The following is a 52,039-nucleotide window of genomic DNA, read 5'->3' as shown; positions in this document are numbered from 1 at the left end:
GAACCCCGAACGATTCCACCAGCGCCCCATCACACCAGCCCCCGCCAGCCACGCCGGAATCAACCTTCCCGCAACAAAAACACCCACACAACAAACCCAATGACTCCACACAGCTTGACAATCTGCGTTCCCGCATTAAGTGAGAGAGGGTCCTGGTGGGAGGGGCGTGTCACACCGTCGCCGTAAGCTGGGGGTATGCCGAGTAACTGGGACAGCCTGGACGTCAGCCTCCGCGAATCCGTGCAGGAGAACGTGGAGATCTACGAACGTGTCCGGCCTGCCCTGAAGCTGGTCACCCATGACGTGCTGGTCATCCTGCGGGACATGTTGAAGGACAGCGAGGTCACGCCGCTGTTTGTCACCGGGCGCACCAAAACGGTGGAATCATTCCGCGAAAAAATCTCCCGGATCGAGGAACCGCTGGAACCCGGCGGCCCCGTAGTGCTGAAGTTCCCGGACCCGTTCCGCACCCTCAATGACATGGTGGGCGTCCGCATCATCACCAAGCTGCCCGCCGAGAACGCGGTGGCGGCCAACATCATCAAGCGCCAGCGCCAGGTGTTTGACTGCCGCGGGGACCGGGAGAAGGACATCGGCTCCATCGAGTCCGGCACCTACGGCTACTCCAGCCGCCACCTCATCCTGCGCACCATCCAGAACGAGGCCGTCAAGGAGTACCAGCAGGTCTTCAATCCGGATGTCCCGCCCAACGGCAGCTACTTCTTCGAGTGCCAGATCCGCACGGTCTTCGCGCACGCCTGGAGCGAGATCGAGCACGACATCCGCTTCAAAGCCGAGGACCCGCGCGCCTGGACGCCGCATTTCGACCGCCAGTTCACCGCCACCGCAGCCATGCTGGAGACCGTGGAGAGCGCCTTCGCCGACCTCCACGAGCGGTACGAGGAGGTCCGCAGCTACTGGGACATGGATGGCGAGGGGGCGGCGCCGCTGACCCCCAACCGCATCCGCGACGTCTGGCGGACGCTGCTGCCCCATGTGGACCGCAAAGTGGACGATGACTGGGGCTGGGCTGCGGAACTGATGGCGGCCCACGGCCTGAACCAGACGGTCCAGCTCGCCGGGCTGCTCAGCGCCCAGCGGATCACCGAGGTCCGCAAGGCCCTGGACCACCGCTACTCCCCCGGCCCGGACCGGCTGCTGGATGACCTCCTGCTCTGGCAGTACGGCACCAAACACATTGACCTCACGGCAGAAGCGCACGACGTCGTCCCGCACCCGCGGCGCGACAGCCTCCTGCGGCGGCTCAAACAGATTGAGCGCTACCGCCACGCCAAGGCCACGTAACCTTTTCAGGCCGTGAAAAGAAGCGCGTGCGGTGCTGCAGGATTACTGGGCAGCACGGGCAGTCAATTACCCTTGACTGGTAGGGGCGGCTGTTATAAGCGGACCCCCGATGCTTCCGGTTCCCGCCCCGCGGCACGATCCGGCACCCGTTCTGCCCCTCTCTGACAAGGATTCCGCCATTTCCACGGACGCATTCTTCGCCTCGCTCACCCGGGTCCGCAACGTCATCCTGCCCACGGCCGTGCGGTCCTGGCTGAACACTTCCCGGGGCCTGCTCACCGGCTTCATCCTGGTGCATCTCGGATTCCTGATCTTCGGCGCCATGCTGTCCCTCCGCGGCGAGGCATTCAGCGATACCTTCATCTACCGGGACTGGGCAGCGGCCGGCTTTAACGAAGCGAACCTCACCGGCGGCCCCAGCCCCTGGGTATACCCCATCCTGGCCTTGATCCCCATGGCCATCGCGGGGCTGGCCGGACCCGGGCCGTTCTTCTTCCTGTGGGTGCTGATGACCACGCTCCTCAACGGGTGGGGCCTGGCCAAACTCACCGACCGTGGCCGCAACCAGGACGCCATCCCCGCCGGCTGGTGGTGGCTGATCTTCACACTGCTGATGGGCTGGCTGGGCTTCGCCCGCGTGGACGGCCTCACCGCACCGATCGTGCTGGTGGCCCTGGCCTACGGCGTGGGCCGGCCGTTCATCGCTTCTGTCATCCTCGCTGCCGCGACCTGGGTGAAGGTCTGGCCAGCCGCAGTGATGCTTGCCCTCTTCGCCGTCGTGAAAAACCGCCTCGTGGTGGTGCTGGCCGGCGTCGCCACCTCCGCCGTGGTGGTGGCACTGGCAGCCGCGGTGGGCAGTGTGCCCAAGCTCCTGAACTTCCTGACCCAGCAGGGTGACCGCGGCATGCAGCTTGAGGCGACCTTCACCACCCCGTGGCTGTGGCTGTCCGTGCTCAACATCGGGGACTCCCGGATGTACATGAACACGGACATCAACTCCATGCAGGTGGACGGTCCCGGCACGGCCGTGATGTCCGTCCTGATGCAGCCGCTGCTGATCCTGGCGGCGCTGCTGGTGGCCGGCCTGACCTTCTGGGCCCTGCACAACGGCAAGCTCAACGGCAACCACGCCGACGCCGTGGACCGGACCGAACTGCTCCTCGCCGGGGCACTCACCCTGACCACCGCCTTTGTGGTCTTCAACAAGGTGGGGTCGCCCCAGTTCATGGTCTGGCTGGCCCCGGCCGTGGCAGTGGGGCTGGCGCACAGCTGGCGCGAGTGGCGGGTTCCCGCGGCCATGCTGATTGCCATCGCCGTGGCCACATTCTTCATCTACCCGCTGTTCTACGACGCCCTGAGCCACAACAACCCGCTGATGGCCGCCGTGCTGACCATCCGCAACGTCTTCCTGGTGGTCCTGTTCCTGTGGTCCGTCCGGCGGCTGTACTCGTTGGGCAAGAAGACTCCCGCGTCCGTTCCCGCGCTCAAGGAGTCCTGAGATTTCCACGAGGTTCTTCGACCGGCTGGTCAGCGTCCGCAGCACCGTCCTGCCCGCCCGCGTGGTGGACTGGTTCGCCCGTCCCTCCAGTGTCTGGTGGGGCTTCGCGGTCATCCACCTGTACTTCCTGGGCTGGATGGCATCGTTCTTCCTGAACGGCGATACCTTCAGCGACACCGAGCAGTACCGCCAGTGGGCCATGGACGGCTACAACCCGGACAGCCTGGACGGAAAGATCAGCCCCTGGGTATATCCCGTGTTGGCGCAGATCCCGATCTTCCTCGCGAACATCGCCGGGCCCGGCCTCTACCTGCTCTGCTGGTTCCTGATCATTACAGCCCTCAACGCCGTCGGTCTTGTGTACCTGACCCGCGGGCCGCGGAAAGTGCGCGGCATTGCCCCGGCTTGGTGGTGGCTGTTTTTTACAGTCTTTATGGGGTACCTCAGCTTCGCCCGGGTGGAGGGCATCACCGCCCCCATTGTGCTGATCGCCCTGCTCTATGCGGCTGAACGGCCCGTTGTGGCGGGCGTCCTGCTGAGCGTGGCCACCTGGATCAAAGTGTGGCCGGCAGCGGTCCTGGTGCCGATTGTGATTGCCAGCCGGCGGCGGATCCAGGTTCTGGCCTCCGGGGTCGCCGTGACCGCCGTGGTGGGCCTGGGCACCTACCTTTCCGGCGGGCTGCCGCACATCCTGGACTTCCTCACCAACCAGGGCGAGCGGGGCATGCAGCTGGAGGCCACCTTCTCCACGCCCTGGGTGTGGCTGAGCGTCTTCCACATTGCTGGCTCCAGGATGGCGGACAACACCGCCATCAACTCCACCGAGGTGTATGGTCCCGGCGCATCGGTGGCCGCGTTCCTGATGCAGCCGCTACTCATCGTCGCCGCGGTGGTGGCGGCCATCCTGCTGGTCCGGGCCCTGAAGCGCGGAGCGGAGCGGGAAGAGCTGTTCATGGAGGGCGCCCTGATGATGGTCACGGCGTTCATCGTTTTCAACAAGGTGGGTTCGCCGCAGTTCATCATCTGGCTGGCCCCGGTGATTGTGGCCGGTCTGACACATGACTGGGACCGATGGAAGGTCCCGGCCGCCCTGCTGATGGGGATCGCCATAACCACATTCGTGATTTACCCGCTGTTCTACACCCCGCTCATCCACGCCCACCCGGTCATGGCTGCCATCCTCACCACCCGCAACGTGCTCCTGGTGGTGCTGCTGTGGTGGTCCGTGAAGCGGACCGCGGAGCTAGGCCGGAAGCCGGCGTCCATTCCTGAGGCGCGGCCCGCCTAAGCGGGCCCTCAGAGCGGGCCGTCTGAGCGGGCTTTGAGCGGGCCGCCCCGGGCTGCTTCTTCATTGCGTGCCCGCAGGCGAGTACGCTGTGATACACCGTTATGAAGCGTGCGGCCACCATGTGAAGACCGGGTATGCACCTCCCCCGGGGCTCCGGAGTGATGCGTAACTGCTACTCAAACGCCACCGACATCGGGTTTTCCGCGGCTGCACGCCTTTCGAAGGCCAGCCTCCCGTAACGGGTGGGGCCTCCTACCTCTCCCGTACCGCTGCCAGCAGTGCAGCTGGCTTCACGGCACACGTCTTTTGAAAATTTAAGAGGAGCTCCCATGGATCCCGGGGCAGTTTTGGCATTGGTTACCGGGTACGTTGCCGCTGTATTTGGTGTTCTCCTGCTGTACTCGCCGCTGATTGTTCTGACGGTCGTTTTGTTGCTCAGTGCCGGTTTCCTGCGGCTGCTGGCGTGGCCGTTCGTTGCCCTGGTCCATAAACTCCGCCGAAAGCCGCAACCGCCGCAGGACGCGTCCTGGCTCCTGCACTGAATCTCACGCCTGCGGAGGTTTTGGCGGGCGGTGCTCAGCAATCAGCCCGGCGGCCATCCTCCGCGCCCGGCGGGCAGCCAGCTTGTCGCCCTCGGCAGCGGCAATGATGGAGCCCTTCATGAGGATGTGCCAGGAGAGTGCGAACGCCTCGGAGTCCGCCAGGCCTGCCTCATCGGCCAGGATCCGTACCTGGTGGCGGATTCTCGCCAGGTATTCGATGCTCGCCTTCCCCAGCGGGTGGGTGGCCCCCATTTCGAGCAGGACTTTCACGAACGAACATGCTTCGAAATCGTCGTCCTGGAACCATTCATCGTAAATGTCGAAGATGGCGAGTAGCTGCTCTTCGGGGTTCGCTGCCCTGCGCCGGGCTTCCGGGACAACAGACCCCATCATCCACAGCTCGTCGCGCCGCTTCAAAAAGGCCAGAACCAGGTCATCCTTCGACGGGAAATGCCGGTAGAACGTTGCCTTGGCGACGCCCGACGCCCGGATCAGCTCGTCAACCCCCACATCGCGGATCCCCCGGCGGGAGAACAAGCCGTAGGCAGCCACCACAATCCGGGTATGGACATCATCAGGTGCTTCAAGGTCATCGGCGAGTGTCCTCATGCCTGCGAAGTCTACCGCCGCCGTACAGGTTTCGTCCCTGTTGATGACGCCCGGGCCCGGGGGGGGTGGAGCCTCCCGGGAGCGCCCGGGACAAGGCCTTAACGCCTGGCGGCGCGCTGCTCCTGCACCCAGCCCCAGGACCGCCGGGCCCAGTCCAGCGGCTTGCCCTCCACCAGCAGCTTCCGGGTGTGGATGTCCAGGACCAGCAGGTAGAACGTGAACAGCAGCGCCGTCACAAAGGCCAGGGAGGACGCGTTGATGGGCAGTTCCACAAAGGACCAGACCGAGAGCTGGTCCTGCGCGCCGAACACCACGAAGAACGTCACGCCCACGTAGAGGCTGCGGATCTGCCAGTCGTTGCGGATGCCGGTGACGGCAAGGAACGGCAGGAACCAGAGGATGTACCAGGGCTGGATGATGGGTGAAAGCATCACGACGGCGGTGAACGCCAGGGCGAGCCGGCGCACCGCCCGGGAGTAATCACCGCGGAACATCAGCAGCAGGACCAGGCCAACCGCGGCCCACTTCATGCCGGTCCGCAGCAGGTCTGCAAACGTCCCGCCCGGCAGCCCCAGCCCGTTGGCGAGGAACTCGACCTGCTGGCCGAGGAACCCGGAGGGCGAATAACCGGTGTACCCCGGAGTGGGGTCCATGATCGCCCAAACCCAGCCCAGGCCAAGGTTGTACGGAATCCCGCTGAGGGCCAGCACACCAAAGCTGATTCCCGCCGTCGCGCCCCAGATCAGGAACTTCCGGGTCCACGATGCGGCTGGCCCGGCCCACATAACCCCGATGAACGGGAGCAGCAGGACGGTGATCGGCTTGATCCCGATGGACGCCGTGACCAGAAGTATGCCTGTGAGGTAATGTTTCGTCGCGGCGAAGTAGACACCGGCGACGGCGAGCCCCACCATCACGGCGTCGTTGTGGGCGCTGGCCACAAAGCTGATCAGGAACAGCGGGTTGGCCACGGCGATCCAGAGCGCCCGCGCGCCGTTGATGCCGTGCAGTTCCGCGAGTTTGGGCACGTAGATGATGCACAGGACCACGCCCGCCCCGGCGAGCAGCCGGAACAAAAATACGGAAACGTCAGGCTGCGCTCCGGTCAGCCCCACCACACCACGGGCGAGCCACAGGAAGTAAGGCCCGTAGGGTGTCCGGTTCTCGGCCCAGGCGGGGTCCGCGCCCAGGGAAAACCAGTTACTGAGGGTGGAGATGCCCACTTGGTACGGGTTTTGGCCCTCCATGACCAGCCGCCCCTGGCCGGTGTAGGCGTAGACGTCGCGCGAGAAAATCGGTACGGCAAGCAGAAGCGGGGAGGACCACGCGGAAATGGCGATCACCACCGACCGCAGGGAGTGCTCGCCCCAGTCCCCCAGCCGCTGGCCGAGCCGCAGCCAGGAGCGCATCAGGAGCATGGCCCCCACGGTGAGAAGGACTGTGGACAGGGTGACGCCCCAGCCTTCGGTCCGCAGGGCGATGACCACGGGCTGGCGGATCATGGGTGAGCCGTTGGCGATCCAGCCTGTGCCGATGGACCCCACGAACATCATCAGGGCACCAAAGAACCCCTGCCAGATGGCAATGTAGGCCCGGCGCTTGGCTGGGGGCGTGGCGGGCGCAGCGGATTTCGGGAGCGCTTCCCCGGCCGGCGCGTTTTTGGCCTGGCCTGGGAAAGTCTCTGAAGTGCTGAGGTGCGAACCGCCTGCCGTCATGTCCTCTGTGGTCCCCTACTTACGTTACGGCGCTGGCCGGACCAGCTATAGGCCGGTCTACAACCCCGCCATTTTAGCAGTTGGGATGCGGCGTGCCCCAGACTGGTAAGGGCGGGCGCGCTCCTCCCAATCTCAACGAAGCGGCGCGCGCCTCACCGTTCCCCGAAGGCAGAAGCCGCCTGTGTGCGCTTCACCAGCACGATTGGACCCGCAATGGCCGTACAGAGCGTCCCGGACGCCCGGACCAGCACCCCGCAGCAGCTCCAATCGGTCCGCGCAACATTACGTTCGCCGCGGCGGCTCAAGACCGAGGCCCTCGCCGGGCTGGTGGTGGCACTGGCCCTGATTCCGGAAGCCATCGCGTTCTCGGTGATTGCCGGCGTGGACCCGCGGATCGGTCTGTTTGCGTCCTTCGTCATGGCTGTCACCATCTCGTTTGTTGGTGGCCGGCCGGCCATGATTTCCGCCGCCACCGGTGCGGTGGCCCTGGTGATCGCCCCGCTGATGCGCAGCCATGGCCTGGACCACCTCATCGCGGCCGTGATCCTGGCGGGCGTGTTCCAGATCCTGCTGGCGGTGCTGGGGGTCACCCGGCTGATGCGCTTCATTCCGCGCTCGGTCATGGTCGGCTTCGTGAACGCGCTGGCCCTCCTGGTATTCATGGCCCAGCTCCCCGAGCTGATCGGCGTCCCGTGGATGGTGTATCCGCTTGTGGCGGTGGGATTGGTCATTGTGGTGGGATTGCCCAGAATGACGACGGCGGTGCCCTCACCTTTGGTGGCCATCGTGGCGCTCACCCTGTTTGCCGTCCTCGCCGGGGTGGACGTACCCACCGTCCATGACAAGGGCCAGCTGCCGGAGAGCCTGCCGTCGCTGTTCATTCCCAACGTTCCCCTGACGTGGGAGACGTTCCAGGTGATTGCGCCGTTCTCGCTCTCGATGGCCCTCGTGGGGCTGCTGGAATCGCTGATGACCGCCAAGCTGGTGGACGACATCACGGACACCCGTTCGAACAAGACCCGTGAGTCGTGGGGCCAGGGCGTGGCCAACATTGTGACGGGCTTCTTCGGGGGCATGGGCGGTTGTGCCGTGATCGGCCAGACCATGATCAACGTCAAGGGCTCGGGCGCGCGGAGCCGGGTGTCCACGTTCCTGGCCGGCGTCTTCCTGCTGGTCCTGGTGGTGACGCTGGGCGATGTGGTGGGCCTGATCCCCATGGCCGCTTTGGTGGCTGTGATGATTTTCGTTTCGGCCATCACGTTCGACTGGCACTCGATCGCGCCGCGGACGCTGGGCCGGATGCCCAGGTCCGAGACCGCCGTCATGCTGATCACCGTCGCGGTGGTGTCCGTGACGCACAACCTGGCCATCGGCGTCGGGGCCGGCGTGCTCGCGGCCATGGCCCTCTTCGCCCGGCGGGTGGCGCACTTCGCCACGGTGGAGCGGACCGTCGTCGAACTTAACGGCGAAAACGTGGCCACCTACACGGTGGACGGCGAACTGTTCTTTGCCTCCTCGAACGATCTCTATACCCAGTTCGAGTACGCGCTCGACGCCGGGCCGGACATCAGCCGGGTGATCGTGGACCTGCATGCCTCCCACCTGTGGGACGCGTCCACCATCGCGGTGCTGGATGCCGTCACGGAGAAATACCGCCGGCACGGCCGGGAGGTGGAACTGATCGGCCTGAACGAAGCGAGCGTCCGGATGCGGGAACGGCTGGCAGGGAAGCTGAACTGAGTTGGCCTGCTGACAATAAGCGGCTCAGGCACGCACCTGCACGTAGTTCTCCACCAGGTGATCGGCGATGGCCATGCAGGACGTGGCCGCCGGCGAGGGGGCGTTCCGCAGCAGCGTCACCGGCCCCACCTGCTCCACGGCAAAGTCGTCCAGCAGCGCGCCGTCCCGGCCCCACGCCTGCGCCCGCACGCCGGATGCAGTTTTGGCCGTGAGGTCCGACATTTCCAGCTCGGGGATAAAGCGGCGGGCCTTGTGGAAGTAGATGGCCTTGACCAGCGAGGCACTGATCTCCTCCACACCCATCCGCCAGTGCTTCTTGGCCAGGGCGCCGGCTCCGGGCCACCGCAACGATTCCCAGGTGTCCTTCGCTGAGACCGACGACCAGCCGTAGCCTTCACGCGCCAGCGCGGGAACAGCGTTGGGCCCCACATGGACGTCGTCGTAGACGCCCCGGGTGAAGTGCACGCCCAGGAAGGGGAAACGCGGGTCCGGGACAGGGTAGATCATCCCGTTCACCAGGCTGTTCCGCTCCGGGTTCAGGGACCAGTATTCGCCGCGGAAGGGCAGGATTTTCGGTGCCGGATCGGCACCCAGCAGGCGCGCCACGACGTCGGACTGCAACCCGGCGCAGACAATGAGCCGGTCGAAGACGTGCTCGGAGACCGCCGTCCGGACCCGCACTTTGGCGCCGACCACCGCGATTCCCACGACCTCCTGCCCGAGCAGGACGGTGCCGCCGGCCGCCCTCACGTCCTGCGCCATCGCTTCGGTAATGGCCGCGAAATCGACGACGGCGGTGTGCGGCGAGTGCACCGCCGCCACGCCTGCCGCGTGTGGTTCGATCTCGCGCAGCCGGCCGGCATCGTTGATGCCGCTGAGGTCCGGCACCCCGTTGGCCCTGGCCCGCTTCTCGATCCCGGCCAACGCCGGCAGCTCCGATTCGTCCACCGCCACCACCAGCTTGCCCACCTCCCGGTAGGGCAGGTTCTTCTCCAGGCAGTAGTCCCGGAGCGATGCGCGCCCGGAAACGCAAAGCCGGGCCTTCAGTGATCCCGCGGCGTAGTACAGGCCTGCATGGACAACTCCGGAGTTGTGGCCGGTCTGATGCGCGGCGAGGCGCGTCTCCTTCTCGAAAACGGTGATGTCCCCAAGGTGGCGCTCCAGGAGCGAGCGCGCCACGGCGATGCCCACAATGCCCCCGCCGATAATTCCGATGCGTTCGTCCACGTCAGTGTGTCCTTACCCTCGCGGTCCGTATCATCGCGGTCCGTATCCTCGCGCCTGACCCGAGTATAAGAGCCAGACCGCCTCAAATGCGGCGGTCGCTGTGGACTGTTTGATTCCGGCCCTGTGACTTGGCCGTGTACAGCGCCTCATCCGCCGCTGCGATGAGGTCCTCTACATCGGAGGTCCCGGCGTCGTACAGGGCAACGCCGTAGCTGACGGTGGGCATTTCGAGCCCATCGGCGGTGGGGACCTGGGCGAGACGACGGCTGATTTCTTCCGCAATATGCTCGGCCCGGAGGGCGGAGCCGCCCGGAATCAGGAGGACAAATTCCTCCCCGCCGTAGCGTCCCACCAGGTCCGTGGACCTGACGGTCTCCTGGCAGGCCCCGGCGAAAGCCTTCAGGGCGAGGTCGCCGGCGGCATGACCGTGGGTATCGTTGACCGCCTTGAAATGGTCCAGGTCCGCGAGGATCAGGGCACCGGTCCCCTGGGTGACCGCGCGGTCCTTCAGCAGCCCGGCCGCCAGGTCAAGGAAGGCTTTGCGGTTGAGCAGCCCCGTGAGGTCATCGCGGGACGCCACCATGCGCAGGGCCCGGGTCTGCTGCTCGGTGCTCAGCCCGGCCATGCTGAAGGACACCACCACCAGCAGCACCATGGTGCCCATGGTGGTCACCGCAGATCCGAAGTAGGTGGTGAAAATCGGCCCGTCCTGGCCGTCAACAAGGAAGAAGACCAAGCGGCCAAAATAGAAAACCGCCAACACCCCGGCCGCGCCGGCCATGGGAACGCGGACCCGGGAATACCCCGGTTCCAGCCGCCAGAGCTCCTGGGATGCCAGCCCCATCGTGAGGCACATTGAGGCGAGGAAGACGGCGCCCCCCGCCCAGACATTGGTACCGGGATGGTCGACGGCGGTGGCCACCAGGGTGGCCACCGGAACCCCCGTGAAGAGCCACCGCTTCGGTGGCAGCTCCCGCAGTGAGCGCGCACCGGCCCAGACCGCAACACCCCCGTGGACCAGCAGGACATTGCCCAGGATGTTGGCCCACCACTGATGGCCGGTGCCGTTAAGCAGGAAGGCGGCCGCGCCTACAAGGAAAAACACCAGGGCGAGGCACCACCAGCCGCTGTAGGCGGAGCGCGTGGCGCGGTAGGACGAAAAGTAAAAAAGCAGCCCCAACACCAGGGCCATCACGCCGAACGCGATCCTGAGTGTTGTCGTATCTAGGACCATTCCGAAGCTCCCCCAAACATCCGTCGTGATGCAACTCTCAGTATGGCACCGCCGTCGGACATTCCTGCCTGCCCGGCGACCTTCGGCCAGCGGCCTAGTGACCGGGACCACCCGAAACACTATTTACAAAAATAGTTTTCTAGAATATTGTTGAATCTTGAAGCGTTGCGGATGTTCTTCCGCTCAGTGATCCACCAGAGGAGTAGTTCATGACTAAGATCGCCATTGTCACCGGCAGCACCCGTCCCGGCCGCAACAACGTCGGCGTAGCCGAGTGGGTTCTCGCGCAGGCACAGCAGCGCACCGACGCTGAGTTCGAGATCGTCGACATCGCCGACTACAACCTGCCGCTGCTGGACGAGGCCTACCCGGCCGCCTACCAGAACTACCAGAACGCCCACACCCTTGCCTGGGCTGCCAAGATCGCCGAGTTCGACGGCTACGTTTTCATCACCCCCGAGTACAACCACTCCGTGGCCCCGGCCCTGGCCAACGCCCTGTCCTACCTGAACGCCGAGTTCTCCAACAAGGCAGCCGGCATTGTGTCCTACGGCTCGGCCTTCGGTGTCCGCGCCGTTGAGCACCTGCGCGGCATCCTGTCCGAGCTGCAGATCGCCCACGTGCAGAAGACCGGCATGTTCTCCCTCTTCACCGACTTCGAGAACTTCTCCGTCTTCAAGCCCACCGAACTGCAGGCACAGACCCTGGCTCCGGTCCTGGACCAGCTCGTGCCGTGGACCAAGGCCCTCGAAGCCGTGCGCGCCGAAGCATCCGTCGCCGCATAACGTACGCAAACCCCGAGCGCCGGTGCTTTCGGCGGGCCCACCGCCCGCCGAAAAGCACCGGCTTTCGTTCTTAAACCGGGAGGCCCTGGCGGCCGTCCCGCCCCAAAATCTCACCAGAAAGACAAGTACGTGGAGCGTATTATGGGCGTGGAAAGGGATTCCATGCCGGCCACGCAGAAGCACACCCCGACCACCGGGGACCTTGATGTGATTTCGCAGTGGGGGCTGGTCATTGAGGGCTTCCAGAACACCAACAAGAAGGTGCACGCGGAAGTCTCGTCCGCCTTCTGCCTGGAACCGGCAGAAGCCGAGACGCTCCTGCGGCTGGTCCGCACTCCCGGCGCCCGGATGCCCATGGCGAAACTGGCCAGGGAAGTGGAGTTCAGCAACGGCGGCTTCACCAAGATCGCCGACCGGCTGGCGAAGCGGTCCCTGGTCCAGCGCAGCCCCTGCGCGGAGGACCGCCGGGTTGTCTACCTCGAACTGACCGTCGAGGGCACCGAAACCGCCAACGCTCTGGCCTGTTTCGTCGCCGGACTGGTCCATGCCAACTTCGTGGCCATCCTGGGGGCCGAACGGGCGCAACTGGTGGCCGAAGCCATGGCCGAACTCCGGGAAGCAAACAACAGCTGATCCCGCGGACGAGCGTTACTGCCCCGGCGCGCGGATGATCCGGCGCTGCGTGGCCAGGGCAATGGCCGAGGTGCGGTTGTCGACGCCGAGCTTGCCGAAGATGTGCACCAGATGGGTTTTAACAGTGGCTTCGGAAATGAAGAGCTGGCGTGCGATGGCCCTGTTGGTCAGGCCCGTGGCGAGCAGTTCCAGCAACTGGACCTCCCGGGGCGTCAGCGCCGTTTCCGGGCTGCTGATCCGCGACATCAGCAACGCCGCCACCTTCGGAGCCAACGCTGTCTGCCCGGCCGCCGCGGCCAGCACCGCCTGGCGGATCTGCTCGGGCGGGGCGTCCTTGAGCATGTAGCCGCTGGCGCCCGCCTCCACCGCGGCCAGGATGTCCGCCTCGGTGTCGTAGGTGGTAAGGATCAGGACCGGCGGCGGGGAATCCAGCTTCCGGATGGCGCTCGTGGCGGCGACGCCGTCCATTCCGGCGCCCATCTGCAGGTCCATCAGCACCACATCCACGCGCTCCCCCAAGACCCGGAGCCTGGCGAGTTCACGCAGCGCGGCGTCCCCGTCCGCCGCCTCGGCGGCCACAGTGAAGTCCTCGAATTCCGTAAGCATGGCGCGCAGACCCGCCCGGACCACGGGGTGGTCGTCCACGAGCAGAAGGTGGAGGGCGCCCATCAGCTGTGCTCCCCCGCCGGGCCGGGCGAGCCGGTCAGCGGCAGCCGTACGGCAACCACCGTTCCCTCCCCCGGCGCCGATTCGACCTCCAGCGAACCGCCCAGTTCCGCCACCCGGGCGCCCAACGAGTGCAGGCCAAAGCCGCTGCCGTCCGCACGGCCAGCCACCCCGGGACCCGCAGCGGCGGGCGTGAAGCCCGTTCCGTCGTCGTACACGTCCAGGGTGACTTCGTCGCCGAGGAACGCCAGGGTGACGACGGCGGTATGCGCCTTCGCGTGCAGCCGCACGTTCGCGAGGCTGGCCTGGGCCGCCCGGAGCAGCGTGACGCTGTACTGCGGCGGCAGTTCCGCGGCGTTCCCCACCAGCTCGAACCGGCAGCGCAGCCCCTCGCCGCGGGCGGCCGCCAGCGTTTCGGTTTCGCCGCACAACCTTTTGAGGGTTTCCGGCAGGGACGAGTCCTGGAGCCGGGGCGCCGAGAGTCCGCGGACAAAGCTGCGGGCCTCGGCGAGGTTCTCGGCGGCCGTCTGCCCGACCAGCGCGAACCGTTCGGCAGCCGTGGCAAAATCGCCGCCGGCCAGCGACTTCTCCGCGGCGCGGGCCACCAGGACGATGCTGGAGAGGCCCTGCGCGAGGGTGTCGTGGATTTCCCGGGCCAGGCGTTCACGCTCGGCCGCGACCCCTGCCTCATGCTGGGTCCTGGCCAGCTCGGCGCGGGTGCGCCGCAGTTCCTCGGCGGCCAGCCGCTGTGCCTCCCCCTCAAGGTACAGCGCACGGTAGGCGAGGCCGGTGACGACGGCAAACCCGGCGCCCAGGACCGGCCCCAAAACCATGGGAAGTGTGGGCTGCGGCAGTCCGCTGGCCGTCCACTGCGAAGCCACCACCGCCGCCGTCATAACGGCGATCGTGACCAGCGCGATGCGGCGGGGCAGCACATGCAGGTGCAGGAAGAACAGCGGGAAGGCCAGCCAGGAGAATTCGGCACTTCCGGCGAGGAGGATCCCCCACAGGCCCGTGACCAGGCCCAGCCACAGGAGAGCGTACGGGTGGGGATTGAACGCCGACCGGCCGGCGTCGTACCGCTTTTCCAGCAGCGTGCCGGCCAGGTAGGTCCAGGCCAGGGCCACGGCGAGCGCCGACCAAACATAGCGCCACGCACCCGCGGGGCTTCCGGCGTCGGCCGGTCCCGCCGCAAGATGCAGCCGCAGGATGGCGACGAGCAACAGCACGGCAAACCCGACATGCAGGGTCACCCGCAGGAACCGCAGGACGGCGGCCCCCGACGGGGTGGTCTGTGGGTCCGCGGCAGGCATTTCCCCAGCTTAGGCGCCGGAGACGGTGGGCGGATCAATCAAAAGGTTGACCGGCCGCTCAACCCTTTGTCCCCCGGTGATCAACCACCTGCCCGATGTGGGCTGAGCCGGCGGGCGGGAGAGTGGATTGAGAAGGAAATCCACTCTCAATCGAAGGAAGTACAACGTGTTTCTCGCTATTCGTGACATCCGCTTCGCCAAGGGCCGGTTCGCCCTGATGGGCGGCGTGGTGGCCCTGGTGACGCTGCTGCTGGTGCTCTTGTCCGGCCTCACCGCCGGTCTCGGGGACCAGTCCACCTCCGCGATCGGAAAGCTGGGGTCCGGGAGCGCGGCCGGTGGCGCTCCCGGCGGAGGGTCCCGGCCGGTGGACAGCATCGCCTTCGGCGCCCCGGGCAGTAACGAGCCCACGGCGTCCTTCACCGAGAGCGAGGTGACCGCCGCGCAGGTGGACAGCTGGCACCACGCGCCCGGCGTGGCCCGGGCCGAGGCCCTGGGCATCAGCCAGTCGCGGATCCAGGCCGGCGACGGCGGCACCACCAACGTGGCGGTGTTCGGCGTTGCGCCGGACGGGCAGCTGGCGCCCGCCCCGGTGCGGACCGGGACACTTGTGATCGGCTCCACCGTTGCGGCGGACCTGTCTCTCGACGTCGGCGACACCGCCACGGTAGGCGGCACCGGACTGACTGTCACCGCCGTTGTGGATGACCAGTGGTATTCGCACACCGGAGTGGTGTGGACGGCGCTGCCCACCTGGGCTGAGGTGGCACACATCTCGCCGGTCCGCGGCAGCGCTCCGGGTGCCGCGGCTGCGGACGGCAGTGCCGCGGCTGCGGGGGGCAGTGCCCCGGCGAATCCGCCCGTGGCCACCGTCGTGGCGGTCACGTACAAGTCCGGGGCGGTGGTGGACGAGGCAGCTGCCAATGCGATGGCTGGCACCGTCACCGCCAGCCGCACCGGTTCGTTCCAGGCGCTCGGTTCGTTCAAGAGCGAGAACGGGTCCCTGATGCTGATGCAGGCGTTCCTGTACGGCATTTCCGCGCTGGTGATCGTGGCATTCCTGACCGTGTGGACAGTCCAGCGGACCCGGGACATCGCCGTGCTCAAGGCCATGGGGGCGTCCGGCGGATACGTGCTGCGGGACGCCATCACCCAGGCTGCCATCGTCCTGCTGGCCGGGGCGGGGCTCGGCGGGGCGGTGGGCATACTCGGCGGATTCGCAGCCGCCCAGGCCGCCCCGTTCCTCGTCACTCCCGCCACCACGCTGCTGCCCGTGCTGGGCATCGTGGTGCTCGGACTGGCCGGCGCCGCACTCGCGGTGCGGCGGGTCACCACGGTGGACCCGCTGATCGCCCTCGGCGGCAACTGAAATACCCCCGCTCCTTCCCGCTCCTCCCGAAAGGTTCTTCGCTATGTCACTCCCCTCACCGTCAATTACCCCCGTCTCCGGCTCGGCTGACCGCACTGCCCGCCCGCTGGCCCTGGACAACGTCACCCTCGAATACCCGGACGGAGGCGGCACCGTCAAGGCCTTGGACGGCGTCAGCCTGAGTGTGGGGGCCGGGCAGATGGTCTCCCTGGTGGGGCCGTCCGGCTCGGGCAAGTCCAGTCTCCTGGCGGTGGCGGCCACACTGGTCCGCCCCACCAGCGGGAACGTGGTGATCGACGGGGTTTCGACCACAGACCGCCGGGATGCCGAACTCACCGCGCTGCGCCGGGAGAAAGTGGGCATCATCTTCCAGCAGCCCAACCTCCTGCCCTCCCTCACCGCCGTCGAGCAGTTGATGATCGGCCACCACCTGCGCGGGATGCCGCTGAAGGCCGCACGGTCGCGGGCGCGTGAGCTGCTCGGCCTCGTGGGACTGGACGGGTCCGCGGAGAAACGGCCGCACCAGCTTTCGGGCGGCCAGAAGCAGCGGGTGAACATCGCGCGGGCGCTGATGGGCGGCCCGAAGGTGCTGCTGGTGGATGAGCCGACGGCGGCGCTGGACCATGAGCGCAGCGCGTCGATCGTGGGGCTGCTCCGCCAGGTCACGGACGAGTTCCAGGTGGCCACCGTGATGGTCACGCACGACACGGAGTTCGTCCCGCTGACCGACGCCGTGGCGGTCATGCGCGACGGCGGGCTGACGGCGCCGGTGCGGCCGGACGTCCACCACTCGGGCGTTTAGTTGGAGTTCCGGTTCCGGGTCCGGTTCCAGTGGCGGGGTTTCACCGTTCAGCCATAAATGCTTCGATGGCATCAACCGCTGCTTTGGCGCCCCCGGCTGACCGGATGCGCTGGCCCATGGCCGCCAGGTTGCGCCGGATTTCCTGGTCGCCGCCCACCTCGGCAACGACAGTGCGGATCACGTGGGGTGAGAGCGCTGCCGCAGGGAGGCGGCGTCCAAGTCCCAGTTCCTCCAGGCGGCGGGCATTGGCTTCCTGTTCGGGCTGCAGCGGAAAGGCCACAACCGGGACCTCGAAATACAGCGCCTCCATGGTGGAGTTCATCCCCGTGTGCGAGAGGAATACCTCCGTGTGGCGCAGGACATCGATTTGCGGGAAGTACGGACGCACCTCAACGTTGTCCGGCACCGGGCCCAACTCGGGCACCCCGATGCGGTCACCGATGACCATGGCCACCTGCCATGGCGTGCCGGCGAATGCTTGCACACACATCCGGAAGAAGTCCGGGCGGTCGTTCAAAGGGGTTGTTCCCAGCGAAATGAAGACCAGGGGCCCGGCCTCCACGCGCGGCTGCCACGGTTCCCCGGAGGGCCGCCGGGCGGGGGTCGGTCCCACAAAGTGGAAGCTGGCGCCGAAGGTTTCACCCGCGGGCTGGAATTCCCGGGGGATGAAGCAGATGTTCAACGCGGCCGGCGGCCCCTCCATGAAAGTGAAATTGCTCAGGCCCTGTTCGGCAGCGAAGTCACTGATGAGCCGGCGGGCGTGGTTCCACGCTTCGAGCATCTCCGCCGGTGGACGGGCCGGCATCAGTTCCCGCAGCGGGAAGTGTTCGTTGGTGGCATAGGTGGGCAGCAGGGCGATGTCCGGCAGCCCGAGCTTCAGGGCGGCCATCTTCCCCGCCACGGTCATGGCGTCATAGCACACCGCGTCCGGCGGGTCACTCGTCAACCGGGCCAGCAGGGCCGGGAACTCCACCCTGGCCCGCTCCAACAGCCGTTCCAGCAGGCCGGATCCGAGCCCCGCCAGCAGGCCCAGCCGGGGCGACCCTTCGGCGTCGGCCGATCGGTTGCGCCGGGGAAGCTTCGCGGCGAAGTCCTCGCCGCTCTCAAAGAAGGTGGCGCCGGCGGATTCAACAGCCTGTGCATACCCGGCGGCCGCTGCATACGTGACCCGGTGGCCACGGCGGACGAGCTCGGCCACCACCGGCAGAGTGGGATTTACATGCCCCGCGGCCGGCAGGCAAACAAAGGCAAAATGCATGCTCTCCCTCCGGACCGCGGTGCTTACTTAAGGGCCGCGATCGCCTTGGCCGGCCGTTTGCGGTCCAGGATAAGGGACGCAGCAATGCCGAGCATCCAGATGTCCTTGGCCAGCGCTGTGCCCTGCTGGCTGGGCCGGATGCCGTCTTCCAGGGTCATGCCCGGCGTCTTCAGGTACAGGGTGACCAGGCACCCGGAAAAGGTTCCCAGCCCGAGGCCGGCCAAACGGCTGGGCACAAAAGGCATCAGGAGCGCCGCACCCAGCGTCATTTCCGCATAGCTGAGCAACTTCCCGAACTTTGCAGGATCGAGCCTGCCCATGGGCGGGATCACGGTGGTGGCCATGCCCTGCAGCTGGGCGGCGGCGTCCTCGTCGAGGTGGCGTTTTCCCCACCCCGCATTGAAAATAAACGCACCGGTGGTCAGGCGGAGAGGAATATGGCTGAGTCGCATTGAACCGGTCCTTTCATGTTGTCAACGCAGTCCCGCGCCTCATGTGAACAATCCGCAGCTCAGGAAGCAACCTCGCCGGTGAGGGGTTTCCGGTGATGAAGCGGAAGGCGCTGTAGGAACGGACCTAAAGGTGCAGGAACCATACGGCCAAACCGCAAGCCGGAGTAGAGGCATAAGTCCCTACTTGGGGCGTGGTCGCGGGCGTGGAATTAATAAGTGCCCGGGGCAACCTTCCCCGGAGTAACGCGGGTCCTGAAGAACCGGATCCATTGCCCGCCCGGAAAACCGGCGAGGCAATCACCAGAAGAAATTCCACACACATCGTCCGACGCCTCTCCTCCACGCGTTCAGCGACTTCCCGGGGCCTCCACTCATGGGATGCCGGGCAGTCTGTGAATTCAGGACGGGGAAGCCGGGGACTTCTGCAAAGGATATATGCACATGAATAAAGCACTTCGCGTCATCGCCTCGGCGACCGCGACTGCTGCTATCGGGCTGGGAGGCAGCGCCCTTCCTGCGAGCGCAGCCGTAAGCTCCTCCACCACTTCCTGGAACCAGGCTTCGTACCAGAACAGGCACAACATCCGGGACCACACCAGGCACGACACCCAGCACGGCTGGTTTGACCAAGAGGACCGCTGGCACGAGTGGGGCGACGGATCGGGTTGGCGGGACGACAACGGCAATTGGCGGGCCGACGACGACCACAACGGGTCGTGGACGGGCCATGACGGTTGCCGGCATGACCGGTACGGATGGTGGGATCACAACGGGCACCGGCACGAGTACAAGGTGCACCACCGCACCTGGTGACTCAAACGGTCTCCTCTATGCCGGCACCCCGGAGTAGGGTTCCGTCATGGACATCATCCTGGTACCCGGATTCTGGTTGGACGCGTCATCGTGGGAGGAGGTGACGCCTCCGCTGGAGGCTGCAGGGCACACTACGCATCCGCTGACACTGCCCGGCCTTGAATCCGTGGACGCGCGGCGCGCCGGCATCACCCTGAAAGACCACATCGCCGCCGTCGTGGACGTCGTGGACGGTCTCGAGGGCAAGGTGGTCCTGGTGGGGCACTCCGGCGGCGGCGCGGTGATCCACGGGGTGGCGGACGCCCGGCCTGACCGCGTTGCCCGGAACATTTATGTGGATAGCGGGCCGCTTGGTGAGGGCGGCGTCATCAACAATGAACTGCCCGCCACGGGGGACGACGTGCCGCTGCCGCCATGGGACGGCTTTGAGGATGCTGACCTGGTGGACCTCACGGATGACCTGCGCCGGCAGTTCCGGGCGCGGGCCGTCCCTGAGCCCAAGGGCGTGGCTTACGGCAAGCAGCGCCTGCATGACGTTCGGCGCTACGACGTACCGGCGACTGTGATCACATGCCAGTTTCCGTCGTCGCTCCTCACTGAGTGGATCGACGCCGGCCACCCGTTCACCGCGGAGCTGGCCCGCATCCGCGACGTCGAGTATGTGGACCTTCCCACCGGTCACTGGCCGCAGTTCACCAAGCCTGCTGAGCTGGGGCAGGCGATACTGGCGGCGGTGGAACGGACGGCGGCGGCGACGCGCGGCTGAACGGCCTGGAGCTTAAGTTCCGGCTCGGACGCCGCAGGCAGAAACCCCCGCCAATGGCTATGCCTGACGGGGGTTTTGGGGTGCCCTCCCGGCGGGTATTGGGGGAAACCGGGCCGGGACAGCACCTTGGAAAAGGTTATCCCCGCGGGATAACGCGACTCCGCGTTTTGGTCCGATACGGAAGAATCCTTTACGTTTTCTTAACGTGCGCCCTCCGCTGCACGGCGTAAGAATGGCCTACAGGAATACGTCCCCCTGCTGCTGCCACCGGCGTAGTGACCCACCAGCACCATGAAAGGCCCCACCCATGTCTGATGTCAGCGACCTCATTGACTTTGATTCCCTGCTCACGGCGGACGAGGTGGCGCTGCGGGATTCCGTGCGGGCCTTTGTGGACAGTGAAATCAAGCCGAACATCGCCGGCTGGTATGAGAAAGCCGTTTTCCCGCTGGAGATCGTGCCCGAACTGGCCAGGCTGGGCGTACTCGGCATGCACCTGAAAGGCTACGGCTGCGCCGGCCGGTCCGCCGTCGATTACGGCCTTGCCGGTGCGGAACTCGAAGCCGGCGACTCCGGGCTGCGGACGTTCGTCTCGGTCCAGGGTTCCCTGGCCATGAGCGCGATCCACAAGCACGGCTCCGAAGAACAGAAGCAGGAGTGGCTGCCGGCCATGGCCGCAGGCGAGGCCATCGGCTGCTTCGGCCTGACCGAACCCAGCGCCGGCTCGGACCCGGGCAGCATGACCACCTACGCCCGCCGCGACGGCAGCGACTGGGTCCTCAACGGCACCAAGCGCTGGATCGGTTTGGCCTCCGTCGCCCAGGTCGCCGTGATTTGGGCCCAGACCGACGAGGGTGTCCGCGGGTTTGTGGTCCCCACCTCCACCGCCGGCTTCACCGCGACGCCGATCGAACCGAAGCTGTCCATGCGCGCTTCCATCCAGTGCGACATTGAACTGACCGACGTGCGCCTGCCCGGATCCGCGGTGCTGCCCAACGTCGTCGGGCTTAAGGGCCCGTTCTCCTGCCTCAACGAAGCACGCTACGGCATTATCTGGGGTGCGATGGGCGCCGCGCGTGACGCGTTCGAGGCAGCCCTGGACTATTCCAAGGGGCGCATGCAGTTCGACAAACCGCTGGCCGGATACCAGCTGACCCAGCAGAAGCTGGTGGACATGGCACTGGAAATCAACAAGGGCTTCCTGCTTGCGCTGCACCTGGGCCGGCTCAAGGACGCCGGCCGCCTCCAGATCGAGGCGATCTCGGTGGGCAAACTCAACAACTGCCGCGAGGCCATCAAAATCTGCCGCGAGGCCCACACCATCCTCGGCGGCAACGGCATCACCCTGGACTACTCACCCCTGCGCCACGCCAATAACCTCGAATCCGTGCGCACCTACGAGGGCACCGACGAAGTCCACACCCTCATTCTGGGCAACAAGCTGACCGGCGTGCCCGCGTTCCGCTGATCAGCTCGGAGGTGAAAAAAGGGCGTGGCCGGCGGTATCCGCCGGCCACGCCCTTTTCAGTGACGTTAGGTCAGTTCGCTGCCGCGCCGGCACCAACCCCGGCGCCAACACCTCCGCCGGCCAGACGCAGCCAGGTGTCCACCACGGTGTCCGGGTTCAGGGAGACAGAATCGATGCCTTCCCCAACGAGCCATTCGGCGAAGTCGGCGTGGTCGCTGGGGCCCTGGCCGCAGATGCCCACGTATTTGCCGCGCTCCTTGCAGGCCTTGATGGCCATGCTCAGGAGCTTCTTGACGGCCGGGTCGCGCTCGTCGAAACCGGCGGCGACCGTGGCCGAATCCCGGTCCAGGCCGAGGGACAGCTGGGTCATGTCGTTGGAGCCGATGGAGAAGCCGTCGAAGTAGTCCAGGAACTCATCGGCGAGCAGCGCGTTGGACGGGATCTCGCACATCATGATGACTTCGAGGCCGTTCTCGCCGCGCCTGAGGCCGTTCTCCGCCAACAGGTCAATGACACCGCGGGCCTCGTCCAGGGTGCGGACGAACGGGATCATCAGCTTGACGTTGGTCAGGCCCATCTCGTTGCGGACAAAGGACAGTGCTTCGCATTCGAGGTCGAAGCAGTCGCGGAAGGACGGGTCCAGGTAGCGTGACGCGCCGCGGAAGCCAAGCATCGGGTTCTCTTCGTGCGGCTCGTAAGCGGGCCCGCCGATGAGGTTGGCGTACTCGTTGGACTTGAAGTCGGACATGCGCACAATCACCGGATTCGGCGCGAAGGCCGCGGCGATGGTAGCCACACCCTCGGCCAGGCGCTTGATGTAGTACTCGCGCGGGTTGGCGTACGCGGCGATCCGTTCGCGGATTTCCGCGGCCACCTCCGCCGGCTGGTCCTCCAGGTTCAGAAGCGCCTTGGGGTGGATGCCGATCTGGCGGTTGATGATGAATTCCAGCCGCGCCAGGCCCACGCCATGGTTGGGCAGCTGCGCAAAAGTGAACGCCTGCTCCGGGGTGCCGACGTTCATCATGACCTTGACCGGGGCTTCGGGCAGCTGGGTGACCGCGGTTTCCTCGACCGTGAAGTCCAGGAGCCCTTCGTAGATCAGGCCAGCCTCACCATCGGCGCAGGTGACCGTCACGTCCATGCCGTCGGAGAGCGCCTGGGTGGCGTCCCCGGTGCCGACGACGGCGGGAATCCCCAGCTCGCGGGCGATGATGGCCGCGTGGCACGTGCGTCCGCCGCGGTTGGTGACGATGGCGGAAGCGCGCTTCATGATCGGTTCCCAGTCAGGATCGGTCATATCAGCAACCAGGACGTCGCCGGTCTTGAACGCGGCCATCTGGTCGATCGAGGTCAGGATACGGACGCTGCCGGCGCCGATACGCTGGCCGATGGCGCGGCCTTCGGCAAGCACCCGGCTGGTGCCGTTGAGGCGGAAGCGGCTCAGGCTGCCCGCGGCACGGCGGGACTGCACGGTCTCCGGGCGGGCCTGCAGGATGTACAGCCCGCCGTCGATCCCGTCCTTGCCCCACTCGATGTCCATGGGACGGCCGTAATGGTTTTCAATGGCGACGGCATGGCGCGCGAGCTGCTCGACGTCGTCGTCCGTCAGGCTGAAACGGTTCCGGAGCGAAGCCTCGACCGGGACGAAGTCGATGGTCCGGCCGATCTCCTGGCTGTTCGTGTAGGTCATCTGGAGGGCCTTCTCGCCCAGTCCCCGCTTGAGGATGGCGGGACGGCCGGCCTGCAGTGCGGGCTTGTACACGTAGAACTCGTCGGGGTTCACGGCACCCTGGACCACGGCCTCGCCGAGGCCGTAGGAGGAGGTGACGAACACGGCGTCCTGGAACCCGGATTCGGTGTCCATAGTGAACATGACGCCGGAAGCCCCGACGTCGGAGCGCACCATGCGCTGGACGCCCGCCGAGAGCGCAACATCGGCGTGCTCGAACTTGTGGTGCACACGGTAGGCGATGGCCCGGTCGTTATAGAGGGAGGCGAAGACATCCTTGATGGCGAGCAGGATGTTGTCGATGCCGCGGACGTTCAGGAAGGTCTCCTGCTGCCCCGCGAAGGAGGCGTCCGGCAGGTCTTCCGCGGTCGCACTCGAGCGGACCGCCCAGGACAGGTCCTCGGACCCGCCGTGCTTCTCCACCAACTGCTGGTAGGAGTCGCGGATCTGCGCTTCAAAGTCCGGCAGGAAGGGCGTCTCACGCATCATGGTCCGGATTTCCTGGCCGGCCGCGGCGAGGGCCGTCACGTCATCGGTGTCCAGGCCCAGCATGCGGTCCGCGATGCGCTGGTCCAGGCCGGAGTCTGCGAGGAAGCTGCGGTAGGCGTCGGCGGTGGTCGCGAAGCCGTCCGGGACCTGGACGCCGGCGGACGTGAGGTTCTGCACCATCTCGCCGAGGGAGGCGTTCTTGCCGCCCACCTTGTCCAGGTCTTTGAGGCCGAGTTCTGAGAACCACAGGATGTCTGTAGTCATGGTTGCTGCTCCTTTGCAGATGATGGCATGCGGTGGTGCCGCCCCGGTCGCGGGCTGTAGCCGTTCGGTGGGCGCGAATCCTGTCTACAGTGACAGGTCCGGGGCCCTGTTTCCAACATGATGTCTGCCACACTCAGTTTGTGAAAATTTTCCCTAATGCTTGAGGTTCATGCGCTGCAGGATGGTGGCGGCCATTTCCTCGACCGACACCGACGCTGAGTTCAGGTACGGAATCCGGTGCGAGACGTACAACTGCTCGGCACTGCGCAGCTCAAAGCCGCACTGCCGCAGCGACGCGTAGGATGACCCGCGCCGCCGTTCCGTCCGGATCTGACTTAGCCGCAGCGGGTTGGAGGACAGCCCGAAACACTTCTCAACAAAAGGCCGCAGCGGCTTGGGCAGCCCTTCCCGCTGGAAGTCCTCGTCCACCAGGGGGAAGTTCGCTGCGAAGATGCCGTGCTGCAGCGCCAGGTACATCGTGGTGGGGGTTTTTCCGCAGCGTGACGGCGCCACCAGGATGACCTGCGCCTTCTCCAGCGCCCGCAGGCTCTGCCCGTCATCGTGCTCCATGGCGTACTCGACGGCGGCCATCCGCGACTGGTACCGCTCGGCGTTCCCCAGGCCGTGGGCCCGCCCGGGCACGGCGCTGGCCGGAGAGCCGAGGGCCTGCTCCAGCTGCCCCACATGGGTTCCGATGAGATCAACGACGATCCCCTGGCAGGTGGCGAGAGTCTGGCGGATATCGCCGCTGACGGCCGTCGAGAAAACGATGGGCCGCGGGCCGGTGGCGGCTAGGCGGTCAATTGTGCCCACCACGGACCTGGCCTGGTCCACGGTGGTGATGAAAGGGACGGTGATGCGGTCAAAGTTGTTCGCCGGAAACTGGGTCAGCAGCGTATTGCCGAGGGTTTCGGCGGTGATGCCGGTACTGTCCGAAAGGAAGTAGACAGGCCGAAGAGCGTCAGTGGTCATAAACGCATTCTGCCACCGCGCGCCCGGATATGTACTCCGCGGCAGCGGGGAGCACCTTGGCAGTTGGCGGGGCCGCCAGCCAATTACGTTCCCCGTTTATTGATTAACAGAATTTAGATAGTTATTTACAGTTTTGTCATACCGGGATAGGTTCATCCCCAGCGAACCCACACCAAGGTCCGCCTCACCGAACCTATCGAGGACAGCTATGACATCAACCAGGACTCTGGCCACAAGCCTCATCAGCCTTACAACAGCAGCACTGTTCGCCCTTTGCTCGGCAGGGCAAGCCACAGCGGCACCTGCACCGACAGCGGACAAGGACGCTGCCGGCGTGAGCAGCGCAGCCGTCACCGATTCCACCGGAGCCGACTACTGGACGCCCGAACGCATGCGCGCGGCGATACCGGGCGACGTCCTGGCGAAGAAGGCCATGGACCGGCAGAAGGCCCGGAAGGCAGAACTGCCGGCGCAGGCAAAGGGGGCCGAGAGCAAGATCGACGGCTCCGCCCCGCAGCTCCAGCAGAAGGCCAACGCCAGCGAAAATCCCGTGTCCCACATCGGCAAGGTCTTCTTCACCCTGGGCGGAACCAACTACGTCTGTTCGGCCAACTCGGTGGCATCCACCAACCGGAACACCGTCTCCACCGCCGGCCACTGCGTTAATGAAGGCCCCGGAGCCTTCGCCACAAAGTTCACGTTTGTCCCCGCCTACCTCAACGGTTCGGCACCCTACGGGAAATGGACTGCCAAGGCGCTTTATGCCCCCACCCAGTGGAGCTCGTCAGGCAGCATGCAGTATGACACCGGTTTTGCCGTGATGAGCCAGCTCAACGGCCGCAACCTTGCCGACGTCGTGGGGGCCTCCGGCGTCAGCTTTAACGCCGCCCGCGGCCTCGCTTACAAAGCATTCGGATACCCGGCCGCCTCGCCGTTCAACGGTGAGTCTCTGAAGAGCTGTTCCGGCACGGCCACCAACGATCCGTACAACCCGCAGTTCAACACCCAGGGCATTCCCTGCAACATGACCGGCGGCTCCTCCGGCGGTCCGTGGTTCATCGGCACCGGCTCCGGCGGCTACCAGAACTCGATCAACAGCTACGGCTACGGCAGCAAGTCCACCACGATGTACGGCCCGTACTGGGGTTCAGTGATCCAGCAGGCCTACAACACGGCGTCTTCCGCCCCGTAAACAGCGAACGACGGCGGTCGCTTGGCGGCCGCCGTCGTTTTCGCCTTCGGTCCCGGGAGGCTTTCCAGGTGCCGGGCTTCCGGCACCCCGGCGGCCGGCCCTACACCTTCCGGTGGATCGACTTGTAGCTCAGGTAGGCGTTCAGCCCCTCGATCCCGTACTCCGTGCCGAGGCCGGAATCGTGCCGGCCGCCGAACGGTGCGGCGTGGTTGGAGGCGAAGAAGTTCAGGCCCACCGAACCCGTGTCCATGCGGTCAGCCACCGCGAGCGCGGCCTCGGGATCGGCCCCAAACACCAGGCCGCCCAGGCCGAACTCGGTGTTGTTGGCCAGGGCCACCGCTTCGTCAACGGTTTCGTATTTCAGGATGGTGATCACCGGCCCGAAGATCTCCTCGCGGGCGATCCGCATGTCCGGGGTGACGTCCGCGAACACGGTCGGCTCCACGAAGTAGCCGTTCTCCAGTCCGCCGGCCAACGATGCAGCCCGCCCGCCGGTGGTGGCCCGGGCGCCTTCGGCCAGCCCGGACTCCACATATTCGAGCACGGTCCGGTACTGCGACTCCGTGGCGCAGGGGCCGAACACCGTGTCAGGTTCCAGCGGGTCCCCCTGCTTCCCGGCGGCGATGGTGGCCGTGGCCATGTCCACCACCTCGTCGTAGCGGCTGGCGGGGGCCAGGATGCGGGTGGAGATGTAGCAGGTCTGTCCGGTGTTGCGCATGGAGGACTTGATCAGGACCTGGGACATGGCCTGCAGATCGGCGTCGGGCAGCACAATCGCGCTGGACTTTCCGCCCAGTTCCAGCGTGACCGGGCGCAGCAGCTCACCGCAGGCCGCGGCAATCTTCCGGCCCACCGGCGTCGAACCCGTGAACGCCACCTTGTCCACGCCGGGGTGCTTCACCAGCACATCCCCCAGCCGGCCGGAACCCGTCACCAGGTTCACGACGCCGGCCGGAACACCCGCCGCCACGACGGCGTCCATGATCACGCGGATGGACAGCGGGGTGGGCGACGCCGGCTTGATCACCACGGTGCAGCCGGCCAGCAGGGCCGGGGCGAGCTTGATGATCACCAGGTTAATGGGGAAGTTCCACGGCGCGATCAGCGCGCACACGCCCAGGGGGTCGCGCCGGACCACGGATTCGCCGCCGCCGCGCGGGAACGGCCGGATGTCCTCCCTCTCGAGGTACTCGGCGAGGGTGGCGAAGTAACGGAAAATGCTGGCAGCGTTGGCTGCCGCCCCGGCGGATTCGGCCACGGGCGAGCCGTTCTCCCGCGAGTTGATCAGGGACAGCTCCTCAGCGCGCTTCTCCACCTCCTCGGCAATCCGGAGCAGGTAGGCCGCGCGCTCGGACGGGGTCAGCCGGGGCCACGCCCCGCTGTCGGCGCTAAGGAACGCGCGCCGGGCGGAGCCGACGGCGGCATCCACGTCCTCCGGAGTTCCGTCCGGCACCGAGCCCCAGACTTCGCCTGTGGCGGGGTCGGTCACCGGGTTCCGGCCCTTTCCGTGCGACGGCTGCCAGGCGCCGTTGACGAAGATGGTGTCTACGTGCGTGTGCGGCAGCGAAAGTTCGGCCCGTGCGGCCAGCGACGGAGAGTGCGTGGTGGAGGTCATCGGATCACCGCCGTCTTGAGCAGGGCGTTGGAGCGGCTCAGGTCAGCCTCGGCCATGTCCGCCGCGGCCTGGGTGATGAGCTCGGGCACAATCTCGGTGGCCAGCCGGTCGGTGTACGTGGCCGGGTCCATGCCGAACCACGACGAAGCCAGTGCGATGCCGGCCTGGTCAAAACGCCACAGCCGGTCGGCGTCGCGCATCAGGGCATCCTCCAGGGAGCGGGCTACTGGCCGGGTGTCGTGCCCGTCGATGATCTCGCAGACCCGTTCCACGAACTCCGCCGAATATCCCAGCCCGGGCAGCACCCGGCGCGCCACGTTGCAGCCCTGGAGCTCATGTTCATAGCGGATGGCGGCTTTGCGCCAATCCCCGGCAAACCCTTCCGAGATGATCCTGGATTCGTCAACGTGCGCCCAGCCGGTGTCATGCAGCAGCGTGGCTACCCGCACCAGGTCAGCGTCGGCGTCCGGGTAGGCCCGGCACAGGCGCTCGGCGAAAGCCAGCGAAATGGGCAGGTGAATGTCATTGCCGCGGGTCCGAGTCTCGTGCACCACGGCTTTCCACAGCGCGTCCAGCTCCTCAACGGCTGCCGGCGTGGTGCTGATGGGAGCGGTGTCCACCGGGCCCGGCGCCGGGATGGGGCGGATGCTGTACTCAGCGGCGAACGCGTCGCCCAGTGCGTCCGCGGGTTCCGTGGCGGTAACGGCGCCGATATCCGCGCCGGGGGCGGGGTCCACCGCGGCGACCGGAGTCTTGGGGGTGCTCATAATGCTCCTTCGGGTGGGCCAACCTACTGTCTAAGGCAGTCAGCTGTCCGTGGTGATGGTCTTAAGTTGGGTGGCGGGATCCGCCGCAGCGTCCGCCGGGATGTTCCGGCCCTTCGCCAGCGCGTTCTTCACGGCCATAAAATCCAGCGGGGCATTGACGCAGTCCGCGGCGATGATCCGGCCCTGGCGGTAGTAGAGGACGCTGAATTTTCCGCGTTCCTCATCGCGCCGGATCACCGTCTGGTCATAGCCGTTGCACAGGCCCGCGATCTGCAGCTTGAGGTCCGCCTGGTTGGACCAGAACCACGGGATGCCGGCGTATTCCTCGCGCCGGCCGGTGAGCGAGTAGGCGGCCACTTTGGCATGCTCGATGGCGTTGTTGACGCTTTCCAGCCGGATCCGCTCCCCGGGCTCCGAGCCGGGAACCGGGTTGGGCATGTTGGCCACGTCCCCCACGGCCACGGTGGTGCCGTCCGAGGCCAGCGCGAAGCGGTCCACCACCACGCCGTTGTCCACGGCCAGGCCAAGCTGTTCGGCCAGCTGGGTGTTGGGGATGACGCCGATGCCGACCAGCACAATCTGCGCCGGCAGTACCGTGCCGTCCTGAAGCTCGACGGCGGCAACTGACGTCTGTTCCTTGCCTGCGGCGGTGGTTGGCAGAAAGCGCGCCGCACTGGTGTTAAGGCGGATGTCCAAACCCCGGGCGCGGTGCGCCTGCAGGAAATACTCGGCCGTCTCCTCCCCCACGGCCCGGCCCACCAGCCGCGGCCCGAATTCGAGCACGGTGACGTTCTTCCCCATTTTCTGCAGGCTTGATGCGGCCTCGAGCCCGATGAACCCGCCGCCGATCACCACCACATCCGTGGCATCGCCTACCCGGGCCTTCAGCGCCAGGGCGTCGTCGGCGTTGCGCAGGTAGAGCACCCCGTCCAGGTCCCCGCCCTCGATGTCCAGCTTCCGGGCGCGGGCACCCACGGTAAGGGCCAGCCGTTTGAAGGGGAATTCCCGGCCGGAGGAGGCGTGCGCCACCCCGGAACCATCCGGCTCCTTGTCGATCCGGACAATGAATTCGCCTTTGACCAGCTCCACGTTGTGCTCGGCCCAGTAGTCGTTGGAGCGGAAAATGAGGGATTCGCTCTCCACCGTGCCCTGCAGGAACTCCTTGGACAGCGCCGGCCGCTGGTAGGGGCGGTGGTCCTCGTCGCCGAGAAGCGTGATGTGTTCGTCAAAACCCAGGGCCCGGAGCGAGACCGCGAGCTGGACGCCCGACTGGCTCGCACCGATGATCAGGAGCCCGGTCCGCGTGGGGACCTGGCCGGGGGCCTCTGCCGCCTGTTCAACTGCTTGCGCACCCACGGCTACACCTGGGTTTCCGGGGTGGTGACGAAGAGTTCGAGCTCCTCGGTGAGGCGCAGCTGGCAGGAGAGCCGGGAGTTGTCCTCGCGGTCCACGGCGGTGCCGTAAAGCATCTCATCCTCCATGTCCTCCATGGGCGGAAGCTGCGAAACGCAGTCTTCCCGGACAAAGACGTGGCAGGTGGCGCAGGACAGCGAGCCGCCGCATTCGGCCACGATGCCGGGAACGCCGTTGCGCACCGCGGTTTCCATGACCGAGTCGCCCACGTTGCCTTCGACGTCGCGGACAGCGCCTTCTGCATCGGTGAAGTGAACCGTTGGCATTGGTCCTCCTTGGGGGTTGAAGTTGGTTGGGGTGGAGTGGACGGTCAGCCAGGCAGCGTCAGATGAACTGCCGGCCGCCGTCCACCACCATGGTCTGGCCGGTGTAGTACGAACTGTCCGGCCCGGCGAGGAACAGCGCAGCTCCCACAATGTCCTCCGGCTGGCTGGCCCGTTTGATGGCGCCGCGGTCCACGCCGTAGTTTTCGGCGTTTTCCATCAGTCCGTAGCTGGCCTCGGTGAGGGTGAAGCCGGGGGCGATCGCGTTCACCGTGATCCCCCGGCGGCCCAGTTCCTTGGCCATGACCCGGGTCAGGGCCACTACGCCGCCCTTGGAGGCGACGTAGTGCAGCCATTGTTCGGAGCCGCTGAAGATCGTGGCACTGGAGAGGTTGATGACGCGCCCGCCTTCGGGCAGGTAGGGGCTCGCGGCACGGGTCATGAGCCAGGGGCCCTTGAGGTTGACGTTCATCACCAGGTCCCATTCGGCCGGATCAATGTCCTCGAACCGGGTGCGGGTCACCGTGGCGTACACCGCGGCGTTGTTGATCACGACGTCGATGCTTCCGTTGCCGAAGTCCGCGCAGCTTTTCGCGAGGTTCTCCGTGGAGTCCACGCTGGTGACGTCCGCGGCGAATGCCGCCGCTTCCGCGCCCAGTTCGCGGACGAGCTTGGCCGTCTGTTCGGCACCTTCGAGGTTGATGTCCGCCACCGCCACGCGGTACCCCCGGCCGGCGAAGCCGAGCGCGAACGCCCGGCCCAGCCCGCCAGCGGCACCGGTGATCAGCACAGTGCGTCCCAACTCCGCGTCCATGCCCGGCTCGGCATATTCCGGATGAGGCATATTGAGATCAGACATGGCTGTGGCTGTGGGCGCCGGGGCCGGTGACCAGCAGGTCGTCCTCGGCGTCGAGGATCTGGACGGTGCCCTTCGTCCCGTCGACGCGCAGCCGCTGCCCGGTCTTGATGGTGGTGGAGGCCGAGCCCGTCCCGGTCACGGCCGGCAGGCCGTACTCCCGGCAGGCGATGGCGGCGTGGCTCATCATGCCGCCGATGTCGGTGACCGTGGCCTTGATCTTGCCGAAGATCGGCCCCCAGGACGGTGCGGTCACGGTGGCCACCAGGATCTCGCCCTGCTGGACCTCGGAGAGCTGGTCCGCGTCGGTGACCACGCGGGCCAGTCCTTCCACCACTCCGGGGGATGCGGCCATGCCGCGCAGTCCGCCGCCTTCCACCGCTTCGCCGGCACCCAGCCACTGCTGGACCTGCTCGGTGGTGATGCCCCAGAGCATGCGGGTGAAGGGTTCGGTGATGATTTCCGGCGGAGTGTTCAGGGCGGGCGCGGGACGGGCGGTCTTGAGCGCGTCCACGATGCCGCGGCGGCGTTCGATTTCCTCCGGCCAGTAGTCGGGGCCGATGGGCTTGGCGCCGACGCCCCAGCCCGTGACCAGGTCAAAGAGTGCATCGCGGACCTCGTTGCGGCCCAGGTAGAGCAGATCGTCCGGTTCTGTCCAGAAGCCCTCAGCGTGCATCATGCGGGAGAGCTCGCGGATCTTGCGCCAGAAGACGCCCATGGTCCAGTGCTCGATGTAGAAGTTGTGGTTTTCGACGTAGGGGTAGGCGGTGGCGGCGAGGCCGCGCTTGGCGTCGAAGAGCGCCTGGTTTTCGCCTTCGAGCAAGTCCCGGTATTCCTCGATGATGCGGTCGCGTTCGGCGATGAGGGCTTCGACGGGGCGCATGATGTCCTGGCCCTCGTCCACCCGGCGGATATAGTCCGCGATGTAGCCCAGCGGGATTTCCTGATGCTCGTTCCAGTACTTGTCGTGGCCGTAGAAGCCGTTGCCCACGGTGAAGTTGAACCACGGGTCCTTGGCGGCTTCGTACTGGGCGATCCAGCGGTCCCCGCCGGAAGCGGAAGCGATGGCACCCAGGGTGGCGTCGACGTCGTCCGTGTTGTTGAAGTGAGCCTGCAGCCCGAGTTCCACGGCAAGCTTCGCCAGGGCCTTCAGCTCGTCATCCGGGCGGAACAGTTCCATGTCCACGCCCTGCACCATGGTGGCGATGGACTGGTCAGGGACGTTGGGGAAGACCTGCTTGCAGAAGTTGAAAAAGTCCAGGTACGCGATGTAGCCCAGGTTCAGGAACTCGAAGTGGTACTGCCAGTTCTGGTAGGCCAGCTGGATGAGGCGGTCATAGCTTTCCAGCAGCTTTTCGGAACCGTCCTTGCCCTTGCCGGAGGTGATGTCCTCCATGGGCACGATGTCCGGGAGCTTCGGGAAGGAGATGGTTTCCATCTCCGCGATGGTGCCCTTGACCTTGACGTGCCATTCCCTCAGGAGCCGGTCCCAGTTCTGGAAGTAGTAGCCCACGCGCTCTTCGAACAAAGGCACCCGGGCGGCGATCTGGTCCTCCGGCACCGGGATGGGTGACATGTAGAGGTAGCCGAGGTGGACGCGGAACTCGATGCCGTTGGCGTTGGGGATCATCAGGTGCCGGGCGTTGTACTGGCCCAGGCACTTGACCGCGAACTCGCCGCCGATGGTTTCGAAGGGCTTGTAGACAGTGGGCCAGTGCTGGCTGTCGCAGAACCAGAATTTGGCGTCCTCCTGCTCCTTCAGCTTGTCCTGGAACACGAGGTAATAGGGGTAGATCTTTTCCCAGCCCTCGGCGCCGGCGGGAACCGCGAGCTCGGAGGGTTTGGGGAAGGACTTCAGGGACATGGCGGTCCTTTCAGGAGGGCTCGGCAGTGAGCCTGGGTGGGTGAAGCCTTGCTGTTTTGCTGCGTTTAGGCTGACGGCTTGAGGCTGCCGGCGCTGATTCCGCTGAAGTAGCCGCCGGAGACCACGGGCTGCGGGGCGGTTTGCGGTGCCGGCTTGGAGGAGTGGACGGTCTCGGGGCGGGACTGGAGCAGCAGCAGGTTCTCGCCGTCGGGGAGGTCCGCGTCGAGGGCCCATTCGATGTCCTGCGGGCACTTGTAGTGCTTCTCGGCGCGCTTGGCCATCTGCGCGACGGCGGTGAGTTCCCCATCGGTGAGGCTGCGGCGGCCGCGGCGTTCGTCGTCGACCTCGCGTTCCACGAGGCACTTGGCGCCCGTGTCCGGAACCAGCTCGGCGTGCTTGTCGCCGAGGTGTTCGGTGACGACGGCGAGCGTGACCTTGTCCAGCACGATGTTGTCCGGCGTGACCTGGCCGGAGACCACCATTTCGCCCACCCCGTAGGAGGAATCGATGGTGATCTTGGAGCGGTCCCCGTTGGTGGGATCCATGGTGATCGCGACGCCGGAAACCCGGGAGTTGACCATCTTCTGGACGACGACGGCCATGGACAGGCCCTCGTTCGGGATGTTGTTCTTCAGCCGGTAAATGATGGCCCGGGAGGTGAACAGTGAGGCCCAGCACTGGCGGATGTGCTCGGTGACTGCCTTGACGCCGTCGAGCCACAGGTAGGTGTCCTGCTGCCCGGCGAAGGAAGCGTCGGGCAGGTCCTCGGCGGTCGCGCTGGACCGGACTGCCACCGGAACGGGCGCGTCGAAGCGGTTCATCAGGGATTCGTAGGCACTGATGGTCAGCTCACGCATGGCCGGCGGGACGGGCCGGGAGCAGATGTCCTCGCGGATGGTGGCGGATACCTTGTCCACCTGGGCCATGTCCTCGGGATCGAGGCCGGCAAGGAGCCGGTGGGTCTCCTCGGTGATGCCGGCTTCGTCCATAAACGCATCGAACTGTGCGGTGGTGACGACGAAGCCGGGCGGGACGGGCATGCCGGCCGAGGTCATGGTGACCAGGGATGCGCCCTTGCCGCCGAGGTTTTCGAGTTTCGGCTCAATGCCGCCGTCGAAAAACTGGATGTATTCATTGCTGTGCATGGTGGTTAGGCCTTCCAGCTGACAGGAACGGTCTCGGGGACGCGGAAGGAGAGGTTCTCGCGGAAGGCGATGCCGTCCGGATTGTCGAGCTGCAGGTCCGGGGCAAGCCGGGCCACTTCCTCAAGCGCGATCTTGGCCTGGAGCTTGGCGAGCATGTTGCCCAGGCAGTAGTGGATGCCGAAGCCGAACGAGAGGTGCTCGCGGGCGTTGGGGCGGGTGATGTCGAAGTCCTCGCCGGCTTCGAACTTGCTTTCGTCCCGGTTGGCCGAGCCCATCAGGAGCAGCAACTGGGAGCCTTCCTGGATGGCGACGCCGCCCACTTCGGTGTCCTTCAGGGCCTTGCGGCGCCAGCCGACGATGGAGCCCGCGTAGCGGAGGACCTCGTCGATGGCGGCGGGGATCTTCTTGGGGTCCGCCACCAGCTGCTGCCACTGCTCCGGGCGCGCCAGCAGTTCACGCAGGGCGTTGGAGATCAGGGTGGTGGTGGTTTCGTGGCCGGCGAAGAGCAGGCTGTAAAGGACGGACGCGATCTCATGGTCCGAGATTTCAGCGCCTTCCTGCTGCGCTTTGACCAGGTCGCCGGTGAGGTTGTCGCCGCCCTGCTCGTGTGCCACGCGGACCAGGCGGAGGCATTCCTGCCAGTACTCCACCAGGTTGTGGGCGTGCGGGATCTGTTCCTCATCGGTCAGGTCGCCCCAGGTCATGGCGGCCCGGGAATCGGACCAGCGCTTAAAAGTGTCAACCTGGGAGACGTCCGCGCCGATAAGGGTCAGGATGGTGATGGTGGGGACGTCGTAGGCGAGGTCCTTGACGAGATCGCCGCGGCGTTCGGGGCGGGCGAGCATCTTCTCGATGAGTGTGACAACGTTTTCGCGGATGAACGGTTCCAGCGCCTTGTAACGGCGCGGCGTGAAGGCTTTCTGGACCACGGCGCGGATGCGGGTGTGCTCCGGCGGACGGCGCGCGGAGAGGCCCGAGTAGGCGGTGAAGCCGCCGTCCTCCATGATCTTCCTGGCAGCGGCTCCGCGTTCACGGACGGGGGCCTGGGCGTTTTCACTGGAGAAGGTTTCCCAGTCTTCGAATACGGCCTTGATGTCGTCGTAGCGGGAAACAACGTACAGGCCAACGCGTTCATCGAACATGACAGGCTGTTCTGCCCGCAGCTCAGCGTAGGCGGTGAAGGGATCCTTCATCTGGAACGGCTCGTAGCCGTGGTGCCCGGTGGGGGCTTCGGCGCCGTACCCGAAGGGACAGCGGCCAGCCGTTTCTGTCGACGATGACATCTTGACTCCTGGTGACTTGGCTCCGCCCGGCACCGTCAGGGTGGCCGGGGGTTCTTAGTGACCAGTGTGGTCCACATCACCGCGGCGTGGATACACTCGCCTTCCACTGGACGGAAGTGACCTGACCCGGCGGAAACTTCTCCCCCTAAGGAGTTGTGCCGTGGCGGGCCACGTCCTGCTGCACCTCCCGGAAGGAGCCATCCGCGTTGAAGCCCAGCGCGAGGTGGGTCTTGCGCAGCCAGCGGCCGAAGATGAAGCCCGCAACGCAGTACAGGACAAAGAAAACAGCAAAGACCACGATCCCGGCGTCCGTTCCGGAGCGGTAATCGGCATAGCGGGGATGGCCCGGCGCGATGTCTCCCTGGATCAACGGCAGGACGCGCCCGGCTAAGTACAGGGCAGTAACTGCCAGCGGACCGCCGAGCAGGTATCCAATGCAACCATTTCCGCGTTTGCGGATCGTGGCGTAGCGCGCAAACTGCCGCTGCCACTGCTCCCGGTCCGCTACGAGCAGGACCGCTGTCTTGTTATCCATGTGTCTCCCAGATGTGGCGCGTGCTGAGAAAAGCATAGGCGTGGCCACGGGGCTCACCCGCCTCCGGCACCGGGGAACGGGGAGTTCGGGACGACTTGCGGTATGTTGGCGGCAAATCGAAAAGCCTGGTCTGCTTTGATCTGACCGGGCGGAATCGGACGGGTGCAATGGGCGCCCTACCCCCAAAGGATGGAAGAAACGCACGATGACCGGTGCAACCAGGAAGGCGTCGGACCGCTCTGTCAGGTTCGGTTTCGCCTTCATCGGCCTTCTGCTCATCGCAGTCAACCTTCGGGTGTCCTTTGTCAGCGTGGGACCGGTCCTCGCAAACATCAGCAGCGACCTGCAGTTATCCGGCGCCGCAGCAGGGTTCCTCACAGGCCTGCCGCTCATTGCGTTTGCAGTCTTTTCGCCGGTGGCGCCCGCCTTCGCTTCCCGCCTGGGACTGGACCGGGCACTGTGGCTTTCCCTGCTGTTCCTCGCCGCGGGCATCGTGCTCCGCTCCTTGCCGGTGCCCGGCTTCATCTGGGCAGGCACCGCACTGATCGGCCTGGCCATTGCCTTTCTCAACGTCCTGGTGCCCTCGCTCGTTAAGCGGGACTTCCCGATGCGGGTCAGCCAGGTCACGGGCAGCTACACCGCCACCCAGGCGGCCTTCGCCGCAATCGGGGCCGCCGTCGTCGTCCCTGTCGCGCAGACGTCCCCGGCAGGCTGGCGGCTTGCCCTCGGAATCTGGGTGGGACTGGCCCTCCTTGCCATGGCGGTGCTTTTGCCGTGGCTGCGCCGGCACACGACGGGCGCCGCGCACGCCGCCCGGCAGGAGGTCTCCTACCGGTCGCCCTGGGCGTCAGCCCTGGGCTGGCAGGTGACAGCCTTCATGGGGCTGCAGTCGATCGCCTTCTACGTCCTCATGGCGTGGCTGCCCACCATCGAACAAAGCCGCGGCGTCCCGGCCACGACTGCCGGTATCCATCTGTCCATCTTCCTGCTCATCAGCGTCTTTGCCAGCCTCGCCGCAGGCGGAATCCTCCACCGGGGTTCGGACCAGCGGCTCGTGTCCTTTGTCAGCGGCGCCCTGACGTTCGTCACGTTCCTCGGGCTGGCCATTGCGCCGGACCTCATTCTGCTGTGGGTCCTGCTGGGGGCAATCGGCTGCGGCAGCCTCATTGTCATTGCGCTGTCGCTGTTCAGCCTCCGGACCGTGAATTACCCGCAGGCAGCGTCTTTGTCCGGCATGGCACAGTCCGTTGGCTACGCCCTCGCGGCGGCGGGGCCGGTGATGTTCGGCGGCCTTCGGGATGTCAGCGGAGACTGGACGCTTCCGCTCCTTGTCACTGCGGGCCTCATGGCGGTTCTCGCAGTGATGGGCATTCTTGCCGGGCGTGACCGGGTGATCAGCGGGCGGGTTTGACTCACAAATTTTATGTAGCCTACTTAGTGTTTCGCCGTATCCAGTAGCCATTTTCTGAAATATGGTGATTATCACCACGCGATACCGAGTGGGTGTTAGGCCGGGTCAGTGCCCGGCCAAGCGAAACCAAGGAGAGTCCCATGTTGCTTTGGATAGCCATCATCATCGCAGTTCTCTGGCTTTTGGGCCTGCTTGCCAATATCGGCGGCGGCCTTATTCACATACTTCTGGTTGTTGCAGTGGTTGTGCTGATCTTCCATTTCATTCAAGGCAGGTCCCGGGTCTGACTGCGAATCCTCGTTTCGCCGTTGCGGGCCCCGGACCACGGGAGCCCGCAACAAGGCACCAGCAGAACCTCCCACGCCGATCAGGGTTCCCCGTAACGAAGTCCCATGGATAACCGAGCAGAGGTACGGCAGTTCCTGTCCTCCCGCCGTGCCCGCATCACCCCGGAACAGGCAGGCCTGGAACCCTACGGCGGCCGGCGCCGCGTCCCCGGACTGCGGCGCGAAGAAGTCGCACGCCTCGCGGGCGTCAGCGTGGAGTACTACACCCGCCTCGAACGGGGGAACCTCGCGGGCGTCTCGGACAGCGTCCTCGACTCGATCGCCGGCGCGCTGGAACTGGACCGCGCCGAGCATGATCACCTCTACGACCTGGCACGCACGGCCGCGACCTCCGGCCGCAAGCGCAGCCCGGCAAACACCACAGGCCGCGGGGTCCGTCCCGTGCTGCAGCACCTGCTGGATGCCATCACCGGCGCACCCGCGTTCATCGGCAACAACCGGCTGGACATCGTGGCCGCCAACACCCTGGGCTACGCCCTCTACGCTGACATGTACCGCGGTGCGACGCGGCCGGGGAACCACTCGCGGTTCATCTTCCTGGACCCGCGGTCGCACAACTTCTATACCGACTGGAACAGCGCCGCCAGCGCCAATGTGGCCATCCTCCGCCGCGAAGCAGGCCGCAATCCGCATGACAAGGGAATCGCCGAACTCGTGGGCGAACTCTCCATGCGCAGCGACGACTTCCGCACCCGCTGGGCAGCGCACAATGTCAGACGCCACTACTCCGGCACCAAGTTGTTTCAGCACCCGGTGGTGGGGCTCCTGGAACTGGACTACCAGGTCCTGGAACTGGACGAGGACCCCGGCCACACCCTGACGGTCTACCCCGCCGTGCCCGGCAGCCCCTCGGAGGAAGCCCTCAAACTCCTCGCCTCCTGGGCCGCCACGGAAAACATCGTGCAGACCGCAAAGATGCCAGCCCGGAACCTGTAAGGCGCCAGGTACGGGTTCACCGAGGGGGGCCCTGCCAGTACCCCTCAAGGCAGGGCCTCCCTCAGAACTGCCGGATGCGCTTTGATGGAAGAGTGCCCGCTCGGCGCCACCCGCCCGCGGCCACGAACTCCAGCAGCTCCATCCGAAAGCTGTCTGCCCCTCTCAATAGGAGAAATATTGCTTATCGCTCATGCCTACGCTGCCCCGTCCGCTGACGGAGATCTCGTCCCCACCACCATCGAACGCCGCGACGTCGGCCCGCACGATGTTCTGATCGAGATCAAATTTGCCGGCATCTGCCACTCGGACATCCACACCGTCCGCGGTGAGTGGGGACCCCAGCAGTACCCGCTGGTTCCCGGCCACGAGATTGCCGGCATCGTCACCGAGGTCGGCACCGCCGTCACCAAGCACTCCGTCGGCGACCGCGTCGGCGTCGGCTGCATGGTCAATTCCTGCGGCGAATGCGTCAACTGCAAGAAGGGCGAGGAGCAGTACTGCCTCGCCGGAAACACCGGCACCTACGGCGCCGTGGACCGCGACGGCACCATCACCCAGGGCGGCTACTCCACCCACGTCGTCGTCACCGAAAACTTCGTGGTCAGCATCCCCGAAGGCATAGAGCTCGACGTCGCCGCTCCCCTTTTGTGCGCGGGCGTCACCACGTACTCCCCCTTGCGGCACTGGGGTGCCGGTCCCGGCAAGAAGGTCGCCGTCGTCGGCCTCGGCGGGCTCGGCCACATGGCCGTCAAGCTCGCGCACGCCATGGGCGCTGAGGTCAGTGTCCTGTCGCAGTCGCTGAAAAAGCAGGAGGACGGACTGAAGCTGGGAGCGGACCACTACTACGCCACCAGCGACGAGGCCACTTTCACGGACCTGGCGGGCAGCTTCGACCTGATCATCAACACGGTCAGCGCCTCGATCGACATCAGCTCCTACCTGCAGCTGCTGTCCCTCGACGGTGCCATGGTGAACGTCGGCGCCCCGGCCGAGCCGCTTCCCGTGAACGCATTTGCCCTCATCGGCGGCCGCCGCTCCTTCGCCGGTTCCATGATCGGCGGCATCCGCGAGACCCAGGAAATGCTCGACTTCTGCGCCGAGCACCACCTGGGCGCCGAGATCGAGGTCATCCCGGCCGGCAAGATCAACGAAGCGTACGAACGAGTCCTCGCTTCGGACGTCCGCTACCGCTTCGTGATTGATACGTCGACGCTCTCGTAATCGACGAAGTTTCACCGCTCAATACAGGCAGCCCCGGGACCACGTCCTGGGGCTGCCTGGGTTAACTGGCACCGCCTGCAAGCGGTTCAGGGCCGCGGGCCGCGGTGCACGCCGATCAGCGTCTCCAGCGGAATCCGTGCGGTGGCCCGCTCAATCTGGGCGGAGATCCCCTTCAGGACCGGAAGATGCCGGGTCATGGTGGACGCGTACGAGCTGGGCAGCACCAGGCCGAGACCGGCACCGATGCGTCCCGTATGGAACACGGGGACGGCGATGGAACACGAGCCCAGCCGCACTTCCTCCAGGGTGGTGGCGTAACCCTGCGCCCGGATCTGGGCCAGCTCCTCGGCGAACTTCCGGGGGTCGATGTGGGTGTGGGCGGTGGGCCGTTCGAGGTCCCGGTTCAGGTAGGCGTCGCGGACCCAGTCGTCCTCGAACGCCAGGATGACCTTCCCGACGGCGGTGGCGTGCATTGGGAGCCGTCCTCCCACCCGGGAGGCCCGGGGCACGCGTTTCGAGCCGTAAACGCGGTCAATGTAGAGGACTTCGTGCCCGGCCCGGACCGCCAGATGTGCGGTCTCGCCGGTTAAGGAGAACAGGTCCTGAACGTAGGGCTGGGCGGCGTCCCGCAGCTGGCGTCCGGTGTTCTGGGCGAGCTCCCACAGCCGGATGCCCAGCTGGTAGCGTCCGTTCGGCTCGCGGGAGAGGAAGCCCCAGTCCGTCAGTTCATTGACCAGCCGGTGCGTCGTACTGAGCGGCAACCCGGATTTCTCCGCGATATCGGTCAGGCTCAGGGCGCCGCGGGAGGTCTCAAAGGCCTCCAGTATGGCCAGCACCTTGGACGTCACTGTGCGTCCGGGCTCGCGGCTGCCGCCGGCCATGGGGACCTCCTCGTTTCCGGACGCGCCTGTCAGTGTCCGGATTCGAGTCTAGATGGAGGCGCGGCCGTCGTCCCCGCCGGAGGTCGTGCCAGCGTTCTGTCCGGCACTCGGTCCGGCCTTGAGCAGTTGTTGGCGCTGCGGCCACGCGGTGACCGACTCCAGCGCCGACAGCGCCCGTGCCATGGCTTTGGCTTCGTCCGTGAACAGGTGGCCGTGCACGCGTTGGCTGCACAGCCGGAGCGCCTGCCCCCGGTCCAGGCCGAACCAGTCCATCACCGTGTCGATGCCGTGTGGGCTGAGCCGCCACGTTTTGTCGGCGTCCTTGACGATGGCGTCCTCGATGGAGAGTGCTTCACGGCGGGAGTCGTGACCGTCAATGATGGCCAGAATCGCCGGGATTTTCGCGGCATCGTAGCCGGACTTCCCGAGAAGCTCCGCCCCGAGCCTGGCGCCCTCTTTCTCATGCAGCAGCACCAGGTCCGGCCTGCCGCCTCCCGGCGCGATGGCCGCCAGGACCTCCGACGGCGGCACCTGGGACCAGCCGATGTCGTGCAGCATGATCGCGGGAAGCACGACGGCGGCATCCGCTTCGGGGTGCGCGTCCAGCAGTGCGCTGGCCAGGCCGAAGGCGTACAGCGTGTGGGCGTCATTGTTCCGCACGTCAAGAAACGGCGCCGCCAGCTCCCACAGGGCAGCAAGATGAGGAGCCAGGGTGATGACACCATCGGGCTCCGCCTCGATTCCTGCCGTGACATCCGTTCCAAAGTGGTTGGCCGTTGCCTGCAACTTGGTCATGCTGCAACCTTGTTCCGTCACGGCCACGGTGGCAACCGAAGCTCCCACTCAGCGGAAGCATTCTGCCCCCATTCCGGCCACAAAAAATCAGTCCGAAAAACTCCCCGCGCGCCCACAGCTGGGATAGCGTAGCCACTATGGCGCCGGGGCACTGTGGGCGGCATGGCAATCCGGAGCATTCCGCGCCTGGATTGCCGACTGCAAGGTTCGTTCGAGCAAAGGATGATCATGGCCGTTTCAATTGAGCTTGGCAAGAAACTCGACAAGGACTACGAGGGCAAGAGCCTGAAGGAAATCCTTGATGCCCCGCCCTCCGCGCTGGCCGGCCTGACGGAGAAGCACGACGAACTCCTCGCCGGAATGGGCATCAAGACCGTCAAGGACCTCGGCAGCAACAAGTACTTTGCCCTGGCCGGTGTCCTGGTGGCATTGTCCAACCACACCGACTAAGACTTTCACAGCATCAGCAGGAGTCCGGCCGGATGTTTCCCGGCCGGACTTTCCTTTTCCGCTTGGCGCGGGAGTTTCCGATGAGCGCGGGACCCTGTCTATTCGATCAGCGCCAACACGGCCCCCGCGCCGACAACACCGCCGGCTTTAGCCCGCACGTCCGTCAGCGTCCCGCCACGGTGCGCGGCAACCTGGGTCTCCATCTTCATGGCCTCCAGCACAACCACCGGATCCCCGGCGGCCACTTCGGCGCCCGGCTCCACCAGCCACTTCACGACGGTCCCCGCCATGCCCGCCCGCAGCTCGCCGGGACGGGCGGCACCCGCCTCGGCGCCGCCGTCGTGCTCCCCTTCCACCGAAACGCCGGCCGGAACGCCGGCACCGGACCTCGCCCAGCCGTCCAACAGGGCGGCGGGAAGCCCGACGGCGAGGCGCCGGCCATCGACCTCGACGGTGATGGTGCGCCGCGCACCGTCCGGGACGGACGTGCCGAACTCCGGATCCGCCGCGATGGAGTCCGCGAAGTCCGTCTCGATCCAGCGCGTGTGGATCCCCAAAGCGGTTTCCGACGTGAAGTCCGGCGCCGCCACCACGGCGCGGTGAAAGGGCAGGACGGTGGCCACGCCGGTGATTTCCATTTCTGCGAGGGCCCGGCGGGCCCGGCGGAGCGCCTGCGGCCTGTCCGCGCCGGTGACGATCAGCTTGGCCAGCAGCGAATCGAACTGCGGCGCCACGATGGATCCGGACCGGACGCCGGAATCCAGCCGGATGCCGGGACCGGTGGGGCCGCTGAACGTGGCGATGGTTCCGGGCGAGGGCAGGAAGCCGCGGCCCACATCCTCTGCGTTGAGCCGGAATTCGAATGAATGGCCGCGCGGTTCCGGATCAGTGGTGAGGCGAAGGGGCTCGCCCGCAGCGATCCGGAACTGCTCCTGCACCAGGTCCACGCCGGTGGTCTCTTCAGTGATGGGGTGCTCCACCTGCAGCCGCGTGTTCACCTCAAGGAACGCGACGGTGCCGTCGGCGGCCACCAGGAATTCCACCGTCCCGGCCCCCGCGTAGGAGGCTTCGCGGCAGACTGCCTTGGCGGCGTCGTAAATTTGCCGGGTCTGTTCCCCGGACAGGAAAGGCGCGGGCGCCTCCTCCACTAGTTTCTGGTGCCGGCGCTGCAGCGAGCAGTCGCGCGTACCCACCACCACCACGTTGCCGTGCTGGTCCGCCAGCACCTGTGCTTCCACGTGCCGCGGCCGGTCCAGGTAACGCTCCACGAAGCATTCGCCGCGGCCGAAAGCCACCACGGCTTCCCGGACCGCGGAGTCGAAGGACTCCTCGATCTGGTCCATTTCGCGGACTACTTTCAGCCCGCGGCCGCCGCCGCCGAAGGCTGCTTTGATGGCGACAGGCAGGCCGTGTTCTTCGGCGAAGGCCCGCGCTTCCGCGGCGGAGGCCACCGGACCGTCGCTGCCGGCAACCAGCGGGGCGCCGGCCCGGACGGCGATCTCGCGGGCCGTAATCTTGTTGCCCAGCTGCCGGATGGCCTCCGGGCCGGGGCCGATCCAGGTCAGGCCGGCGTCCAGGACCGCTTGGGCGAAATCCGCGTTCTCGGACAGGAAGCCGTAGCCGGGGTGAACGGCGTCCGCGCCGGACTTCGCCGCCACGCGCAGGAGGTTGGGGATGCTCAGGTAAGTGTCCGACGGCGCGTTGCCGCCCAGGCTGTAGGCCTCCGTGGCGGCGGAAACGTGCATGGCATCGGCGTCCACGTCCGCGTAGACGGCCACGGATTCGAGCCCGGCGTCCTCGCAGGCACGGGCAATGCGGACGGCGATTTCTCCGCGGTTGGCGATCAGGACCTTACGCATCAGTTACTCACTTTGTCTGGGGAATCTGTTGAGGGGGAATCTGTTGTCTGCGAAGCGTTGGCCCGTTCGGAGGAGGTATCGGCGGCCGGTCCGTGGCCGGGAGCCCAGCGGAACCGGATCCGGCCCCCGATGGGAATCTGCGCGGCGAGATCCAGCTGGTGGTCCACCACCACACCGATCACGGGGTAGCCGCCGGTGATGGGGTGGTCCGCCAGGAACAGCACGGGCTGGCCTTCGGGCGGAATCTGGACGGCGCCGGCCACGGTTCCTTCACTGGCCAGCTCCCCCTCCCGGCTCCGGCGCAGCGGCTCACCGGCCAGGCGCATGCCCACCCGGTTGGAGCGGGGCGTCACCGCCCAGTCCTGGCTGCACAGCGACTCGAGCGCGGCGGTGTCGAACCAGTCGTCCCGGGGTCCGGGTACGAGGTCCAGCACCGTCACGCCGCCGTCCGGAAAGTCGGGCTGCAGTTCGGGATTGCCCACCACGTTGGAGGACGTGGCGGCACCGGCTGCCAGCAGCTGCCCGGCGGCCAGCGGTGCGGGCCCAATCCCGGACATGGTGTCCGTGGACCGGCTGCCGAGCACCGCCTCGGCAACCACACCGCCACGGATGGCGAGGTAGCTGCGGAAGCCGCTCTCCGGCGGCCCCACTGTGAGGATTTCGCCGTCCAGCAGGGCGAAGGCGGTGGCCATGGGCACCTCGCGCACCTGTTCCGCGTCCTGGCTGTCCGTGCCGTTCGCATCGGAAACGTTCGACGGCGTCAGAACAGTCAGTGCCGATGGTGCGCCGGTGACGGCCAGCACCTGGTCCCCCGCAGCCTGCACGCGCAGCCCGCCGGCAACGGTTTCGACGACGGCGGCATTGGGCTGGTTGCCCACGATCCGGTTCGCGCGGCGCAGGGAGGACCGGTCCAGCGCGCCGGCGGCGGACACGCCCAGCCCGGCGTGGCCGGGGCGGCCCAGGTCCTCGATCAGGCTCTGCAGGCCCGGGGACAGGATCCGGAGGCCGGACTGAAGCGAAGGATCGGTAACCGCGGGCCCTTCCGAGCCAGACGGAGCCTCAGGATCCGGAACTTCCACGAGTTCCCGGACGGCCCGGAACTGCACCCGGTCACCGGGCGCGGCCAGCGCCGGCTGCTCGCGGCTGAGGTCCCACATCCGTGCGGCGGTGCGGCCGATCAGCTGCCAGCCGCCCGGGGATTTCCGCGGGTAGACGGCGGAGTAGTTGCCGGCCAGGGCCACGGAACCAGCGGGCACGTCGGTCCGTGGGGAGTTGCGGCGCGGGACTTCCAGGGACTGGTTCTCCCCCACCATGTAGCCGAACCCGGGGGCGAAGCCGCCGAAGGCAACGGTCCAGATCTGCCCGGTGTGGGCGGCCACCACTCCGTCCGCCCCCAGGCCGGTGAGGCGGCCGACTTCGGCGAGGTCCTCGCCGTCGTACACGGTATCGATGGTGACCAGCTTTCCCTCCGCATGGGACTGGGCCGTCAGGTCCAGCTCCAGCAGCAGCGAAGCCATCCGGCGCGCAGCGGCCGGTGAGTCCGCCCTGACCATCACCGTTTCAGCGGCGGCCAGGACGTCCACCTGGCCCGGCAGCGGCTGCTCCAGCAGGAGGGCCTGCAGGGCCAGCACATCGTGGAGCCCGGAGAGTTCGGCGAGCACCGCCGTCGTACCCACCGGCCTGACGGACAAAACGCGGGCTGCTGTGGCGGGGTTGCTGACGGTTTCCATGGGAATCCGGCCGTGCCGCTCAGGCGTGGCTGCCGTGGGCGTTGTCAGTGTGGAGCAGGCGGAGGTCCGCTTCCGGCTGCGGGTCACGGCCGAGGCGCATGCCCACGATGGTGACGACGGCGGTGAGCGCGATGTAGCCGGCGATCAGGTACCAGCCGCCGTTGGCCGCGCCGTAGAGGGCGGTGAAGATCAGCGGAGCCACGGCGCCGCCGATCACGCCGGCCAGGGTGTAGGCCAGTGAACTGCCGGCGTAGCGCAGACGGGCCGGGAACTGTTCGGTGATGAAGGCTGCCTGCGGGCCGTACATAAAGGCGTGCAGGGCCAGGCCGATCACCACACCGAGGGTCAGCATCAGCACGGACCTGCCCGCGATCATCAGGAAGAACAGCGGAATGTAGACTGCCGTTGCCGCGGCGGCAATGCCGTAGACCCAGCGGCGGTTGAAGCGGTCCGTGAGGGCGCCCGCAGCCGGGATCAGGAAGAGCTGGAACGCGGAACCGATAAGGATGGCGGCCAGCACGTTGCCGGTGGTCATGCCCAGTTCCTTGGTGGCGTAGACGGCCACGAACACGGTGAACAGGGCATAGAGGACGTCCGGGCAGAGGCGGGAAAGTGCGGCGGAGATCAGGGCCTTGGGTTCGGTGGTGAAGACCTCCTTGATGGGCGCCTTGGGGCGCTCACCGTGTGCCTGGATGGCCTTGAAGACCGGGGTTTCCTCGAGCCGGAGACGGATCAGCAGGCCAAAGCCCACCAGGATTGCCGAGGCGAGGAAGGCCACGCGCCAGCCCCAGGACAGGAAGGCCTCATTGCTGAGCGATGCCGCCAGGACGGCCAGGACACCGTTGGCCATCAGGTTGCCGGCGGGCGGCCCGATCTGGGCCGCGGAGGACCAGAACCCGCGCTTGTTGGGGTCGCCGAATTCGCTGGACAGCAGTACCGCGCCGCCCCATTCGCCGCCGACGCCGATGCCCTGGGCAAGGCGCAGCAGAACCAGGATGACGGGGGCCGCGACGCCGATGACGGAGTAGTCCGGCAGCGCACCGATCAGGACGGTGGCGAGGCCGATCAGCACCAGGGTGAAGACCAGGACGTACTTGCGGCCCACTTTGTCGCCGAGGCGGCCGAAGATGACGCCGCCGATCGGGCGGGCGAGGTAGCCCACTGCGAAGGCGGAGAAGGACAGCAGGAGCCCCACGAATTCGTCGTTGGAGGGAAAGAAGATCTTGGGGAACACGAGGGCGGATGCGACCGAGTAGATGGCGAAATCGTAGTACTCGAGCGAGGTGCCGGTGAGGCTGGCGACGTACGCCTTGAGGGCGCCGCGCGGCGGTTTCCTGGATGCCGGCTTCGCTGCCTTGTTGGTGCTGGTCATGGGGTTCCTCCGGGGGTGAGGGTGGCTTGGTTGATGCGGTGACTGCCAGGCTGTGCGGTTCAGGCTGGACGTTTCGGGTTAGGCGAACGGGCTGATGCCGATGCCGGCGTCGCCGAGTGCGGACTTCACGGCCGCGGCCATGGCTACGGCCCCGGGTGAGTCACCATGCACGCAGATGCTTTCCGCGCGGAGTTTCAGGATGGAACCGTCGATGGTCCTGACCGATCCCTCGGTTGCCATCCTTAATACATGCTCCGCCACTTCGGCCGTGTCGTGAAGCACCGCGCCCGGGGCCGAGCGGGAGACGAGCGTTCCGTCCGGGTTGTAGGCCCGGTCAGCGAATGCTTCGCTGACCGCCCGCAGTCCGGCCTTCTCTGCCAGCCGCAAGACTTCAGAACCGGGCAGGCCCATGATCGGCAGGCCGGGGTCAACGGCTTTCACGGCGTCGACGACGGCCTGCGCCTGGGCGCTGTGGGTGACAATGGCGTTGTAGAGGCCACCGTGCGGCTTCACATACCGGACCCGTGCTCCCTCAACTGCTGCGAGAGCCTGCAGTGCCCCGATCTGGTAGACGACGTCGTCGGCCAGTTCGCCGGGGCTGATGTCCAGGAAGCGGCGGCCGAAACCGGCGAGGTCCCGGTAGCTGACATGGGCGCCGATGACGACTCCCGCGGCCGCCGCGGCCCGGCAGGTCCGGCGGATGACGCCGGGATCGCCGGCGTGGAAGCCGCAGGCCACGTTGGCGCTCGACACGGAGCCGAACATCGCTGCGTCGTCGCCCAGGGTCCAGCGTCCGAAAGACTCGCCGACGTCGCTGTTCAGGTCGATGGTTGTCATGTGTGATCCCCGTCTCATGGAGTGGTGTTACCAGAATGCACTAAATTTCAGGATTGTTCAACAATTCTTCGATTCAACGATGTGACGATCATGTAAATTCACAGGTATGGCCACACCTGACCCCGCACTCCGCACCGCCGCACCCCGCCTCCGCGTGGCCGTTCCGTCCGTGGCCGAGCGGGTGGCGGATGAACTTCGCCTGCAGCTGGCTGAAGGGGCCCTGCTTCCCGGCGCGCGGCTCACCGAATCCACCATCGCGGAGGACCTGGGCGTTTCCCGGAACACGGTCCGCGAGGCCTTTGCCGAACTCGCCAGCGAACGGCTGGTGGTCCGCCAGCCCAACCGGGGCGTCTTTGTGGCAAGCCTGGGAGCAGGGGATATCCATGACGTCTACACCGTCCGGCGCGCCATCGAGGTCAGCGCCCTGCGGGGCGGCGGAAGCCCGGAGGCCGTGGCCGCCGTCCGCGCCGCCGTCGAGGAAGGCAAACGGGCCGCGGCCGCAGGCGACGAGGAAGCCCTGGGCAGCGCCAACCAGCACTTCCATGGCGCCATAGTTGCCCTGGCGGGAAGCCGGCGGCTGAACAGCATGATGGCGCAGGTCCTGGCCGAGATGCGGCTGTTCTTCCACAAGGCCACCGTCGACGGGCAGTTCTATCACCACTACCTCCGGGACAACGAGGCGATCTGCGTTGCGCTGGAAGCCGGCGAACTGGACCGCGCGGCAGAGCTCCTGCTGGCGTACCTGGACCGTTCCGAGGACAACCTGGCTGACGTGCACGGGGAAGCCGGCACCGGCTGAGCCGTTAGGCTGGACGGATGAATCGCCGCCATGCAGCCCTGTCCACCCTCCCCCTGATTCTCCTTGTGGCCGGCTGTGGTTCGGTGCAGGAAGCGGCCGGAAGCGCCGCGAATGAGGCCGCCTCCAAGGTGGCCACCGCCGCCACGGACAGTGTCCGCAAGCAGGTCTGCGCCGTGGTGGAGGACGGGCTGGTCAGCGCATCGGACAAGGCGCTGCTGGGCGGGCTGGTCTCCGCCGCTGATGCCGCCGGCGTCCCCGCAGAAATTACGACGCCGCTGGGCGAGATTGCGGAAGCGGGCGACCAGGTGCCGGCCGACTCAGTCAACGCACTGACAAAAGCGTGCTCGGCTTAGTTGCCGTTCTGACTTCGGCTTAATTGCCGTTCTGTTAGCTGCCTACGGCGCTACTTCACTTTTACTGTGACGGCCGCCGCTTTTAGGCACGCCCCCGAGAGGTTGACACGGACAGACTCCTAAGCTTCACTACTACGTAATGGAATTTCAATTTCATATGATGAAATTCGTCTCGAGTTAAGCCAAAGGGAATGTGATGTTTCTCGAAGAGTTCAACAAGTCCACCCGTTCTGACATCGTCGCTGCGCTGCGGCCCTGTCTAGACATAGCGAGGTGGATCGAGGAGATTACCGACGCTCGGCCATTCTCATCCAGGGACGACCTGCTCCTCCGCGCCCGTGACGCAGCTTCCCCGTTCACAGCGGAGGAAGTGGAGCGTGCACTGTCTCACCACCCGCGGATAGGCGAACGCGCAGAAGGAAACAGTTCCGAGGCGCGGCTCTCACGGGCTGAACAAGAAGCCCTCGGCGCTGCCCCGGCGACCGTTATGGCCGCAATCCTGGAAGGGAACCGGAACTACGAAGAGAAGTTCGGACAGGTCTTCCTGATCCGGGCTGCGGGCCGCAGCAAGGAAGACATTCTGGATGCCCTCCAGGCGAGGCTCTCCAACACGCCGGACCAGGAACAGTCCGTAATCCAGCAGCAGCTGCGTGAAATCGCAGTGCACAGACTTGAAGGAATGATCAACGAGTGACAATTTCACATGTAACCACCCACATTCTCGACACCGCTACAGGAAAGCCGGCGGCGGGGGTGCCAGTCAGCCTGCACGCCCTGGTCGATGGTTCATGGTCTGAGATCGGCGCTGCGCAGACTGATTCCGACGGGCGAGTGAAGGAAGTCGGCCCCGAAGTCCTGGCCTCCGGAACGTACCGGCTGAAGTTCACCACTGCAGAGTACTTCGCGGCACGGAACACCCCGGCCTTCTTCCCCGAGGTCGTACTCACCTTCACGGTGGACACGAATGAGCCGCACTACCATATCCCCCTGCTGTTGAGCCCCTTTTCGTTTTCGAGCTACCGCGGGAGCTGAGCAGTCCGCGCACTGGGGCGAACGGCTACCCGCGTCCGATGAACGGCATTCCCGACGCCGTGACCACCATGGATCCGACGCTGGCGGAAGCCGGCATCCGGGCCATTAGCAGGACAGCGCGTGCCGCGTCCTCCACCGGGAAGGTGGGCTCCACTTTGCGGCTCCCGTCGGCCTGGACGGCCCCGGACCCGACACCGATGTGGTCCATCAGCTCGGTGGCGGTGTTGCCGATGTCGATCTGGCCGCAGGTGATGCCGAAGCCTCGCCCGTCCAGGTCGATGCTCTTGGTCAGTCCGGTCAGGGCGTGCTTGGTGACGGTGTAGGCAACAGTCCGGGGACGCGGCGAATGCGCGGCGATCGATCCGTTGTTGATGATCCGCCCGCCCTGCGGGGACTGGGCCTTCATGGCCCGCACCGCGGCCGCGGCACAGAGCATGGCTCCGGTCAGGTTCACAGCCAGCGTCGCCTCCCAGTCCGGCAGGCTGACTTCGTCCACCGAGGCGGCGGGGCCGAAAACGCCGGCATTGTTGAACAGCACGTCCACCCTCCCCCATTGCCGGACCGCAGTGGCGAAAAGCCGCTCCACGTCGTGTGGGTCCGTGACATCGCAGGGAACGGCAAGGGCATTCGGATGCCCACCCGAGGTTTCAAGCAGCTGGGGCTCCCGCCGGCCAGCCAGGATTACCCGGAAGCCGTCTTCCAGCATGAGCCGGGCGACAGCACGGCCGATCCCGGATCCGGCTCCGGTGACAACTGCGATTTTTAGGTCTGGTTCTTGGGCATTAAGCACTGGTTCTCCTTGGGGCGGGGCCAGGACTGAGCCGCCGGTGAAGAGCCTACGGGCAACAATCCCGGGTGTCAGCTAACGGATTGTTCGGGCAGTCATAATCCGTTGATAACGCGGCAGGAGCTCAGGGAGACCACGCTTGTAGACGCTTCCGACAGGCCGGATACGCTGGTCAAGGCTAGTTTTGAGGCGGTTGGACCGGTTCCCCGCATAAATCGGGCCGCCGGTCTTGGCTGGGCTTGAAGCCGGGCAATTCCGCCGCCGGGAGGTGTTCATCTATTCTCGAAAGACAAGAAATCTTTCTCGCATTGCGAAAAAGAACACTCGAATATTCAACGATGAAACGAGGCTTGGACGTGGCTGCAGGAGAAGATACCTCCCATATCCTCAGCGGGTTGACTAACCAGCTGCCTGATCGTGATCCGGAAGAGACCGCTGAATGGGTTGAGTCCCTGGACGCGCTGATCAGGGAACAGGGCACTGAGCGTGCCCAATACATCATGCGGAGCCTGCTGCAGCGCGCTGGCGCGCAGAGTGTCGGGGTTCCGATGGTGACCACCACGGACTACGTGAACACCATTCCCGTGGACCAGGAAGCGGAGTTCCCCGGCAACGAGGAGTTCGAGCGCCGGTACCGGGCGTATATGCGCTGGAACGCTGCGATCATGGTGCACCGGGCGCAGAAGGCGAGCATCGGCGTCGGCGGGCATATTTCCACCTACGCCGGGGCGGCGACCCTGTACGAGGTGGGCTTCAACCATTTCTTCCGCGGCAAGGACCACCCCGGCGGCGGGGACCAGGTCTTCTTCCAGGGCCACGCGTCCCCGGGCATGTACGCCCGGGCGTTCATGGAGGGCCGGCTGACCGAGGAGGACCTGGACGGGTTCCGGCAGGAGAAGTCCAAGGAGGGCCACGCCCTGTCCTCCTACCCGCACCCGCGGCTGATGCCGGAGTTCTGGGAATTCCCCACCGTGTCCATGGGTATTGGTCCGATGAACGCGATCTACCAGGCCCAGTCCAACCGGTACCTGCATAACCGCGGCCTGAAGGACACCTCGGACCAGCAGGTCTGGGCGTTCCTGGGCGACGGGGAAATGGACGAGCCCGAGTCCCGCGGCCTGCTCCAGCTCGCCGCGAACGAGAACCTGGACAACCTGAACTTCGTGATCAACTGCAACCTCCAGCGCCTGGACGGGCCGGTGCGCGGCAACGGCAAGATCATGCAGGAACTCGAGGCGTTCTTCCGCGGCGCGGGCTGGAACGTGATCAAGGTGGTCTGGGGCCGGGAGTGGGATGACCTGCTCGCCAAGGACACCGACGGGTCGCTCGTGAAGGTCATGAACGAGACCGTCGACGGGGACT

The 52,039-nt window shown here is 66.3% G+C and carries 48 protein-coding genes and 1 pseudogene; 23 read left to right on the top strand and 26 right to left on the bottom strand.

Translation table 11 applies throughout. The features are described from left to right. The first annotated feature begins 195 nt into the window (after positions 1-195). The 4 genes from PY310_RS18475 to PY310_RS18460 all read left to right on the top strand — a co-directional run bounded on the left by PY310_RS18475 (position 196) and on the right by PY310_RS18460 (position 4,633). A complete protein-coding gene (locus PY310_RS18475) occupies positions 196-1,305 on the top strand; it encodes a GTP pyrophosphokinase (protein WP_275215950.1) in 1,110 nt (369 codons plus the stop codon). 178 nt (positions 1,306-1,483) lie between these two features. Next, a complete protein-coding gene (locus tag PY310_RS18470; RefSeq protein WP_275215951.1) occupies positions 1,484-2,803 on the top strand; it encodes a glycosyltransferase family 87 protein in 1,320 nt (439 codons plus the stop codon). 61 nt (positions 2,804-2,864) lie between these two features. Then, the gene (locus PY310_RS18465; protein WP_275215948.1) at positions 2,865-4,091 is read left to right on the top strand and encodes a glycosyltransferase 87 family protein; all 1,227 of its coding nucleotides are present in this window, start codon (positions 2,865-2,867) and stop codon (positions 4,089-4,091) included. A gap of 329 nt (positions 4,092-4,420) precedes the next feature. Further along, entirely contained in the window at positions 4,421-4,633 is a 213-nt protein-coding gene (locus PY310_RS18460) for a hypothetical protein (protein WP_275215947.1), read from the top strand. 3 nt (positions 4,634-4,636) lie between these two features. On the opposite strand, the gene PY310_RS18455 is transcribed toward PY310_RS18460, so the two are convergent. Both PY310_RS18455 and mptB read right to left on the bottom strand, forming a co-directional pair. Continuing rightward, positions 4,637-5,242: a TetR/AcrR family transcriptional regulator gene (locus tag PY310_RS18455; RefSeq protein ID WP_275215944.1), complete on the bottom strand. Its 606-nt coding sequence runs from the start codon at positions 5,240-5,242 to the stop codon at positions 4,637-4,639. A 98-nt stretch (positions 5,243-5,340) separates the two neighbouring features. Then, positions 5,341-6,957 carry a polyprenol phosphomannose-dependent alpha 1,6 mannosyltransferase MptB gene (gene mptB / locus PY310_RS18450; RefSeq protein WP_275215943.1) on the bottom strand — a complete coding sequence of 539 codons (1,617 nt, stop codon included), beginning with the start codon at positions 6,955-6,957 and terminating at the stop codon, positions 5,341-5,343. A 213-nt stretch (positions 6,958-7,170) separates the two neighbouring features. On the opposite strand from mptB, the gene PY310_RS18445 reads away from it, so the two are divergent. Next, the gene (locus PY310_RS18445) at positions 7,171-8,697 is read left to right on the top strand and encodes a SulP family inorganic anion transporter (RefSeq protein WP_275215941.1); all 1,527 of its coding nucleotides are present in this window, start codon (positions 7,171-7,173) and stop codon (positions 8,695-8,697) included. A gap of 24 nt (positions 8,698-8,721) precedes the next feature. On the opposite strand, the gene lhgO is transcribed toward PY310_RS18445, so the two are convergent. Then, complete coding sequence (lhgO, locus tag PY310_RS18440) at positions 8,722-9,924, bottom strand: L-2-hydroxyglutarate oxidase (RefSeq protein WP_275215939.1); 1,203 nt, start codon at positions 9,922-9,924, stop codon at positions 8,722-8,724. A gap of 82 nt (positions 9,925-10,006) precedes the next feature. Then, entirely contained in the window at positions 10,007-11,158 is a 1,152-nt protein-coding gene (locus PY310_RS18435; RefSeq protein ID WP_275215937.1) for a GGDEF domain-containing protein, read from the bottom strand. 209 nt (positions 11,159-11,367) lie between these two features. Between PY310_RS18435 and PY310_RS18430 the strand changes: the two genes are divergently transcribed. Together PY310_RS18430 and PY310_RS18425 are read left to right on the top strand one after the other, a co-directional pair. After that, positions 11,368-11,943: an NADPH-dependent FMN reductase gene (locus tag PY310_RS18430; RefSeq protein WP_275215936.1), complete on the top strand. Its 576-nt coding sequence runs from the start codon at positions 11,368-11,370 to the stop codon at positions 11,941-11,943. Between the two features lie 129 nt (positions 11,944-12,072). Next, positions 12,073-12,576 (top strand): MarR family winged helix-turn-helix transcriptional regulator, encoded by a 504-nt coding sequence (locus PY310_RS18425; protein ID WP_275215935.1) that lies wholly within the window; start codon positions 12,073-12,075, stop codon positions 12,574-12,576. A 15-nt stretch (positions 12,577-12,591) separates the two neighbouring features. Here the strand turns inward: PY310_RS18425 and PY310_RS18420 are convergent, their stop codons facing one another. Together PY310_RS18420 and PY310_RS18415 are read right to left on the bottom strand one after the other, a co-directional pair. Continuing rightward, positions 12,592-13,245: a response regulator gene (locus tag PY310_RS18420; RefSeq protein WP_275215934.1), complete on the bottom strand. Its 654-nt coding sequence runs from the start codon at positions 13,243-13,245 to the stop codon at positions 12,592-12,594. After that, the gene (locus PY310_RS18415; protein WP_275215933.1) at positions 13,245-14,555 is read right to left on the bottom strand and encodes a sensor histidine kinase; all 1,311 of its coding nucleotides are present in this window, start codon (positions 14,553-14,555) and stop codon (positions 13,245-13,247) included. The genes PY310_RS18420 and PY310_RS18415 overlap by 1 nt, the downstream gene beginning before the upstream one ends. 166 nt (positions 14,556-14,721) lie before the next feature. Here PY310_RS18415 and PY310_RS18410 point away from each other — a divergent pair, with 166 nt between their 5' ends. Further along, positions 14,722-15,921 carry an ABC transporter permease gene (locus tag PY310_RS18410; RefSeq protein WP_275215932.1) on the top strand — a complete coding sequence of 400 codons (1,200 nt, stop codon included), beginning with the start codon at positions 14,722-14,724 and terminating at the stop codon, positions 15,919-15,921. Between the two features lie 43 nt (positions 15,922-15,964). Beyond that, positions 15,965-16,723 (top strand): ABC transporter ATP-binding protein, encoded by a 759-nt coding sequence (locus tag PY310_RS18405; RefSeq protein WP_275215931.1) that lies wholly within the window; start codon positions 15,965-15,967, stop codon positions 16,721-16,723. 40 nt (positions 16,724-16,763) lie between these two features. Here PY310_RS18405 and PY310_RS18400 read toward each other — a convergent pair whose 3' ends face one another. Continuing rightward, positions 16,764-17,981: a macrolide family glycosyltransferase gene (locus PY310_RS18400; protein ID WP_275215930.1), complete on the bottom strand. Its 1,218-nt coding sequence runs from the start codon at positions 17,979-17,981 to the stop codon at positions 16,764-16,766. Positions 17,982-18,004: 23 nt separating this feature from the next. Then, complete coding sequence (locus PY310_RS18395; protein WP_275215929.1) at positions 18,005-18,433, bottom strand: hypothetical protein; 429 nt, start codon at positions 18,431-18,433, stop codon at positions 18,005-18,007. Positions 18,434-18,874: 441 nt separating this feature from the next. Here PY310_RS18395 and PY310_RS18390 point away from each other — a divergent pair, with 441 nt between their 5' ends. The 3 genes from PY310_RS18390 to PY310_RS18380 all read left to right on the top strand — a co-directional run bounded on the left by PY310_RS18390 (position 18,875) and on the right by PY310_RS18380 (position 21,480). Beyond that, positions 18,875-19,246, top strand: coding sequence for a hypothetical protein (locus PY310_RS18390; RefSeq protein ID WP_275215928.1), 372 nt, complete (start codon positions 18,875-18,877; stop codon positions 19,244-19,246). A gap of 46 nt (positions 19,247-19,292) precedes the next feature. Continuing rightward, the gene (locus tag PY310_RS18385) at positions 19,293-20,012 is read left to right on the top strand and encodes an alpha/beta fold hydrolase (RefSeq protein WP_275215927.1); all 720 of its coding nucleotides are present in this window, start codon (positions 19,293-19,295) and stop codon (positions 20,010-20,012) included. A gap of 307 nt (positions 20,013-20,319) precedes the next feature. Beyond that, positions 20,320-21,480, top strand: a complete 1,161-nt coding sequence (locus PY310_RS18380; protein WP_275215926.1) for an acyl-CoA dehydrogenase family protein — start codon at positions 20,320-20,322, stop codon at positions 21,478-21,480. Positions 21,481-21,550: 70 nt separating this feature from the next. On the opposite strand, the gene ppsA is transcribed toward PY310_RS18380, so the two are convergent. After that, complete coding sequence (gene ppsA / locus PY310_RS18375; RefSeq protein ID WP_275215925.1) at positions 21,551-23,962, bottom strand: phosphoenolpyruvate synthase; 2,412 nt, start codon at positions 23,960-23,962, stop codon at positions 21,551-21,553. A 153-nt stretch (positions 23,963-24,115) separates the two neighbouring features. Beyond that, positions 24,116-24,934 (bottom strand): pyruvate, water dikinase regulatory protein, encoded by an 819-nt coding sequence (locus PY310_RS18370; protein ID WP_275215923.1) that lies wholly within the window; start codon positions 24,932-24,934, stop codon positions 24,116-24,118. A gap of 208 nt (positions 24,935-25,142) precedes the next feature. Here PY310_RS18370 and PY310_RS18365 point away from each other — a divergent pair, with 208 nt between their 5' ends. After that, positions 25,143-26,126 carry a trypsin-like serine peptidase gene (locus PY310_RS18365; protein WP_275215921.1) on the top strand — a complete coding sequence of 328 codons (984 nt, stop codon included), beginning with the start codon at positions 25,143-25,145 and terminating at the stop codon, positions 26,124-26,126. Positions 26,127-26,226: 100 nt separating this feature from the next. Here the strand turns inward: PY310_RS18365 and PY310_RS18360 are convergent, their stop codons facing one another. The 9 genes from PY310_RS18360 to PY310_RS18320 form a co-directional block, all read right to left on the bottom strand. After that, the gene (locus PY310_RS18360) at positions 26,227-27,741 is read right to left on the bottom strand and encodes an aldehyde dehydrogenase (protein ID WP_275215920.1); all 1,515 of its coding nucleotides are present in this window, start codon (positions 27,739-27,741) and stop codon (positions 26,227-26,229) included. After that, positions 27,738-28,508, bottom strand: coding sequence for an HD domain-containing protein (locus PY310_RS18355; RefSeq protein WP_275215918.1), 771 nt, complete (start codon positions 28,506-28,508; stop codon positions 27,738-27,740). The genes PY310_RS18360 and PY310_RS18355 overlap by 4 nt, the downstream gene beginning before the upstream one ends. Before the next feature lie 39 nt (positions 28,509-28,547). Then, complete coding sequence (locus PY310_RS18350) at positions 28,548-29,864, bottom strand: NAD(P)/FAD-dependent oxidoreductase (protein WP_275215916.1); 1,317 nt, start codon at positions 29,862-29,864, stop codon at positions 28,548-28,550. Between the two features lie 2 nt (positions 29,865-29,866). Further along, a complete protein-coding gene (locus tag PY310_RS18345; RefSeq protein WP_275215915.1) occupies positions 29,867-30,187 on the bottom strand; it encodes a 2Fe-2S iron-sulfur cluster-binding protein in 321 nt (106 codons plus the stop codon). Positions 30,188-30,245: 58 nt separating this feature from the next. Then, on the bottom strand, positions 30,246-31,043 hold the full coding sequence (locus tag PY310_RS18340; protein ID WP_275215914.1) for an SDR family NAD(P)-dependent oxidoreductase: 798 nt from the start codon (positions 31,041-31,043) through the stop codon (positions 30,246-30,248). Beyond that, positions 31,036-32,904 (bottom strand): PEP-utilizing enzyme, encoded by a 1,869-nt coding sequence (locus PY310_RS18335; protein ID WP_275215913.1) that lies wholly within the window; start codon positions 32,902-32,904, stop codon positions 31,036-31,038. Before PY310_RS18335 ends, PY310_RS18340 begins: the two co-directional genes overlap by 8 nt. Before the next feature lie 65 nt (positions 32,905-32,969). Further along, positions 32,970-34,049, bottom strand: coding sequence for a PEP/pyruvate-binding domain-containing protein (locus PY310_RS18330; RefSeq protein WP_275215912.1), 1,080 nt, complete (start codon positions 34,047-34,049; stop codon positions 32,970-32,972). Positions 34,050-34,054: 5 nt separating this feature from the next. After that, positions 34,055-35,332: a cytochrome P450 gene (locus PY310_RS18325; RefSeq protein ID WP_275215911.1), complete on the bottom strand. Its 1,278-nt coding sequence runs from the start codon at positions 35,330-35,332 to the stop codon at positions 34,055-34,057. A 145-nt stretch (positions 35,333-35,477) separates the two neighbouring features. Continuing rightward, complete coding sequence (locus PY310_RS18320) at positions 35,478-35,867, bottom strand: hypothetical protein (protein WP_275215910.1); 390 nt, start codon at positions 35,865-35,867, stop codon at positions 35,478-35,480. A 205-nt stretch (positions 35,868-36,072) separates the two neighbouring features. On the opposite strand from PY310_RS18320, the gene PY310_RS18315 reads away from it, so the two are divergent. The 4 genes from PY310_RS18315 to PY310_RS18300 all read left to right on the top strand — a co-directional run bounded on the left by PY310_RS18315 (position 36,073) and on the right by PY310_RS18300 (position 39,782). After that, positions 36,073-37,278, top strand: coding sequence for an MFS transporter (locus PY310_RS18315; protein WP_275215909.1), 1,206 nt, complete (start codon positions 36,073-36,075; stop codon positions 37,276-37,278). Between the two features lie 140 nt (positions 37,279-37,418). Next, positions 37,419-37,565 (top strand): lmo0937 family membrane protein, encoded by a 147-nt coding sequence (locus PY310_RS18310; RefSeq protein WP_275215908.1) that lies wholly within the window; start codon positions 37,419-37,421, stop codon positions 37,563-37,565. A 105-nt stretch (positions 37,566-37,670) separates the two neighbouring features. Further along, on the top strand, positions 37,671-38,561 hold the full coding sequence (locus tag PY310_RS18305; protein ID WP_275215907.1) for a helix-turn-helix transcriptional regulator: 891 nt from the start codon (positions 37,671-37,673) through the stop codon (positions 38,559-38,561). 177 nt (positions 38,562-38,738) lie between these two features. After that, on the top strand, positions 38,739-39,782 hold the full coding sequence (locus PY310_RS18300) for an NAD(P)-dependent alcohol dehydrogenase (protein ID WP_275215906.1): 1,044 nt from the start codon (positions 38,739-38,741) through the stop codon (positions 39,780-39,782). Positions 39,783-39,868: 86 nt separating this feature from the next. On the opposite strand, the gene PY310_RS18295 is transcribed toward PY310_RS18300, so the two are convergent. Together PY310_RS18295 and PY310_RS18290 are read right to left on the bottom strand one after the other, a co-directional pair. Further along, positions 39,869-40,663: an IclR family transcriptional regulator gene (locus tag PY310_RS18295; RefSeq protein ID WP_275215905.1), complete on the bottom strand. Its 795-nt coding sequence runs from the start codon at positions 40,661-40,663 to the stop codon at positions 39,869-39,871. Between the two features lie 48 nt (positions 40,664-40,711). Next, on the bottom strand, positions 40,712-41,458 hold the full coding sequence (locus tag PY310_RS18290) for an HD domain-containing protein (RefSeq protein ID WP_275215904.1): 747 nt from the start codon (positions 41,456-41,458) through the stop codon (positions 40,712-40,714). 228 nt (positions 41,459-41,686) lie between these two features. On the opposite strand from PY310_RS18290, the gene PY310_RS18285 reads away from it, so the two are divergent. Continuing rightward, positions 41,687-41,908, top strand: coding sequence for a hypothetical protein (locus tag PY310_RS18285; RefSeq protein WP_275215903.1), 222 nt, complete (start codon positions 41,687-41,689; stop codon positions 41,906-41,908). 98 nt (positions 41,909-42,006) lie between these two features. Here the strand turns inward: PY310_RS18285 and PY310_RS18280 are convergent, their stop codons facing one another. The 4 genes from PY310_RS18280 to PY310_RS18265 all read right to left on the bottom strand — a co-directional run bounded on the left by PY310_RS18280 (position 42,007) and on the right by PY310_RS18265 (position 47,706). Then, positions 42,007-43,767, bottom strand: a complete 1,761-nt coding sequence (locus tag PY310_RS18280) for an acetyl/propionyl/methylcrotonyl-CoA carboxylase subunit alpha (protein ID WP_275215902.1) — start codon at positions 43,765-43,767, stop codon at positions 42,007-42,009. After that, positions 43,767-45,497 carry a 5-oxoprolinase subunit B/C family protein gene (locus tag PY310_RS18275; protein ID WP_275215901.1) on the bottom strand — a complete coding sequence of 577 codons (1,731 nt, stop codon included), beginning with the start codon at positions 45,495-45,497 and terminating at the stop codon, positions 43,767-43,769. The genes PY310_RS18280 and PY310_RS18275 overlap by 1 nt, the downstream gene beginning before the upstream one ends. Before the next feature lie 19 nt (positions 45,498-45,516). Continuing rightward, positions 45,517-46,869 (bottom strand): MFS transporter, encoded by a 1,353-nt coding sequence (locus PY310_RS18270; RefSeq protein WP_275215900.1) that lies wholly within the window; start codon positions 46,867-46,869, stop codon positions 45,517-45,519. 78 nt (positions 46,870-46,947) lie between these two features. Beyond that, positions 46,948-47,706, bottom strand: coding sequence for a LamB/YcsF family protein (locus PY310_RS18265; protein ID WP_275215899.1), 759 nt, complete (start codon positions 47,704-47,706; stop codon positions 46,948-46,950). A 106-nt stretch (positions 47,707-47,812) separates the two neighbouring features. Here PY310_RS18265 and PY310_RS18260 point away from each other — a divergent pair, with 106 nt between their 5' ends. The 4 genes from PY310_RS18260 (at position 47,813) to uraH (ending at position 49,890) form a co-directional block, all read left to right on the top strand. Next, positions 47,813-48,505: a GntR family transcriptional regulator gene (locus PY310_RS18260; RefSeq protein ID WP_275215898.1), complete on the top strand. Its 693-nt coding sequence runs from the start codon at positions 47,813-47,815 to the stop codon at positions 48,503-48,505. Between the two features lie 17 nt (positions 48,506-48,522). After that, positions 48,523-48,858, top strand: a complete 336-nt coding sequence (locus PY310_RS18255; protein WP_275215897.1) for a hypothetical protein — start codon at positions 48,523-48,525, stop codon at positions 48,856-48,858. A 196-nt stretch (positions 48,859-49,054) separates the two neighbouring features. Then, the gene (gene uraD / locus PY310_RS18250; protein WP_275215896.1) at positions 49,055-49,552 is read left to right on the top strand and encodes a 2-oxo-4-hydroxy-4-carboxy-5-ureidoimidazoline decarboxylase; all 498 of its coding nucleotides are present in this window, start codon (positions 49,055-49,057) and stop codon (positions 49,550-49,552) included. Further along, on the top strand, positions 49,549-49,890 hold the full coding sequence (uraH, locus tag PY310_RS18245; protein WP_275215895.1) for a hydroxyisourate hydrolase: 342 nt from the start codon (positions 49,549-49,551) through the stop codon (positions 49,888-49,890). The genes uraD and uraH overlap by 4 nt, the downstream gene beginning before the upstream one ends. A 25-nt stretch (positions 49,891-49,915) precedes the next feature. On the opposite strand, the gene PY310_RS18240 is transcribed toward uraH, so the two are convergent. Then, a complete protein-coding gene (locus tag PY310_RS18240) occupies positions 49,916-50,680 on the bottom strand; it encodes an SDR family oxidoreductase (RefSeq protein ID WP_275215893.1) in 765 nt (254 codons plus the stop codon). 335 nt (positions 50,681-51,015) lie between these two features. On the opposite strand from PY310_RS18240, the pseudogene PY310_RS18235 reads away from it, so the two are divergent. Continuing rightward, positions 51,016-52,039: pseudogene (locus PY310_RS18235) on the top strand (pyruvate dehydrogenase (acetyl-transferring), homodimeric type); the annotation flags it as partial.

Origin of the sequence: Pseudarthrobacter naphthalenicus, from assembly GCF_029076445.1 — a bacterium.
GTDB classification, from domain to species: Bacteria; Actinomycetota; Actinomycetes; order Actinomycetales; family Micrococcaceae; genus Arthrobacter; species Arthrobacter naphthalenicus.
This window is presented reverse-complemented; position numbering and strand designations above follow the sequence as displayed.

What these genes read in the sequence shown, in the direction of transcription:
- PY310_RS18330 (WP_275215912.1), bottom strand. Translation starts at nt 34,049, where the DNA reads ATGCACAGCAATGAATACATCCAGTTTTTCGACGGCGGCATTGAGCCG.
- PY310_RS18285 (WP_275215903.1), top strand. Translation starts at nt 41,687, where the DNA reads ATGGCCGTTTCAATTGAGCTTGGCAAGAAACTCGACAAGGACTACGAG.
- PY310_RS18390 (WP_275215928.1), top strand. Translation starts at nt 18,875, where the DNA reads ATGAATAAAGCACTTCGCGTCATCGCCTCGGCGACCGCGACTGCTGCT.
- ppsA (WP_275215925.1), bottom strand. Translation starts at nt 23,962, where the DNA reads ATGACTACAGACATCCTGTGGTTCTCAGAACTCGGCCTCAAAGACCTG.
- PY310_RS18305 (WP_275215907.1), top strand. Translation starts at nt 37,671, where the DNA reads ATGGATAACCGAGCAGAGGTACGGCAGTTCCTGTCCTCCCGCCGTGCC.
- PY310_RS18420 (WP_275215934.1), bottom strand. Translation starts at nt 13,245, where the DNA reads ATGGGCGCCCTCCACCTTCTGCTCGTGGACGACCACCCCGTGGTCCGG.
- PY310_RS18445 (WP_275215941.1), top strand. Translation starts at nt 7,171, where the DNA reads ATGGCCGTACAGAGCGTCCCGGACGCCCGGACCAGCACCCCGCAGCAG.
- PY310_RS18475 (WP_275215950.1), top strand. Translation starts at nt 196, where the DNA reads ATGCCGAGTAACTGGGACAGCCTGGACGTCAGCCTCCGCGAATCCGTG.
- PY310_RS18460 (WP_275215947.1), top strand. Translation starts at nt 4,421, where the DNA reads ATGGATCCCGGGGCAGTTTTGGCATTGGTTACCGGGTACGTTGCCGCT.
- PY310_RS18280 (WP_275215902.1), bottom strand. Translation starts at nt 43,767, where the DNA reads ATGCGTAAGGTCCTGATCGCCAACCGCGGAGAAATCGCCGTCCGCATT.
- PY310_RS18435 (WP_275215937.1), bottom strand. Translation starts at nt 11,158, where the DNA reads ATGGTCCTAGATACGACAACACTCAGGATCGCGTTCGGCGTGATGGCC.
- PY310_RS18255 (WP_275215897.1), top strand. Translation starts at nt 48,523, where the DNA reads ATGAATCGCCGCCATGCAGCCCTGTCCACCCTCCCCCTGATTCTCCTT.
- uraD (WP_275215896.1), top strand. Translation starts at nt 49,055, where the DNA reads ATGTTTCTCGAAGAGTTCAACAAGTCCACCCGTTCTGACATCGTCGCT.
- PY310_RS18365 (WP_275215921.1), top strand. Translation starts at nt 25,143, where the DNA reads ATGACATCAACCAGGACTCTGGCCACAAGCCTCATCAGCCTTACAACA.
- PY310_RS18345 (WP_275215915.1), bottom strand. Translation starts at nt 30,187, where the DNA reads ATGCCAACGGTTCACTTCACCGATGCAGAAGGCGCTGTCCGCGACGTC.
- PY310_RS18275 (WP_275215901.1), bottom strand. Translation starts at nt 45,497, where the DNA reads ATGGAAACCGTCAGCAACCCCGCCACAGCAGCCCGCGTTTTGTCCGTC.
- PY310_RS18340 (WP_275215914.1), bottom strand. Translation starts at nt 31,043, where the DNA reads ATGTCTGATCTCAATATGCCTCATCCGGAATATGCCGAGCCGGGCATG.
- PY310_RS18430 (WP_275215936.1), top strand. Translation starts at nt 11,368, where the DNA reads ATGACTAAGATCGCCATTGTCACCGGCAGCACCCGTCCCGGCCGCAAC.
- PY310_RS18455 (WP_275215944.1), bottom strand. Translation starts at nt 5,242, where the DNA reads ATGAGGACACTCGCCGATGACCTTGAAGCACCTGATGATGTCCATACC.
- PY310_RS18355 (WP_275215918.1), bottom strand. Translation starts at nt 28,508, where the DNA reads ATGAGCACCCCCAAGACTCCGGTCGCCGCGGTGGACCCCGCCCCCGGC.
- PY310_RS18290 (WP_275215904.1), bottom strand. Translation starts at nt 41,458, where the DNA reads ATGACCAAGTTGCAGGCAACGGCCAACCACTTTGGAACGGATGTCACG.
- PY310_RS18325 (WP_275215911.1), bottom strand. Translation starts at nt 35,332, where the DNA reads ATGTCATCGTCGACAGAAACGGCTGGCCGCTGTCCCTTCGGGTACGGC.
- PY310_RS18415 (WP_275215933.1), bottom strand. Translation starts at nt 14,555, where the DNA reads ATGCCTGCCGCGGACCCACAGACCACCCCGTCGGGGGCCGCCGTCCTG.
- PY310_RS18360 (WP_275215920.1), bottom strand. Translation starts at nt 27,741, where the DNA reads ATGACCTCCACCACGCACTCTCCGTCGCTGGCCGCACGGGCCGAACTT.
- PY310_RS18335 (WP_275215913.1), bottom strand. Translation starts at nt 32,904, where the DNA reads ATGTCCCTGAAGTCCTTCCCCAAACCCTCCGAGCTCGCGGTTCCCGCC.
- PY310_RS18315 (WP_275215909.1), top strand. Translation starts at nt 36,073, where the DNA reads ATGACCGGTGCAACCAGGAAGGCGTCGGACCGCTCTGTCAGGTTCGGT.
- PY310_RS18400 (WP_275215930.1), bottom strand. Translation starts at nt 17,981, where the DNA reads ATGCATTTTGCCTTTGTTTGCCTGCCGGCCGCGGGGCATGTAAATCCC.
- PY310_RS18385 (WP_275215927.1), top strand. Translation starts at nt 19,293, where the DNA reads ATGGACATCATCCTGGTACCCGGATTCTGGTTGGACGCGTCATCGTGG.
- mptB (WP_275215943.1), bottom strand. Translation starts at nt 6,957, where the DNA reads ATGACGGCAGGCGGTTCGCACCTCAGCACTTCAGAGACTTTCCCAGGC.
- PY310_RS18320 (WP_275215910.1), bottom strand. Translation starts at nt 35,867, where the DNA reads ATGGATAACAAGACAGCGGTCCTGCTCGTAGCGGACCGGGAGCAGTGG.
- PY310_RS18405 (WP_275215931.1), top strand. Translation starts at nt 15,965, where the DNA reads ATGTCACTCCCCTCACCGTCAATTACCCCCGTCTCCGGCTCGGCTGAC.
- PY310_RS18380 (WP_275215926.1), top strand. Translation starts at nt 20,320, where the DNA reads ATGTCTGATGTCAGCGACCTCATTGACTTTGATTCCCTGCTCACGGCG.
- PY310_RS18265 (WP_275215899.1), bottom strand. Translation starts at nt 47,706, where the DNA reads ATGACAACCATCGACCTGAACAGCGACGTCGGCGAGTCTTTCGGACGC.
- PY310_RS18370 (WP_275215923.1), bottom strand. Translation starts at nt 24,934, where the DNA reads ATGACCACTGACGCTCTTCGGCCTGTCTACTTCCTTTCGGACAGTACC.
- PY310_RS18310 (WP_275215908.1), top strand. Translation starts at nt 37,419, where the DNA reads ATGTTGCTTTGGATAGCCATCATCATCGCAGTTCTCTGGCTTTTGGGC.
- PY310_RS18260 (WP_275215898.1), top strand. Translation starts at nt 47,813, where the DNA reads ATGGCCACACCTGACCCCGCACTCCGCACCGCCGCACCCCGCCTCCGC.
- PY310_RS18295 (WP_275215905.1), bottom strand. Translation starts at nt 40,663, where the DNA reads ATGGCCGGCGGCAGCCGCGAGCCCGGACGCACAGTGACGTCCAAGGTG.
- PY310_RS18395 (WP_275215929.1), bottom strand. Translation starts at nt 18,433, where the DNA reads ATGCGACTCAGCCATATTCCTCTCCGCCTGACCACCGGTGCGTTTATT.
- PY310_RS18270 (WP_275215900.1), bottom strand. Translation starts at nt 46,869, where the DNA reads ATGACCAGCACCAACAAGGCAGCGAAGCCGGCATCCAGGAAACCGCCG.